Raw genomic sequence first — 43,575 nt, 5'->3', positions numbered from 1 at the left:
CAACCTCGGCATCCAAAAAGGCTGGATCAAATAACCGCAACACGCCCGGAAAAGACACACTTTTCTTTACTTAACCCAGCGATGGCCCCGAACCACTTCTGGTTCGGGGCCATCGCTTGTGCCAGACGCCTGGCGTGTCGCTAATGGGGTAGCTGCGCTACTCCTTGATGTTCAGCGCCAGCTTCTCCTCAGGGGTGAGGTCCGCGTACACGCCGGTGTTGTTGAGCTGGTCTGCAGTCCAGTTCGGCTCCACGTGGCCCTGGGCCTTGTTGCGTGCGGTCACCGTGGTGCGCTCCTTGGCCTTAGGCTCGAACGCGAACCATGCGGTACCGACGAGGATGAAAGCAGCCAGGGCGATCAGCCAGATGTTCTCGACGTTGCCCTCGTGGTTACCAACCAGCATGAACACCAGGAATCCGACGGAAATGAGGCCGGACAGAACGACGGCGCGCTTGCTCAGGGCGCTCCAGCCCCAGCCCGCGGATGGTACATCTTCGGTCGAAATGCCGTTGAAAACTTCAACCTTTGCTTCGTGGTGAGCCACGGAATCCTCCTGACGTCTGATCAGTTAATCACACTCATCTTGCCATAGATTTCACAGAATGTAGGTATCTCCACACGCCATACAGCCCCTACTCGGGTGTAGGAGGCTTCGCCCCCGGCGGGTTAGGATATGGCCATGACTTTCGACAAGACTCGCGTGGTGATTCTCGGGAGTACTGGATCCATCGGTGTCCAGGCCCTCGAGGTGGTTTTCGACAATCCCGAACAGTTCGAGGTGATTGGGATTTCGGCCCACGGCAGTAAGCCCGAGTTGCTGTTGGAGCAGGCCCAGAAGATCGGTCTGCCCGCCGAGCGAGTCGCGGTGGCCTCCGACCGAACCGCCGATTTCGTCGAAGCCCAGCTCGGCGGCCACTGCATTCGTGGCCAGGACTCCGCCCGCGACCTGGTGGAGGAGCTCGGCGATCAGTTGGAGAGCACGGACGTGATCCTGAATGCCCTGGTTGGCTCCCAGGGGCTCGAGGCGACGCTGTCCTCCCTGGGTACCCAGGCGCGTCTCGCGTTGGCGAATAAGGAGAGCCTCGTCGCCGGCGGCCAGCTGGTGCTGGACGCAGCTGATGAGGGGCAGCTCGTCCCCGTCGACTCCGAGCACTCTGCGATGGCACAGTGCCTGCGCTCCGGGCGTCGCGACGAGGTGGCCACCCTCGTGCTGACCGCCTCCGGCGGGCCGTTCCGCGGCTGGACCCGCGAGCAACTGGAGCCGGTTACCCCGCTCCAGGCGGCCAGCCACCCCACCTGGTCCATGGGCCAGATGAACACGCTGAACTCCGCAACGATGGTGAACAAGGGCCTGGAGCTGATCGAGGCCTGCCTGCTCTTCGACATGCCTTCCGACCGCGTGGAGGTCACCGTTCACCCGCAGTCGATCGTGCACTCGATGGTGACCTTCCGCGACGGCTCCACCATCGCGCAGGCATCCCCACCGTCCATGAAGCTGCCGATCAGCCTCGCGCTCGGCTGGCCGAACCGCGTCGCCGGGGTGGGGCAGCCGCTCGACTTCACGCAGGCCGCCACCTGGGAGTTCGAGCCACTCGACGACGAGGTATTCCCCGCGGTGGAGCTGGCCCGCGAGGCAGCGAAGGCGGGCGGGGTCATGCCCGCGATCTATAACGCGGCGAACGAGGAAGCTGCGATCGAGTTCCTCAACGCGAATATGGCCTTCCCCCGCATTGTCGACACGGTTGAAGCAGTGATGTCCGCCTCCGGTGCAGCGTCCACCCCGACGTGCCTGGAGGACGTTCTGGAGGCCGAGCGCGAGGCCCGCGCACTGGCACATGAGAGGATGAGCCCGTGGCTTTTGGGCTAGGAGTACTGCTCTTCGCCTTCGGCATCCTGATCAGTATTGCGCTGCATGAGGCGGGACACATGTTCGCCGCCCGCGCCTTCGGCATGCGGGTGCGCCGATACTTCATCGGTTTCGGGCCCACCCTGTGGTCCACCGCGCCGAAGGCTAAGGGACGGGGCGCTGCCACCGCGGGAACAGCGGACGTCGACGTCGACGCTGCCAACGTCCCGGCGAATCCGGCCCTGCTAACGGCGGAGACGGAGGTTGCTACCGACCCGACCGGTGGCGTGCCGCACACCGAGTACGGGATCAAGGCGATTCCGCTCGGCGGCTTCTGCGAGATCGCCGGCATGACCCCGCTGGACGAGCTCAGCGAGGAAGAAAAGCCCCACGCGATGTACCGCAAGCCCTGGTGGCAGCGGGTCATCGTGCTCTCCGGCGGCATCGCCGTCAACGTGCTCGTCGCGCTGATCGTGCTCTATTCGGTGGCGAATATCTGGGGCCTGCCCGACCACAAGGCGGACATCCGCACCACCGTGCAGTCCACCCAATGCGCCCCGCCGACCCAGGACGCCGACGGCACCCTCGCAGACTGCACGGGCGACGGCCCAGCAGCCGCTGCGGGCATCACACCGGGCGATACCATCACCGAGGTGGATGGCCAGGAGGTGCCCACCTTCCCGGACTTCACCAAGGCCATTGACCAACTCGTCTCGGAGAACGCGGCTGGCGCCGGGAGCGGTGAGGCACACGCCCAGAGCCGCGAACTCAGCGTGGGCGATACCCTCACCGTGCCGATGCGCGTGCAAAACCCGGATGGTGCCGACGAGGTTAAGCAGGTCGACGTCGACATCGTGGAACGGCGCAACCAGGACGGCTCCACGAGACTCGCCGGTGCGATTGGCATCACGATCAAGCTGCCGGGCAACGTCGAATACAACCCGGCGACCGCGGTGGGAGGGACCCTCTCCTTTACCGGCTATATGGTCTCCGAGACGGCCAAGGGCTTGGTCGCGCTGCCCGCGAAGGTGCCAGGAGTGGTCGCGGCGATCTTCGGGGCCGAGCGCGCGGATGATTCCCCCATGAGCGTGGTGGGTGCTTCCCGCATCGGCGGGGAGCTGGTGCAACACGAGCAGTGGCGTTACTTCCTGATGATGCTGGCCAGCCTGAACCTCTTCCTCGCCGCCTTCAACCTGGTGCCGCTGCCGCCACTCGATGGCGGGCACATCGCGGTGGCCATCTACGAGCGCATTCGTGATGGCCTGCGCCGCCGCCGGGGTAAAGAGCCGGGCCAGCCGGTGGACTACCGCAAGCTGCTGCCACTGACCTACGGTGTCGCGCTGTTGCTGATGGTCTTCGGCGCCATCGTCATCGTCGCGGATGTGATCAACCCCGTGCGGCTTTTCTAATTCGCAACTCTGTCCGCACCACACCGGCGGGGGCGTTGCCCGTTGTCGCCGGGGCGGTATTAGGCTGGGAGGGGCACGCTGCTTGATCCGCAGCACTCTATTTTCTTCGAAAGGGGCTAGAGACCTTCATGTCCGGCATTTCTCTGGGAATCCCAGATGGACCTCCACCCACGCTCGCGCCGCGCCGGAAGACCCGCCAGCTGATGGTCGGCGACGTGGGAGTCGGCAGCGAGCACCCGATCTCGGTGCAGTCGATGACGACCACGAAGACGCACGACGTCAACGCCACGCTGCAGCAGATCGCCCAGCTGACTGCGTCGGGCTGCGACATCGTCCGCGTGGCCTGCCCGAAGCCTCGCGACGCCGAGGCCCTGCCGATCATCGCCAAGAAGTCCCCGATCCCGGTGATCGCTGACATTCACTTCCAGCCGCGTTACATCTTCCAGGCCATCGAGGCCGGTTGCGCCGCGGTGCGTGTCAACCCGGGCAATATCAAGGAATTCGACGGCCGCGTCAAGGAGGTCGCCAAGGCCGCTGGGGACGCAGGCATTCCGATCCGTATCGGTGTCAACGGCGGATCCCTGGATAAGCGCCTGCTCGAAAAGTACGGCAAGGCCACCCCCGAGGCATTGGTGGAGTCCGCCATCTGGGAGGCCGGCCTGTTCGAGGAACACGGCTTCGGCGACATCGCGATCTCCGTGAAGCACTCCGACCCGGTCGCGATGGTTGAGGCCTACCGCCAGCTGGCGGCGAAGACGGACTACCCGCTGCACCTTGGCGTGACCGAGGCGGGCCCGGCTTTCCAGGGCACCATCAAGTCCTCCGTGGCCTTCGGCGCGCTGCTCTCCCAGGGCATCGGGGACACGATTCGCGTGTCCTTGTCAGCGGACCCGGTGGAGGAGATCAAGGTCGGCGACCAGATCTTGCAGTCGCTGAACCTGCGCCCCCGCAAGCTGGAGATTGTCTCCTGCCCGTCTTGTGGTCGCGCCCAGGTGGACGTCTACACCCTGGCTGAGGAGGTCACCGCAGGCCTGGAGGGCATGGAGTTCCCGCTGCGCGTGGCCGTTATGGGCTGCGTGGTTAATGGTCCGGGCGAAGCTCGGGACGCCGACCTTGGCGTGGCTTCCGGTAACGGCAAGGGCCAGATCTTCGTCAAGGGTGAGGTCATCAAGACCGTACCCGAGGACCAGATCGTCGAGACTCTCATCGAGGAGGCTCACCGCATCGCCGAGGAGCAGGGCATGGAGGCCGTGGAGGGCGCTTCCGCCGAGGTGAAGGTCACCCGCTAGGGTTCTTTCCCTTTTATGACGACGATCGGCCCGGCCTGCATACGCAGGCCGGGCCGAAGTCTTATCCGGGGTTAGCGGCTCTCGGTGATCTCGCCGTCCACGAGGGTCACTACCCGGTCCAGGGTGGCCAGCTGATCCTGGTCGTGGGAGACATACAGGGTCGCCGCGTTGGACTCCCGAGCCATCTGTCGAATCAGCTCGGTGACCTGGGTGGCTGTGGTGGTATCCAGTGCCGCGGTCGGCTCATCGACTAATAGGAGCTGTGGGGAGTTCATGAGCGCGCGGGCGAGGTTGACCCGCGCCTGCTGCCCACCGGAGAGCTCGCCGACCTTGCGTTGCTGCAGGCCACCCAGACCCACGGCCTCCAGCAGCTCGTCGGCGCGCTGGGAAGCCGCCTGCTTGGCCTTGCGCTGCAGAGGCCACGGGGAGCCCAGGTGCAGCATCGCCATGAGTTGATCCTTGACTCGCAGGGAGGGCAAGAGATTCGGCTGCTGGAAGACGATGCCGATGTGGCTGCGACGGATGCGCGCTGCCTCGCGGGCAGAGTGCCCGGTGAGTGTCAACTCCTCGCTGGAGTCGGCTGCGGTCAATACGGCCTCGCCGCTCGTCGGTTCTTGCAGGCAGCCAGCTACGGATAGCAACGTGGACTTGCCGGAACCAGACGGGCCGGTGATGCCCACCAGTTCGCCCGGGGCGATGTGCAGGGAGACCTCATGTAAGACGCGGCGGGTTGCCGCGCCATCGGTGACCTCCAGGGTGATGGCGTCCATCGTGAGCCCGGAAAGGGAGCGTGCATTGCGCTTCTGCTGTAGGGCCTGGGTGTTGTGCGAGGTTGCGGTGGTCATGGGTGTTCTCCTTGGAAGGCGTCGTTGGGGTCTATATCGGGGTGGTACGTCGGGGAAGTCAGCGGCGAGGATTGTGCGTCAGCGGGGTGGCGGCACTACCTCGGCCAGTGGGATGCCTAGGCTGCCGCCATGGCTTCGCGCGGGGAGACCTTCAACACGGGGCGCAGCGAGAGCGCGGATCCCGCCAGGCCCGCGAGCAGCAGAATCCCGGCCGGCTGGAGCATCGTGGACGCGGTGAGATCAATCGGCAGGGTGTCGGCCAGGGCCATCCCGACACCGCCAGTGACCGCGAGCCCGCCTAAGATTCCCCCGGCGAGGACGACCACGGCCTGGCCCAGCGAGTCGGTGATCAGCACCCGGCGGGAAGCGCCCAGAGCCGAGGAGATCGCCACGCCACGCAAGCGCTGGATCGTCCACACCATGAAGAAGGCACCGAGCACGAGGGCGGAAATCACGTACAGCAGGTTGATCATGAGGTTCAACGAGAGCTGCTCACCGGTATAGGAGGCCGAGGCATTCCACCGGTCATCGCCGCTCAGCGCCACCGTGCCCTCGGGTGCCCCGCCCTCGGCCTCGATCGCGTCGGCGTCTACGACGGCCGCCAGCGAGTTGGCGGGCAAGCTGCCGACGTCGGCGTCGGAGACGAAGATCACCGGCTGGTGGTCGAAGTAGAGGTCCCGGTCGGGGCGCTCGACCTGGAAATCGCTGCCACCCAGCGTGATCCTGCCTGGCGTGCCGAAGGCTTTGGCGAGGGCGTCGTCCTCAAACTCGGATGGCACCTGCGCCACACCGTGCGGGGCATCAGGGGAGCTGAATACCGAGACAGGGGTGGAGTCCACGCGCTGACGCGCGACGACGAGCAGGGAAGCGCCGTAGTCCTCGCGCAGCGTGTCGATCTGGGACTCGCTGAGGCGGGAGGAGGACAGCGACGCGGTGCCGGAATCCTCGAGGACCAGCACCTGGTTTTCCCCCAGGCGTTCCTGAAGCGCGGACACCGACTGATATTTCAGACCCGCGGCCAGGGAAGCCAGAAAGGTCACCATCACGGTGATCATGGCGACTGTCAGGGTGATCAGCGCAGTGCGGCTGGGGGCGGAACGCAGCTCTTTCAGACCTTGGAACATACTTCTATGCTCGCTGCCGACCGGGCCGAATACATCGGCTGTGAGGGTGGACTTTGACTCATACGAAAGGATGAGTGACACCAAAGCCGCAGGCTGTGGGGGGTTAGGGTGGAGGTGTGAACGAAGACCCGCGTACCCATTCACTCAGCGCGCAGCCGGTGACCGGCAAGCTCTCCCACGGGCTGTGGCTGGGCCTACAGGTGTTGATGATCGGCCTGCTCATCCTCGTGGCGTGGCGAGCAACCCACCCCATGACCTGGGTCGGACTGGGTGTGTTCTGGGTGCTGTACTGCAGCCAGCGACTTGTCACCCGGTGGTTGGGCGCGCCCACCTGGTTCGCCCTGCTGGTGGGGGCCTGGGCGGTGATGTCCGTTGGGCAACTGGAGGGCGCATTCGTCGTCTTCCCGATGTTCTTCCTCGCCGTGTACGTGTTTAGCCCGAGGATCTCCGCGGCGGTGGTCGCCGCACTCACGCTTGGGGTCGTGACGATGCTGGTGGGGCACATCGGCTGGAATATCGGCGCGGTGACCGGGCCGATCATCGGCGCAGCCGTCGCCTGGACCCTGGGGGTAGGGCTCCAGCTGCTGCACCGAGAAGCCACCGCCAAGGCACGCGCACTCGATGCGCTGGTCGCGGCCCGAGAAGAGGCTCTGGCCAGCTCCCGCAAGGCGGGTGAGGCCGATGAACGGATGCGGCTGGCCGGCGACATTCACGACACCGTGGCCCAGGGGCTATCCAGCATCCACATGCTGCTCACCGCCGTGGAGAACCAGCTCGCTGGACCCAACCCGTCCGGGACAAGCGAGGCCCGGGTAGGCGAGACCGGGCTAGCGCCAGATAGCGGGGGAAATCGGGCTGCTGCCCAGCATCCCGCAGGCCGGCCGAAGATCGAGGCGGTGCACCAGCGGATGCTCACTCAGGTGCGGCTGGCCAGAGCCACCGCCGCCGAGAACCTCGCCGAGACCCGCCGCATCATCGCCGCCCTGCAGCCCGCCCCACTAGAGGGAGCAGCGCTGCCCGTGGCCCTGGCACGGCTAGCCAGCTCCACCCCGCTCGGGGAGAAGTTGAGCTTCGAGACCGATGGCGCGCCTCGCCCGTTGCCCGACGAGGTGGAGGAAGGGCTGCTGCGCTGCGCCCAGTCACTCGTATCTAACGTGGTTCGTCACTCCGGTGCCGATCGCGCCAAGCTCTCGCTGACCTTCCACCCGGGGGACGTCATCCTCGACGTCGTCGACAACGGTGCGGGTTTCGACCCCAGCGATGCCATCGACCGCAGAGCTACCGGTGGCAGCCTCGGCCTCTCCGGGGTGTACCGTCGCGTCGAGGCCCTCGGCGGCGAGATCACCATCGAGTCCGCCCCTGGGGAGGGAACCGGCATCTCGATCACGGTGCCCACGACCGGATACGATCGGGTCGATGGCGCCGGGGTGCACCCGCGCCGGGAAGGTGAGACACCGTGAAACACGCAGCACAGGCCCCAGCTCGGGGAGCCCAGGGTGGGCTGAACATCATGATCGTGGATGACCACCCCGTCGTCCGCGTGGGGCTGCAGGCTCTCATCGAAACCGCCGAGGACGCTGCGGGCATCGACGTCGTCGCTTCGATCGCCGACCCGGACGAGGCCGTGGTCCAGGTCCGGGAACTCCAGGGGACCGAGCAGGAGATCGACGTGGTGCTCATGGATCTGCGTTTCGGGGAGGGGCCGGCTGGCACCGAGCTTGCGGGCGGGGTGCGCGCCACCCAGGCGATCCGCGCTATCCCCGACGGCCCCCAGGTGCTCGTGGTCACGAACTACTCCACCGACCAGGACGTCGTCGGTGCGGTTTCCGCTGGTGCGGTCGGTTACCTGCTCAAGGATGCCCCGCCGTCCAAGGTGCTGGACGGCATCCGACGCGCCGCCCGTGGCGAGTCCGTCATGGCCCCGGAGATCATGGGAAAACTCATGGGCCAAATGACAAACCCGACCGAAGCGCTGACCCCACGGGAACTCGAGGTGCTGGCCCTGGTCGGCGAGGGAAAATCCAACCGGGACATTGCCCGTCACCTCGTCCTCACCGAGGCCACCGTGAAAAGCCACCTCTCGCACGTCTTCCGCAAGCTGGGTGCCAATAACCGCACCTCGGCGGTCGCCGTGGCCCGCCAGCGGGGGATCATCGCCTAGCAAGGCCCAGCGAGGATCATCGCCTACCGGCTCCTGTGGGCACCCCTGCCGTGTTAAGCAGGGTGAAAATTCTGTTGTGTCATGCCGGTGAACAGCACAAATGCGGTGCTAACGTACACGGTTATGAGTCGGATTATCCTCGCCTTCCTGTGCGCCCTGGGGGTCACCGTGGCCGCCACCGGGTGCACCCCGCGCCCGGATGTGGCGGATGACGCCGCGGCGGAGTTCCTGGAACGGCTGGCCGAGCGCAATGAGCCGGAGACCATCACGGATAAGTCGGACACCGCGGCCAAGGAGATCGACAACACCTGGGCCAAGCTGCAGGCCGAGGGGCTCGACGCGAAGCTCAAGGACGTGCGCACCCAGGACAATGTCGCGACCGCTAGCTACCGCATGGATTGGCAGCTGCCGGGTGAGCGCCGTTTCACCTACGACTCCCAGATGACGCTCACCAAGTCGAAGGGGGACTGGGTGGTCCGCTGGCAGCCCACGGTTCTGCACCCGCGCTTGGGGGCCAATCAGCACATGGAGCTGCGCACCGTGGCGGCCGAGACCGCGAGCGTGGTGGGCTCCGACGGTGCCGTGTTGATGAAGCCGGGGAAGAAGTGGCGCATCTTCCTCAACGCAGACAAGGCCGGCGATGCCCGGGCAGCCGCCGAGCGCATCGCAGCTGAAGTCCGCGCGCTGGGTGGGGAGCATGCTCCGACCATCGATGCAGAGAAGGTCGCGGCGGAGGCCAAGAAGGTCGACGGCGACTATTCGGTCGTCATGGTGGAGGACAAGCTGGGACAGCGGCTGCGCGGCGCGCTGCGGGACGTGCCCGGGGTGCGTCTCAACGATGAATCCGCGCTGGTCCGCCCGGACCCAAACTTTGCGCCGGACATCTTGAGCCGCGTGAATGCGGTCGTCGAAGACGAGTTGCAGGGCACCGACGGCTGGAAGGTTATCGTTTCCACCGCCGAGGGCAACGAGGTCACGGAGCTGGAGAAGCACGAGGCGAAGGAAGCCCCGTCGGTGCAGGTCAGCCTCTCCAAGAAGGTGCAGGACGCCGCCCAGCGAGCCGTGGATACCCGGGCGGATAGCCAGACGATGATGGTCGTCATGCGGCCGTCGACGGGCGAGGTGCTCGCGGTCGCGCAGACCGCGAAGGCCGATGAGCACGGCGACCTCGCGCTGCAGGGACAGTACCCGCCGGGCTCGACGTTCAAGATCATCACCGCCTACGCAGGCCTGGAGAAGCAGAACCTCACGCCTGATTCGATTGTGGGCTGCCCGGGCACCCAGGACATCGGCGGACGCATCGTCACGAACTACAACGGTTCCGGTTTCGGCGACGGACCGCTTCGCCAGGCCTTCGCCCGCTCCTGCAACACGACGTTTGCGGACATCTCCACCAAGCTCAAGCCCGGCGAGTTGAAGGCCACGAGCGCGCAGTTCGGCCTGGGCGTGGACTTCAAGATTCCGGGCCTGGATACCTTCACCGGCTCGGTACCCACCGGCGAGGTCATGCTGGACCGCACCGAGGCGGGCTACGGCCAGGGCCACGACCTGGTCAGCCCCTTCGGCATGGCGCTGGTCTCGGCCACCGCGGCGGCGGGGAAGATGCCGACCCCGTACCTCATCACTTCTCACAAGCCGAAGCCGGGCACCCAGCCGAAGGGCGCCGAACAGAAGCCCACAGGGAACAAGAGCAGCACCGATAAGGACAAGAAGGCCCCGGCCGGGCCTCAGCCGCTCGATAAGAAGAGGATCGCTGAGCTGCAGGCGATGATGCAGGATGTGGTGACCAACGGCACCGCGGCCGGGCTCGACCGTTACGGCGACGTCCGCGGCAAGACCGGTGAGGCGGAGATCAACGACGGCTCGCACGCCTGGTTCTCCGGCTACCGCGGCGACCTCGCCTTCGCCACCCTCATCGTCCGCGGCGGCGGCAGTGAACACGCCACCGCGGTGACCGGGGAGTTCTTCAAGCACCTGGATGCCCCGGCCGCCCCGCGCGAGAACCAGCTGACCCCGGCCGCTGAGGGCTAAAGGAACTGTGCCGCTGCCCGAGGGGTACCATCGGGCACTATGACCAGAGCAGCACTTTCCCCAGGTAAGCCAACCCCGATCCGCACCGTGCCCGCCCACATCGAGCGGCCGGAATACGCGTGGAAGGCCGAGGTCCAGGAAAACATCGGCGAGGCCTGGATCCAGGATCCAGAGACCATCGAGAAGATGCGCGAAGCCTCCCGCATCGCCGCTGACGCGCTCCAGGAGGCCGGCAAGGCCGTCCGCCCGGGCGTGACCACCGACGAGGTCGACCGCGTGGCACACGAGTACATGTGCGACCACGGCGCCTACCCCTCCACCCTGGGATACCGGGACTTCCCGAAGTCCACCTGCGTGAGCCTCAACGAGATCATCTGCCACGGCATCCCCGATACGACGGTGATCGAGGACGGGGACATCGTCAACATCGACGTCACCGCCTACAAGAACGGCGTGCACGGGGACACGAACGCGACCTTCCTCGCCGGGGACGTCAGCGAAGAGCACCGCCTCCTCGTCGAGCGCACCGAGGCCGCCATGTGGCGCGGCATCAAGGCCGTCAAGCCCGGCCGTGAGATCAACGTCATTGGCCGCGTGATCGAGTCCTACGCTAAGCGCTTCGGCTACAACGTGGTCCGCGATTTCACCGGCCACGGCGTGGGCCCCACCTTCCACAATGGCCTGATCGTCCTGCACTACGACAACCCGAGCAACCAGACGCTGCTGGAGCCGGGCATGACCCTGACCATCGAGCCGATGATCAACCTGGGTGGGCTGGACTACGAGATCTGGGATGACGACTGGACCGTCCAGACCAGCGACCGACAGTGGACCGCCCAGTTCGAGCACACCCTCGTCGTCACCGAGGAGGGCTACGAGGTCCTCACCCTGCCGAGCGAGGGGTAACTCACACACCAGCCCCCGGGGCCTCCAGCCCCAGGTTCCCGGACTAGCTCGGCGTGACAGCAGCGCGAGGCGGGGCGAGAGCCGGGATTAGGGGCTAGTCAAACTCCAGGCCGAGCAGGGCATTTTCCACCAGCTCGGTCAGCGCAGGGTGCGGCCAGTACTGCTCGGTGGCGAAGCGGCGGGCATCGATGCCGAAGGCCATCGCGGTGACGACACTCTGAATCAGCGTGCTGGCCTCCGGCCCCATGATGTGCGCGCCCAGGATTTCGCCGGTCGTGCGGTCGGCGATCACCTTGCAGAAGCCGGTGGTGTCTTCCATCGCCCAGCCGTAGGCCACATCCGCGTAGCGCTGCACCTTCACCGTCAGCTCCCGGCCCGTGTCCTTGGCTTCCTCCTCGGTCATCCCAACCACCGCGATCTGCGGGTGGGTGAACACGCCACTGGGGACGGCGTGGTACTCGTTGGCGCGCAGGTCCTCGGGGTGGGCGAGGTTGTGTTGGATGACCTTCGCCTCCTGGTTCGCGACGTGCTTGAGATCGAAGTCGTTGGAGGCATCGCCCAGCGCCCATACCCCCTCGGCCGTGGTGCGGCCGAATTCGTCGACCTTGATCTTCCCGTTCTCCTTCTTTTCGACGCCAGCGGCTTCGAGTGCCAGCGTATCCGCGTTGCTGATGCGCCCCTGGGCGGCGAGGATCTCGTCGGCGAGAAGCACCGTGCCGTCGTCGAGGGTGAGCTCCACCTGCCCGTTGTCGGTCTCGCGCGCCGAGCGCGGTTCCACCCCGAGGTGGGTATCCCACTGCTCGCGGGCCTGCTTAGTGAAGGCCTCGGAGATCTCGGCGTCCAGCTTGCGCAGGAGACGGTCGCTGCGGTTGACGACCGTGACCTTGGTGCCCAGGGCGTCGAAAATCGCGGCGAACTCGACCGCGACGATGCCACCGCCCAGGATGATTAGCGACTCGGGCTGGGTGTCCAGGCGCATGATGTCCTCGTTGGTGCGGTAGCGCACGCCGGAGTCGGTGAGGACGGGGTGGATCCAGGGGCGGGTGCCGGTGGCCAGCACCACGTCCTTGCCCCGGATGACGGGGGCGTCGGCGCCGTCGCCGATCCGCAGCGTCTGGGGAGCGACGAAGGACGCCGCTTCCCCGTGGAAGAGGGTGATATTCGGGGTTTCGTCCCCGGCGCGGTAGGCCGCACCGCCCTCGGCGATGGGATCGATGCGGTCACCGAAGACGCGTTGCTGGATGCCCTTCCAGTCCACGTGCTCCAGCGAGCCAGTCAGACTGAGCTTGTCGGCGACGCGGAAGGAGCGAGCCACATCCGCGGTGTGGACGAACATCTTCGTCGGGATGCAGCCGACGTTGATGCAGGTGCCACCGAAGACACCCTTTTCGACGATGGCGATGGTCTTCTCATCGTTGATCGGAGCCGGGATCGTGTTCCCCGATCCGGTGCCAACGATGATGATGTCGAAGTCCTGGACCTCTCCCGGTGCGGTGTTCTGCTCGGCATTCATGTTCTTCATGCCTGCCAGCCTAGGCGCGAAAAACAGGCGGCGGCCACGAGGCCGGTTTGTGGCCAGCTAGTGGCCGGCGATGCCCTGGGCTGCCAGCCAGTCTGCAGTCGCATTCAGGGCGCGACGGCGCACCGCGGGGCGGGAAAGGAAGACATCGTGGGTGGCGTCTGCGATGACCTCGATGTGTGCATGAGGGGAGACCTTCGGTGCGGTCTGCCACATCTGCTCCGGCTTGAGGATCGGGTCATTGACGTAGGTCGCGTCCGTGAGCCCGCGCCCGAAGTAGTGGCCGTCGCTGGTGAGCACCAGGGTCGGCAGGCCGGTGTCACAATGGCCCGCCTGGAGGTCGGCGATCTGGCGGACCACACCGGCCATCCAGCTGACGTACTTCTTGCGGGGCTCAATGGGCTTGAGCTCAAGGTCGTAGTCCCATTCACCCGCGTAATCGGCGTGAAGTGAGTGCCCATAGGAAGGGTTGATGCCCTCCGGCAGGGGAATGTGCGGGGCGACCTTGGCGAGCTGCGGGAAGACCCGCTTGATCACGAAGCCCACGAGGCCGTCGAACTGGATGCCATACCAGGGGGAGTTGCCGACGACGGCGCCGAGCATGCCGTGCAGCCCGGCCTCCGCGCTGGAAGGATCGCGCTGAGTAGCAGCGTTGAGCCGGCCGGCCCAGGTGGTGACGTCCAGCCCGCCGGTGGAGTGACCCACCGCAACGACGGTCGGGTGGGCAGTACCGATGAGCCCCAGCGCGATGGAGAGGTCCTCGTCATAGATGGCCTGGCTGGTTACGTGGTGCCAGGTCTGGCCTTCCCGCCACGCCCTGCCGCACTTGCGCATGTCGATGGCGTAGACCGCGTAGCCGGCCTCGTGGAAGAAGCGGGCCACGTGGTCCTGGAAGAAGTAATCCGTCATTCCGTGGACGAAAAGTAGGGCGGGACGCCCGTAGAAATTACGGGTCGGGTCGGAGACCGCAGTGGCGGCTGTCGACCCGCTAGCCTCGGCGGGGAAGTAGCGGACGAGGGCGAAACGCACCGGGGGCTCGCCGTCAGGATCGTCGCCCATCTCGACGTAATGCACGCCGAAACCTGGGCCCAGAAGATCCGGCCCGAAGGTCAGTTCTGCGACGCTGGCGCCTCGCGGATCGGTGAGGACATCGGCCAGCTGCCGGGAAGACGTGTTGCCGCCGTGGGCCGGGCCGTTATTCATAGCTGTGGAATCATTCATCGGGATCGATCATATTCAACTTTTTCAGGGGTATAAGGGCAGGCCTGAATATGGATCGAAAAGGCGCAGGCGTATGGTTGAAGAAGCGTGACAAAGCTTTCTTCCGTGAAGGATTGAGGAAACCGTGGCAACGAATAGTTCTCAAAACGATACCGTCGACGTCCTGCTGGTTGGCGCCGGCGTCATCTCCACCACCCTGTCTGTGATGCTGAAGCAGCTGCAGCCGGAATGGAGCCAGCTGATTCTCGAGCGCCTGGACACCCCGGCCGCCGAGTCTTCTGACCCGTGGAACAACGCAGGCACCGGCCACTCCGCGCTGTGCGAGCTGAACTACACGCCGGAGGTCAACGGCAAGATCGACGTCTCCAAGGCCGTCGGTGTCAACGAGAAGTTCCAGGTCTCCCGCCAGTTCTGGTCCCACCTCGTGGAGAACGACATCCTGGGCGAGCCGTCTGAGTGGATCAACCGGGTTCCTCACGTCTCCTTCGCTCAGGGCATGGATCAGGTGGACTACCTGAAGGCCCGCTACGAGGCCCTGAAGGATAACCCGCTGTTCCCGAACATGAAGTTCTCGGACTCGGAGACGAAGTTCCGCGAGTTCCTGCCGCTGATGGCAGAGGGCCGCGACTTCAACACCCCGACCGCGATTTCCTGGTTCGAGGAGGGCACCGACATCAACTACGGTGCGCTGACCCGCCAGTACGTCGACGCCCTGACCGCCGAGGGCGTCGAGGTGCGTTACGGCAGCGAGGTCGTCAACCTCAAGCGCGACGGCGCGAAGTGGAAGGTCTCCGTCAAGAACCGCCACACCGGCGATACCTCCGTCGTCACCGCCAACTTCGTCTTCATCGGCGCCGGCGGCATGGCACTGCCGCTGCTGCAGAAGGCCGGCATCCCGGAGATCAAGGGCTACGGTGGCTTCCCGGTCTCCGGCCAGTGGCTGCGCTGCACCAACGAGGAGCTCATCGAGAAGCACGCCGCGAAGGTCTACGGTAAGGCCTCTGTCGGTGCCCCGCCGATGTCCGTGCCGCACCTCGACACCCGCGTAATCGATGGTAAGAAGGGCCTGCTCTTCGGCCCCTACGCCGGCTGGACCCCGAAGTTCCTGAAGTCCGGTTCCTTCCTGGATCTGTTCAAGTCCCTGCGTCCGGGCAACCTGCCGTCCATGATCGGTGTTGGTCTGCAGGAGTTCGGCCTGACCAAGTACCTGGTCGAGGAGCTGCTGAAGGACCAGACCGCGAAGATGGAGTCCCTGCGCGAGTACATGCCGGAGGCTAAGGACGAGGACTGGGAGCTGGTCATCGCTGGCCAGCGCGTCCAGGTCATCAAGCCGATCGGCGCTCCGAAGTTCGGCTCCCTGGAGTTCGGTACGACGCTGATCAACTCCAACGACGGCAGCATCGCCGGCCTGATGGGCGCTTCCCCGGGCGCGTCCATCGCCCCGGCTGCCATGCTCGAGGTGCTGGAGCGTTGCTTCGGCGGTCGCATGGCTGAGTGGGCTCCGAAGCTGCGCGAGATGATCCCGTCCTATGGCCAGCGTCTGGTGAAGAACGAGGCTCTGTTCCAGGAGCAGTGGGATCGCTCCCAGAAGGCGCTGAAGCTGGCTAAGTAGCTTCCGCTGCCCGCAGGCCGCCCGCCCGAGAGGATTGCCCTCGGGGCGGGCGGTTTTTCGCTGTGGGTGTTTGAGATTCTAGACCGCTCGGTCTACTATGCTGTGCTTATGAGCATTTCCCTGCGCAACGTCCACGTCCTTGTCCCAGCCGGCAGCCCCGACGCCGAGCTCGTCGCCCAGCGCTGCCGTGACGCAGGCGCCATCGTCACCACCAGCCCTGCCGGGGCGGCGTCGGAGATTGACTGGGCTGCCACCGCCCTCGTCGTGCTCCCGGGCCAGACCCCGGGTGCCACGGAACTGATCACAGCAGCTGAGCAGCACGGCGTGCCGGTCAATAACCTTGGGGGCGGAACCGAGGAAGCGCAGAATGCGGGGGACAGGGGCGGGGAATGCCCTGGCGCGGGAACGGTGACGTTGGTGGGCGGCGGCCCCGGTGGCGAGGGGTTGATCACCGTCGCGGGGAAGCGAGCCATCGAGGGCGCCGACATCATCTTCGCTGACCACCTGGGCCCCTTCAGCCTGGCCGAGGAGGCAGCCGAGCGCGGGGTGGAACTCGTGGACGTGTCCAAGATCCCCTATGGCAAGCAGGTAGCTCAGGAGAAGATCAACGAGATGCTCATCGAGGCTGCTCAACAGGGCAAGAAGGTGGTGCGCTTGAAGGGAGGGGATCCCTTCATCTTCGGCCGGGGACTAGAAGAAGCCGAAGCCTGCGCGGCCGCCGGGGTGCCGGTATCAGTGATCCCAGGGGTAACGAGCGCGACCTCCGCGCCAGCGCTGGCCGGCGTATCGCTGACCCATCGCGGGTGGGTGCACGACATCACGATCGTCTCCGGGCACGTGCCTCCGGGCCACGAGAAGTCGCTCGTGAACTGGGAGGCGCTGGCTGGGCTGACCGGCACGCTAGTGCTGATCATGGCCGTGAAAAACGCCGGGGCGATCGCGGCTGAGCTCATCGCCAAGGGACGCGCTCGCGAGCAGGCGGTGACGATCATCGAATCGGCCTCCATCGACGGCGAGCGGGTCACGGAAACCACTCTCGGGTCCCTTGGGGAAACGATCGACGCGGCAGGAATCAAGCCACCGGCGATCATCGTGGTCGGCCGGGTCAGCGAGCGCCGGATTAAGGGCTTGGCGGCTGCTTTCTAGCTGCGCTAAGTGAGTGTGGGTGGGGGGGGGCGGCTTGCCGCCTATTCGGCCGGAACGATGAGCGTGACCTCGCCGGGGTCACGCACCTCCGTTCGAAAATTCGCCTCGACGAACGCCTCCACGTCACCGATGCGGTGGGCGAAAGCCTCCGCCAGCTCGCCGGTTCCCTGCGGGTCAGCGGGCAGGTGTCCACCGGCCAACGCCAGCTCCCGGGCAACTAGCCCCTTGTAGTGCTTGTTGAAGTGGCTGACGACCTTGCGGCTGCCGTCCGGGTACTCGGATTCCACGCGCAAGCTCACCGCGCCCGGAACTTTTCCGAGGTCCCGGTAACCACCGGAGCGCAGGTCGATGATCCCGCCGCCAGCGCCATCCGTGTCGGCGGCGCGATCCTCCCGCCACCGGGCGAGCTCCTCGCCGATGCGGTTGCCCTCGGCCGGCTTCGTCCACTGGGAACGCAGGGTGCGGGGCTGACCGTCCACGAGCACCTTGGAGCCGGCGGAGAGTCGATAGCGGGGGATCAGGTCGTCGGCGGCGATCACCCCGAAGAGTGCCGAGCCGATCGCCAGCCTTGCACGCGCGTCCGCGGGGAGGGGCAGGCCGGTGCGTTGCCCCGTTGGGTCGAGGGCATCGTAGGCCACCCCGGTGTATCGCTCCACCGCAGGAAGCAGCTCGGAGGAAGCGACGGCGGCGTTGGACTCGTGCTCAGCGTGCTGGGTAGCACGGATCCCGATCATCTTGTCTAAGGAGCGAATCCGCTCTTCTGCGGTTTCTGCAGAACCCGAGTTCTTCGACAGTGCTTCTTGGGCTGCAAGGAAACTGCAGCCCATCTCCTCAAGGGTGCTGAGCAGGTGTTTTCTGGTTGGCGCTAACCCGGGAAAGGCCAGCTGATCCACGGCGACCGGGCCGGGGCGGCCACCCGCAGTTTTGCTTTCCGACGGAGGCAAGATGATGAGCATGAAAACATGCTAGCCGGTGGCGTGCTGCGCGGGTGCGGGGCTGTAGGCTAAGCATCATGATTACCCGCATGTCCTCCCTCTTCCTGCACACGCTGCGTGACGATCCAGCCGATGCAGAACTCGCCAGCCACAAGCTGCTTGTCCGCGCTGGCTATATCCGCCGCGTCGCACCGGGCGTGTACTCCTGGCTGCCCATGGGGCTCCGCGTGCTGCGCAAGGTCGAAAACGTTGTCCGCCGCGAAATGGACGCCATCGGTGGCCAGGAGCTGATGTTCCCCGCGCTGCTGCCGAAGGAGCCCTACGAGGTCACCGGGCGCTGGGACGAATACGGTCCCGAGCTCTTCCGCCTCAAGGACCGCAAGGAGGCGGACTACCTACTCGGCCCCACCCACGAGGAGCTGTTCACCTGGCTCGTCAAGGGGGAGCTGAACTCCTATAAGGATTTCCCGAAGGTTCTCTACCAAATCCAGACCAAGTACCGCGATGAGGCCCGTCCGCGCGCCGGCATCCTGCGTGGCCGCGAGTTCGTCATGAAGGACTCCTACTCCTTCAATATGACCGACGAGGGGCTGGACGAGTCCTACCAGCTGCACCGTAAGGCCTACCAGCGGATCTTCGACACCCTCGGCATCGAGTACGTCATCTGCTACGCGACCTCTGGCGCGATGGGTGGCTCAGCCTCGGAGGAGTTCCTGGCGGTGGCCGCGGACGGCGAGGACACCTTCGTGCGCTCCACGGAGTCCGACTACGCCGCCAATGTGGAGGCGGTCGTCTCCATTCCGCCGGCTGAGGAGTCGGTCGAGGACAAGCCGGAGGCGGTAAGCCACGAGAGCCCTGGAGCCGACACCATCGAGACCCTCGTGGAATGGGCCAATGAGGCGGGCCTGACCGTCGACGGGGCTCCGGTGACGGCGAAGGACACCCTCAAGTGCATCGTGTGCAAGGTCACCCGCCCAGGCGAGGATGAGGACGGTAACCCGTACGCCCCTGAGCTCACCGGAGTGCTCGTGCCGGGCGACCGCGAGGTCGACATGAAGCGTCTCGAAGCCTCCCTGGAGCCGGCCGTCGTCGAACTGGCCGATGATGAGGATTTCAAGAAGTACCCCTTCCTCGTCAAGGGCTTCGTTGGCCCCCGCACGTTCGCGGATAACGACCTGCGCGTGCTCGCCGATCCCCGTGTGGTCAAGGGCACCGCCTGGATCACCGGCGCGGATGAGAAGGATCGTCACTACTCCAACCTCGTCGCAGGCCGCGACTTCACCCCGGATGGCTACGTTGAGGCCGCCGAGGTTCGGGAGGGCGACCCATCCCCGGATGGCAAGGGTGTGCTCACCCTGTCGCGCGGCATCGAGATCGGCCACATCTTCCAGCTGGGCCGGAAGTACACCGAGGCCTTCGACGTTCAGATCCTGGACGAGAACGGCCGACGCACCGTCCCGACGATGGGCTCCTACGGCATCGGTGTCTCCCGCCTGCTGGCCGTGGTCGCCGAGCAGATGCACGACGAGAAGGGCCTGCGCTGGCCGCACAGCATCGCCCCCTACGACGTCCACGTGGTCATCGCTAACAAGGACGAAGCCGCGGGTGAGGCTGCACGCGAGCTTGTCGAGGCACTGTCGGATGCGGGCTTGGAGGTGCTCTTCGACGATCGCCCGAAGGTCTCCCCGGGCGTGAAGTTCAAGGACTCCGAGCTGCTGGGCATGCCACAGGTCGTGGTCGTTGGGCGCGGCTTCGCCGAGGGCATGGTCGAGCTGCGAGATCGTCTGAACGACGAGCGTTCCGAGATCGACTACGCGGACGCCGTCGACGTCATCACGAAGGCAGCCCGGGCCTAAGAACCTGCCCCACGCCAGCGGGGTAGGCGTGGGGCAACCGGTGGGGGTGAGTTCAGCGGGTTACGCAGAGCACTAGGCGGGGGCGTTGCTAGTCCCCACCTCGCAGGACCACTGCTTCGGGCCCAAGCCCCTGGGCCAACTCCAGCTGGCCCTGGGCACGGCTCAGTGCTGCGCACGCCTGCGCCAGAGCCACCCGCAGCGGCCCGGTCTCGGCGCGGCCAGCGAGCAAGCGTAGCTGGGAAAGCGGGGCGGCGAGTGCGGCGTGCAGGAAAGCGGGGGGCTCCTTGGCGCTCGCGGGGGCCTTGGTGGCCTTCGATACGCCGAAGCCAGCAGGGGGCTCGTAGGCGCCTTCTGCGTCCTCAGACTTCTCGGCGTGCTCGTCCGCTGCGGGCGTAATCATCGCGGTGACGACGTCGCGGGCCAGGCGGGCGCCATCTCCGGCGGCCGCCAGCGGCTTGCGTGCAGAGCCATCATCGGCCGCCAGCGCGACCCCGGCGGCCTGGATCGCCCCGTAGACGGAGTCCAGGGCTTCCTTTAGGTTTTCACCAAGGGCCTTGGTGTTCCCGCGTCCCACGATCTCGGGGTCCTCGAGCAGCTCGGCGATATCCTGGCGTTCTGGTGCTCCCGCGACGGGCGCAGTCGCGCCGTAGAGGCCGGCCAGCAGCTGAGTCTGGAACTCTTGTCGGGTCACGGTGCGGCCTTCGGAGTCCTTCTCGTGGGCATCCGCGTTGGGCAACTCCGGGCTTTCGATGGCGCCCAGCAGCTCGCGCTGGATTCCGGCGAAGAGCTGTTTGCGCTCAGCGGCAGAATCGCTGCCCTTGTTGTCGCCGCCGCTCCGGGGGTTTTCGGTGGTGGGTGACGTGTTGCTGGAGGTGGGGGAGTCGTCGCTGCCACCACCGTCTGCGGCCTCGAAACTGCACTGTGGGTCCCGCTGGCCTTCATCGTCGGTGCCGCACTGGCGCAGGAATTCCTTTTCGAGAACCCCGATCTGGCGGCGGATGAATTCCTCTTCCTCAGCGTCGGCCCGATTCAGAGTCGAACGCATCACTGCTGCGATGGAACGCAGCTGGTCATTGGGCTCGAAGCCGCCGCGCACGCGGTTGAGCGCCTCCGAGGCCTCGTCGATGCCACAGGCCGAGAGCAGGCCTGTTGCGAGAGCCACCCCCAGCCCCGCGACCCCCGCTTTGAGCACGCCACGCCGAGTGAGGGCTGGGGTGGCGCGAGAGCGCTCGGGGAGGTGGAGGCGTTGATTCTGAGGAGAGTCCGGATTCACAGCCACTATGGTGCCACACATTCCGCTGGGCACCGTACTGGCGGGTAGGGTGCAAGGCATGGCAACCCCTCTTGATGAAAAGCTCCGCGCACTGGCCGCCGACGAGGCGATGAAGTGTGGCCTTGATGTGGAAAAATTAACCTTTACCCGGGCCGGGGCGAAGTCCAGCGTGAAGATCGCTGTGGACGCTGACGACCGGCCGGATCTTGACCTGCTCGAGGAAGCTTCCCAGCTGATTGGCGCTGCGTTCGATGCAGCTGAGGCGGCACAGGAGATTGACCTCGGTCCAAGCTATACCCTCGAAGTGACGACCCCAGGTCTGGACTTCCCGCTGCGCGACGCCCGCCACTTCCAGCGCAACCTTGGCCGACTCGCCAACCTTGCGGGAGGGGGCAAGGGGCGTATCGCGGGAGTCGAGAATGACGAGGTCGCGATCCTGCCCGTGGCGAAGAAGAAGGCAGGGAAGAAGTCCCAGGGTAAGAAGGCGGGGAAGCAGACCCCACAGGCTCCGGTGCGGATTTACCCGCTCGCCGAGCTTGCCGGGTCGACCATCGAGGTTGAATTCTCGCCCGCTCCAGCAGCCGAGCAGGAATTACTCGGATTGACCATGGCCGAGTACCATGAGCTCGCAAAGAGTGACGAAGCCTAAGCGACAAGAAGTCGATGAGGAGTACAAGTGAATATTGATCTTGCTACGCTGCGCGCCATCGAGCGGCAGGAGGGCGTGCCGGTCGACGAGCTGATCCACGCCATCGCCAACGGCCTCAAGGAGGCCTACCGCAACCAGAGCGCCTTCGCCGGCGAGGTGGACGTCCAGATTGACCCCACCTCTGGTGCAGTGGCGATCTACCAGGTGGAGCGCGACGAGGAGGGCAACGTCACCGGCCGGTTGGACGAGACCCCGGAGAACTTCGACCGCACCACGGCGCTGGCGATGCGCGAGGCGATCCGCCGCCGGATCGGGGGAGCTCGAGTCCAGCAGCGCTACGACGAATATTCGTCGATCCGCCACACCATCGTCTCTGGCGTGGTCACCCGCGACGCACGCGCAAACGAGCGCGGCATCACCGTGGTCCACATCGGTACCGAGGCGGACGGCATCGACGGCCAGATCCTGCCCGCCGAGCACATCCCCGGCGAGGTGCTCAAGCACGGCACCCGCGTGAAGGCCTTCGTCACGGACGTCATCAAGCACGCCGACCGCAACGTGCAGATCAGCCTGTCGCGCACCCACCCCGAGCTGGTTCGCGGGCTGTTCGAGCTCGAGGTTCCGGAGGTCGCCGACGGCTCCGTGGAGATCATGTCCATCGCCCGCGAGGCAGGCCACCGTACGAAGATCGCAGTCCGCGCCACGATCAAGGGGCTCAATGCCAAGGGTGCGTGCATCGGCCCGCGCGGCCAGCGCGTGTCGGCCATCATGGGTGAGCTCGGCGGCGAGAAGATCGACATTATCGACTACTCCGACGACCCGGCGCAGTACGTGGGCAATGCGCTCTCGCCCTCGAAGTTCGTCTCCTCGACTGTGATCGACGCAGAGCAGCAGATCGCTCGCGTGGTCGTTCCGGATTACCAGCTCTCGCTGGCGATCGGTAGGGAGGGGCAGAATGTTCGCCTCGCCGCGCGTCTCACCGGGTGGAAGATCGACATTAAGTCCGACGCCGCGCCAGAGGAGCACTCGGCTGGCGAGGGCGAGCAGGCGAACTAGCGCCGCTGAAGTTCAACGTGGGGGAGGTTCGCTAGGGTGGCCCCGCCGGATCCGGCGGGGCCACGAGTCATTGAGGGGTGGGATAACGGGGATCGGCGCAGGGAACTGTCACAACGCTGAAATGGGGGTGGGTTAACCCCTAACAGGCTTTTCACGTAGACTGGGGGCTGGTCAACGTGCTGGACCACGCATTTGTTGTGCTCGAGAGAAAGTGAGCTTGTGGAGGACCGAGCGAAACGCGAAGGCTCGCACGCCGAATCGGCTGCGGACCCGGCGCTCGCGCGGAAGACCACGGCGCACGTCGCACTGCGCACGTGCATCGCCACGCGAAAGGTGAAGCCCACCGCCGAGCTCCTACGGTGTGTAGCCCAGCACAGCGACGACGGGACAACCCGCATCGTGCCAGATTTTCACGGCCGGCTCCCGGGCCGTGGCGCGTGGCTTAGCCCCACCGCAGAGGCCCTCGAGAAGGCCATCGAACAACGGCGATTCCACCGCGCCCTGCGATTGGGCTCAGTGACGCCGGACTTCGAGGAGTTATGGGCGGTGCTGGGACGCGAGGGGTCTCAAGAACATTGACCCGCCGCGTTGAGCGTTCCATGGACAGTTAACGATTTATCAGTTGACGGAGCCCGACATGTTTGAAAGCACTCTGAACTGATGAGCGCACGATGAAGCGGCATCAGCGATGAACCAGAAACGTTAAAGGGAGCCGGACGTAGCCTTTCCGCATAAGGCCACCGGCTCCGAGATATCGAAGGAGAGTAGTGGCCGGAAAGCTACGTGTACACGAGCTTGCGAAGAAGCTCGGTGTGACCAGCAAGGAACTCCTTGCAACCCTGAAGGAACAGGGAGAATTCGTTAAGACAGCCTCCTCCACCGTGGAGCCCCCTGTCGTCAAGAAGATGAAGCAGTTCTACGGCGTCGCGCAGGAGTCCAAGCCGACGACGCCGCCGTCCCCGCTGGCTCAGGCTGGTAGTGTTCCGGACAGCACCCAGCGTGGTCCGAAGCCGGGTGCCAAGCCTGCGGCGAAGCCGAAGGCTGCACCGAAGCCGGGTACCGCGGCAGCCAAGCCAAGCGCGAAGCCAAGCCCTGCTGCTGCAGCGAAGGCTGCACCGGCAGCGAAGGCGACCCCGACCCCGGCTGAGGCTGCGCCAAAGCCGGGCCAGGCTGCACCGAAGCCTGCCGCGAAGCCGGGTCAGAAGCCAGCTCGCGCCGCGGGCAAGCCGGGCCCGAAGCCAGGTCCGAAGCCGGGCGCACGCCCGCAGCGGGTTGCTAATAACCCGTTCTCCTCCACCACCGAGCGCCCACCGCGACCGCGTGGCGGAGCCACCCCTGGTGACATGCCTCGCCCAGGTGGCACCCGTGGCGGCGCCGGCCGTGGCCAGGCACCACGCCCGGGCGCTCGCCCGGGCCAGGGTCAGGGCCGTGGCCAGGGCACCGCGAAGCCGGGGGCAGCACGCCAGGGCGGCGGCCGTCGCCCATCCCCGGCGATGATGCCAGCCACCCCGAGCCCGGGTCAGATGCCCGCCAAGTCCGGAGCCGGTTTCGGCGGCGGTCGTGGCCGTGGCGGCCGCCCAGGCGGTCCAGGCCGCCCAGGTGGTCCGGGACCACGTGGCGGTCGCGGCGGACGTCGTGGCGGCACCGCAGGTGCATTCGGCCGTCCGGGCGGCCCACCGCGCCGTGGCCGCAAGTCGAAGCGTCAAAAGCGCAATGAGTACGAGGCAATGCAGGCACCGAAGGTCGTGGGCGGCGTTAAGCTGCCGAGCGGCAACGGTGAGAAGATTCGCCTCGCTCGCGGCGCCTCCCTGGCCGACTTCGCGGACAAGATCAACGCTGACGCAGCAGCACTGGTGCAGGCGCTGTTCAACCTCGGTGAGATGGTGACCGCCACCCAGTCCGTCTCCGACGAGACCCTGCAGCTGCTGGGCGACGAGATGGACTACAAGGTCGAGGTCGTTTCCCCAGAGGACGAGGACCGCGAGCTGCTCGAGTCCTTCGACCTGCAGTTCGGTGAGGACGAGGGCGATGACGAAGACCTCGCCCAGCGCCCGCCGGTCGTCACCGTCATGGGTCACGTCGACCACGGTAAGACCCGCCTGCTGGACACCATCCGTAAGGAGAACGTTGGCTCCGGCGAGGCCGGTGGCATTACCCAGCACATCGGTGCTTACCAGGTCAGCGTGAACATGGAGGGCGTCGAGCGTCCGGTCACCTTCCTGGATACCCCGGGTCACGAGGCCTTCACGGCAATGCGTGCTCGTGGTGCGAAGTCCACGGATATCGCGATCCTCGTCGTTGCTGCTGACGACGGCGTGATGCCGCAGACCGTCGAGGCGATCAACCACGCCAAGGCCGCGGACGTCCCGGTTGTGGTCGCGGTGAACAAGATCGATAAGCCGACCGCACAGCCGGACAAGATCCGTGGCCAGCTCACCGAGTACGGCCTCGTGCCGGAGGAGTACGGCGGTGACACGATGTTCGTTGACATCTCTGCGAAGCAGGGTCAGAACATCGACCAGCTGCTGGAGGCCGTCCTGCTGACCGCCGACGCGTCCCTGGATCTGCGCGCTAACCCGGACATGGACGCCCAGGGTGTCGCCATCGAGGCGCACCTCGACCGTGGCCGCGGCCCGGTCGCGACGATCATCGTCCAGCGCGGTACCCTGCGCGTCGGCGACTCCATCGTCGTCGGCGATGCCTACGGCCGCGTCCGCCGCATGATCGACGAGCACGGCAACGACGTCCAGGAAGCTGGCCCGTCCCGCCCAGTCCAGGTTCTCGGCCTGACGAGCGTGTCCGGTGCCGGCGATAACCTCCTCGTTGTTGACGAGGACCGCACGGCCCGCCAGATCGCGGACCGCCGCGACGCCCGCCGTCGTAACGCGCTGGCAGCCCGTTCCCGCAAGCGCGTGTCCCTGGAGGACTTGGACGAGGTGCTCAAGGAGACGAGCACGCTCAACCTCATCCTCAAGGGCGACAACGCCGGTACCGTCGAGGCACTGGAGGACGCCCTGCTGAAGATCGAGGTCGACGACGAGGTCGCGCTGAACATCATCGACCGTGGTGTCGGTGCTGTCACCGAGACCAACGTCCACCTGGCTGCGGCCTCCGACGCCGTGATCATCGGCTTCAACGTCCGCTCCGAGGGCAAGGCCACCGAGGCGGCCAACGCCGAAGGCGTGGACATCCGCTACTACTCGATCATCTACAAGGCGATCGAGGAGATCGAGGCTGCCCTCAAGGGCATGCTCAAGCCGATCTACGAGGAGAAGGAGATCGGTACCGCGGAGATCCGCCAGATCTTCAAGGCTTCCGCCGTCGGCCTCATTGCAGGCTGCATGGTGGAGACCGGCAAGGTTCGCCGCAACGCCAAGGTTCGCCTTGTCCGCGATGGCAAGGTCATCTCCGAGGACGCGACGATCGACTCGCTGCGCCGGGAGAAGGACGACGTCACCGAGGTCTCGCACGGTTACGAGTGCGGTATGGTGCTGTCCTACCCGAACATCGAGGTCGGCGACCGGATCGAGGCCTACGAGATGGTCGAGGTCCCTCGCGACTAACTGGTCAACATCGGTTAGCTAAGCTGGGCGATTGCTAGCCCGCCGCAATCCCGGAAACGGGGGCGGCGGGGCAGCGCCCGGCTTTTGCCGTTTTTACATCACTACCCGGCGGGACCGTGAAGGCCCCGCCCGAAAAGGAGTGCCACATCATGGCTGATAATGCTCGCGCGGCGCGCATGGCCAAGCGCATCCAACAGATCGTCGCCGTCGCCATCGAGCGGGAGATCAAGGACCCACGCCTGGAGTACGTGACCATCACGGACACCCGGATGACCGGCGACCTGCACGACGCCAGCGTGTTCTACACCGTCCGTGGCGCATCCATCGACGAGGAGCCGGATGTTCCGCTGGCTGCCGCCGCGCTGGAGAGCGCCAAGGGGCAGCTCCGAAAGATCGTGGGCGACCAGCTCAGCGTCCGCTTCACGCCGACCCTGAGCTTCGTGCACGACACCGTCCCGGAGGCGTCCGCTCACATGGAGAAGCTGCTCGCCGAGGCTCGCGCGAAGGACGAGGCCGTGCGTGCCCAGGCTGCCCAGGCCAAGCCGGCGGGCGAGGCTAACCCTTATAAGGAGCGCGACTAGCGCTGCCTGCGCAGCCCCAGCGCCCTGACCGGGTGCCGGGTGCGCGCGGAAGAAAATTCGCCGAGAAGAGGATCTGAAGGAAAGCCACGGTGCAGGAGCCCACAACGCTGCGGGAGTTCGAGGACGTCGGAACCCGAAAGATCCTCGCGCTGGCCTGGCCGGCGCTCATCGTGCTGGCAGCCACCCCGCTGTACCTGCTGCTGGACACCGCTGTCGTCGGGCGCCTGGGGGCGACCTCCCTGGCTGGACTCGCGACGGGTGCGGTGGTGCTGAGCACCGTCACCACGCAGCTGACCTTTCTTTCCTACGGCACCACGGCCCGCGCCGCGCGGCACTTCGGGGCAGGGCGCACCACCGATGCTGTCTACGAGGGCATTCAGGCCTCCTGGATCGCACTCGGCGTTGGGGCGGTGCTCGCGGTGGGCCTGTTCTTTTTCTCCCCGACCATTTCCCTTGCCTTATCCGGAGACGCCGAGGTGGCGGCCGAGGCCACCAACTGGCTTAAAGTCACCAGCCTGTCGGTGATTCCCGCGCTGTTCATCATGGCGGGTAACGGCTGGCTGCGGGGACTGTCCAACACGCGGCTCCCGCTCTATTTCACGCTGGCCGGGGTCATCCCCATGGCTGTGACTGTCCCACTGGCCGTACGCCGCTGGGGGCTTGTGGGATCCGCGATCGCGAACGTCGCCGGTGAGCTGATCATCGCCGCGTGTTTCCTGGGGGCGTTGGTGTTTCACTGGCGCAAGTTCGGGGATCACCGCTCGATGCGCCCCAACGGGAGGGTGATCCGCACGCAGCTGGCGATGGGGCGTGACCTCATCGCCCGGTCTCTGTCCTTCCAAGCGGCATTCCTTTCCGCAGCGGCGGTGGCCGGGCGGATCGGAGCCCCGGCGCTGGCCGCTCACCAGATTCTGCTGCAACTGTGGAACCTCGTGTCTCTGCTGCTGGATAGCGTCGCGATTGCTGCCCAAGCCTTGGTGGGGGCCGCCTTGGGCGCTGGTTCGGCGCGAGCGGCCCGCTCCGTGGCACGCCAGGTGTTGAAGTTTTCGCTGGGGGCTTCGGTGGTGCTGGCGGTCTTCTTCGGGCTGGGGTCGCGGGCGGTTCCCCATCTCTTTACGGCCGACGCTCCCGTGCTCGATCAGATTGGTGGACCGTGGTGGGTCTTCGTTTCCATCATCGTGATCGGCGGAGCCGTCTTCGCATTGGACGGGGTGCTGCTGGGAGCCGCGGACGTGGCATTCCTGCGCAATGCCAGTATCGCGGCGGCTGTCATCGGCTTCATTCCACTGGTCTGGCTGAGCCTCGCTTTCGACGTCGGCCTGATCGGGGTATGGGCAGGGTTGGCTGCTTTCATGCTGATCCGTTTCGGCGCGGTTCTGTGGCGCTACCGCGGTGACGCCTGGACGGTGAGCGCTGATCAGCGGGAGGAGCGAGGCACCCAGGGCGCCACGGCAGCCTAGGGGAGGGGAGAGGCCCAAGCGGCTGACCTTGCTCTTTCTTGAAGCCACGGTGAGGCAACGTAGGGTTGAGTTTTCTAGGAACTTTCCTCGGCAATATGATTTAAGCGTGGCTGGACGACGATAAAGTCGCGGGCCGGATAACGACGGACGATGAAGGTGGTGGGCATGCAGGGCGCAGATGATTCGCTGGCAGCGCAGCTCGCCTACACCGCCGCCGTCGCCGGCGGTGCGGGGGAGGAAGAGACCCGGGATGCGGTGACTCTGTGGGCCGTCAGCGACCTGCACGTGGGTGCGCGCGGCAACCGCGATCTCGTCGTCGACCTGGTGCGGCCCCGCAACCCCGAGGACTGGCTGATCGTGGCAGGCGACGTCGCCGAAGACCTGGACGTGGTGATCGACGTGCTGGCCGAGCTTCGGCAGCGCTTCGCCAAGGTGATCTACGCGCCCGGGAACCATGAGCTCTACGCCCGTGCAGGGCACGGGCCGGTGGGAAAAGCGAAATACGAGGAGCTCATCCGTCGTTGCCGGCGCATTGGGATCTACACTCCGGAGGATCCGTACCAACAGTTCGCTGGGCACACCATCGTCCCCCTGTTCACTCTCTACGATCACTCCTGGCGCGATCTGACCGACACCCCGGAGGAAGCGATTGCCAAGGCGCACGCGCAAGGTCTGGTCTTGAGTGATTACTACATGATCCGGCCTTTCGTGGATGTCCCGCTGTGGTGCCGGGAGCGCCTGGCCTATTCGGTGCGCCGCCTGGGGCAGGTCACTGGCCCCACCGTGCTCGTGAACCACTGGCCCTTGGCGCAGGAATCCTTGCGGCGCGTGCGATACCCCGAGATCGGGCTGTTTTCCGGCACCCGGCACACCCAGCAGTGGGGTAGGCGTTATCGCGCGGCAGCTGTCATTCACGGGCATCTTCACATACCTTTAGGTGTTGAAGTTGATGGTGTGCCTCATGTGGAAGTTTCCCTGGGCTATCCGAGGGAACGGAAGCGCAGCTTGCCCCCGCGGCAAAAGCTTGAGCTGTGGCCCTATCCAGTCATCTGCGTCCCGCACACATCTGGTCCACAAGCTGGTTTCGAGGAAAGGCGAGGAGGGAAGTAGGCAATGTGGAATGACGTTGTGATCTCATTGCATCAGACGGAGCCGATTCAGGCCTACGACCACCAGTTCCAGCGGGTGCCCTCCCTGCTCCAACCCGGGCGCCTGCTAAGTGGGGTGCGGTGCGTCGAGTACCACTCCTCGGCCGAAAACCTGCGCAACTACCACGGTCTTCCCGTCGTGGAGCAGGAGCTCGTCGCCACCGCGGTGGACCGTCGCAAGGCCGAATTCGGGGACTCCCGGTGGTGTGCCCACCGCGCGATGGAGCAGTTCATCCCGGACCAACCGATTCTTCGTGGCCACCGGGGGATGCCGGAGTTTCCAGCCCCGGTTGTCGGCTCGATGACGCACACCACCGGCTACCGGGCGGCCGTGGTGGGGCGCGCCAGCCGCTGGAGTTCCTTAGGCATCGACGCCGAGCCGCTCACTCCGCTCCCGGAGGGAGTGTTCGCAACGATCGCGAGCCCGGAGGAGCGTGCAGGCCTGCGGCGACTGTCCCGCCGCCTGGGCCGTGGACACGATGGCCAGGGCTCCCTGGGGGTGGTGCTCTTCTCCGCGAAGGAGGCGGTGTACAAGGCCTGGTATCCGCTAACCCAGCAGTTCCTGGACTTCGACCAGGCACGCATCGAACTCCGCGAGGACGGGAGCTTTAAGGCTCGGTTGCTCGTCGGGAACGCTCCGGTTCCCGCCATTGAGGGCCTGTGGTCAGCAGCTGAAGGCTACGCGCTGACGATGGCGGGCGTGCGCGCCTAAACCAACCCGTGGGGTCGGGCGACGAACTCGCTGGCCGCACGCCGACCCTTCTCCTTAATCAGCGCGATCGCGTGGCCCTGCGGATCCACAGCAGCGTGAACCCCCTTCAACCCGATTGGCTCCAGCCACTTACCCAGGGCGAGGTCCGCTGCCTGCTCTTCGGTGATCGGCCGGGTGGGGAAACAGACCTGCATTGCAGCATCGAGGCTCAAGCTCAGCTCCGGGGTGTCGGCAAGCTCCTCGAGGGTGACGGCCTCAGCGATATCGAACGGGCCCACGCTGGTGCGACGCAGCGCGGTGAGGTAGCCGCCCAACCCTAGTGCCTCGCCGACGTCGCGCGCGATGGCTCGGATATACGTCCCGGAGCTGCAGTGGACGCTGACATCGACCAGCCAGCGAGGTCCCTCGGCGGTCTCTTCGCGACGGACATCGGAGAAGCTCAACGAGTGGATGGTGATCGGGCGCGGTGGAATGTCGACTTCCTTGCCCTCCCGGACCAGCTCGTGGGCGCGGCGTCCGTTGATCTTGATGGAGGACACGGAGGTCGGCCGCTGCATGATCTCCCCTTGGAATTCCGCGAAGATCTCGCCGAGCCGCGCGGTCATTCCCTCAGCGGTGAAAGAATCGATCTCGGCCGTCTCCGCGGTGTGCAGCACCTCACCCTCGACGTCGTCGGTGACGGTCCTGGCTCCGAAGGCCATCGTCGCCTCGTAACGCTTATCGTGCGTGACGACGTGGGCGAGGAACTTCGTACCCCGCTCGATGCCCAGCACCAGCACACCGGTGGCCATGGGGTCCAGGGTTCCGGAGTGGCCGACCTTCTTGGTGCCCATGATCCGGCGAACTTTCGCGACCATATCGTGGCTGCTCGCCCCGGCAGGCTTGTCGAGGATGATCAGCCCGGAACGGTAGAGCAGGCTAGGGGTTCCCGACGGCCGATCGGTGGCGGGGACCGCCTGGTCGCCAGAATGCTGGGTGCTTTCGGAAGGGGAGTGCTTTTGAGCCATGGCGCCAGTCTATGGGTTAAGATCCCCAACGTGAGTATCTGGTACGGGCTTGATCGTGTTCCCCACAACCTCGAAGGCGCAGCCGTGACAATCGGTGTGTTCGACGGCGTGCACCGCGGGCACCAAGAGCTGATTAACCGAGCCGTGGCCAAGGCCAAGGAGCTCGGCGTCCCCGCGGTGATGTTTACTTTCGACCCGCACCCGACCGTGGTCTTCCAGCCGGAATCCGTTCCGAAGCTGTTGGGCACGGTGGAGGAGCGCGCCCAGCTGGCAATGGATCTCGGAATCGACCACGTCGTCGTCCAGGCCTTCACCCCGGAAATCGCTTCCTGGTCCCCAGAGGAATACATCGACCGGGCGCTGCTCGACACGCTGCGGGCCAAGCACGTCGTGGTGGGGGAGAACTTCACCTTCGGCCACAAGGCCTCTGGCACCCCCGACACGCTGCGTGAGGTCTCCCAGCACCGCGACTTCACGGTGGACGTGGTGCCACTGCTTTCGGAGGACGACCACACGGTCTGCTCCACCTGGATCCGCCAGCGCATCGCCGAGGGGGACATGGAGTCCGCGACGGAGGCGTTGGGCCGCCCGTTCAGCGTGGAGGGCGTGGTCACCCACGGCGCGGGCCGGGGTGGCCGGGCGTTGGGCTTTCCTACCGCCAACCTGTACTTCCCGGATATCTACGCGCTGCCCTCCGATGGGGTGTACGCCGGTTACCTGGAGATCCTGCCGAACCAAGCAGAGCTGTCCCACCAGGGGCTGAGCGACAAGGTGGGCACCATGCCGGTGGGGACCAAGCTTCCCGCGGCGATCTCCGTGGGCACGAACCCGACCTTCGGCCACGAGCCGCGCAGCGTCGAATCCTTCGTTCTCGACCACGAAGCCGATCTCTACGACTTCGAGGTCCGCGTCAGCTTCGTCTCCCGAATCCGCGGCCAAGAGAAGTACGACTCCCTCGACGAGCTCATCGCCGCCATTGACCGCGATGTGGCAGCTACCCGCAAGGCTGTGCTAGGGTAACTCGGTCAGCGACTGCGGTTCGCGGTAGTCGCGCGGACTGCCTTCGGGCAGTCTTTAAGAATCTTTAGCGCGGACTGAAATAACAAGGAGTTATCCATGGCACTGTCCAAGGACGAGAAGGCAGCAACTCTTAAGGAGTTCGGCCTGCACGAGACCGACACCGGTTCCCCGGAGGCGCAGGTTGCTCTGCTGAGCGCCCGCATCTCCCAGCTCACCGAGCACCTGAAGGACCACAAGCACGATCACCACTCCCGTCGTGGTCTGCTGCTGCTGGTCGGTCGCCGCAAGGGTCTGCTGAAGTACCTGGCTTCCACCGACATCGAGCGCTACCGCTCCCTGATCGAGCGCCTGGGCCTGCGTCGCTAAGAGCGATCGCATCCGGAGGTGGTTTCCGCCCCCGAGGCTCTCAGTAGCTTTCCGACCCCGTCTGCGTGTCACACGCGGGCGGGGTTTTTGCTGCGCGCGTGCTAGGCTCGTCGGTGAAATATTGACCGACTTCTAAGCGCCCCTTCGGCACCGATGATCTGAAGACTGCAACGGGCGCTACTTGTGATGAAAGGCCGTGGCACACACGCTATGAGCTCCAAGAAAAATAATCTTCCTAAGAACGTCTCCGTTGAGATGGTCGACCCGGACGCAGGGATCTGGGAAGCAACCGCAACCATCGACAACGGCGACTTTGGTTCCCGCACCCTCCGCCTCGAGACCGGCCTGCTGGCTCGACAGGCGGACGGCGCCGTCACCGCGTACCTGGACGAGGACACGATGCTGCTGTCGACGACGACGGCCTCCCGTTCCCCGCGCGAGGGCATCGACTTCTTCCCGCTGACCGTGGACGTCGAGGAGCGCATGTACTCCGCTGGCCGCATCCCGGGCAGCTTCTTCCGTCGCGAGGGTCGCCCGGGTACGGACGCCATCCTCGCTGCCCGCCTCATCGACCGCCCGCTGCGTCCGACCTTCGTCAAGGGGCTGCGCAACGAGGTGCAGGTCGTCATCACCGTGATGTCCATCGACCCGAACGAGATGTACGACGTCCTCGCCATCAACGGCGCGTCCGCATCCACCCAGCTCTCCGGCCTGCCGGTGTCCAGCTCTGTCGGTGGCGTGCGCATGGCGCTGGTCGTCGATGAGGAGCACCCGGAGGGGCAGTGGGTGGCCTTCCCGACGCGCGAGCAGGTGTCCCAGTCCGTCTTCGAGCTGGTCGTCGCCGGTCGCGTGACCGAACCGGCGAAGGGCGGCCGGGGCAAGAAGTCCCAGCCGAATGTCGCCGTCATGATGGTCGAGGCAGGGGCTACCGACAATGTCGTCGAGCGCATCGCCGAAGGTGCTCCGGCACCGACCGAGGCAGTGGTGGCCGAGGGCATTGAGGCCGCTAAGCCGTTCATCGCGACCCTCTGCGCCGCTCAGGACGCGCTGCGTGACGCGGTGGACACCGAGTCCCGCGAGTTCGAGCTCTTCCCACCGTTCGACGAGGATGTCTACTCTGCCGTCGAGGCCGAGTGCGATGCTGACGTCGCGCAGATCATGACGATCGCCGATAAGCAGGAGCGCGACGAGTCCCTCGCAGAGAACATGCAGGAGACCGTCGATGCGCTGATCGAGCAGTTCCCGGAGCGTGAATCTGAGATCCGTGCGGCTCACAATGACCTGACCCGCACCATCGTGCGCCAGCGCATCCTGGAGGACGGCTTCCGCATCGACGGCCGCGACCACACCTCGATTCGCGACTTGGGCATCGTGGTGCAGCTGCTGCCGCGTGCCCACGGCTCCGCCCTCTTCGAGCGTGGCGAGACCCAGATCCTCGGCGTGACCACCCTGGACACCCTGAAGATGGAGCAGACCATCGACTCCCTGGGGCCGGAGACTTCCAAGCGCTACATCCACCACTACAACTTCCCGCCGTACTCCACCGGCGAGACCGGCCGCGTGGGCAGCCCGAAGCGCCGCGAGATCGGCCACGGTGCCCTGGCGGAGCGCGCCCTGACCCCGGTGCTGCCGTCCCGCGAGGAGTTCCCGTACACCATCCGCCAGGTCTCCGAGGCTCTGGGCTCCAACGGCTCGACCTCCATGGGCTCCGTGTGTGCGTCCACGCTCTCGCTGTACAACGCCGGCGTGCCGCTGAAGGCGCCGGTGGCCGGTATCGCGATGGGCCTGGTCTCCGGCCTCGTCGATGGCAAGGAGAAGTTCGTCAGCCTCACCGACATCCTCGGTGCGGAGGACGCCTTCGGCGACATGGACTTCAAGGTCGCCGGTACCTCCGAGTATGTCACCGCCCTGCAGTTGGACACCAAGCTCGACGGCCTACCTTCCGAGGTGCTAGCTTCCGCGCTCGGCCAGGCGCGCAGCGCCCGCCTCGAGATCCTGCAGCTGATGGAAGATGCCATCGACACGCCGGACCAGATGAGCGAGCTGGCGCCACGCATCACGAAGATCTCCATCCCGCAGAACAAGATCGGTGAGGTCATTGGGCCGAAGGGCAAGACCATCAACCAGATCACGGAGGAGACCGGCGCCAACATCTCCATCGAGGACGACGGCACCGTGTTCGTCTCCGCCGTGGGTGGCGAGGCCGCCGAGGCTGCGATCGAAAAGATCAACGCGATCGCCAACCCGCAGCAGCCGAAGGTCGGGGACCGTTTCCTCGGCACGGTTGTGAAGACCACCGCCTTCGGTGCCTTCATCTCCCTGCTGCCGGGACGCGACGGCCTGCTGCACATCTCGAACATCGGCGGCGACCGTCGCATCGAGAAGGTTGAGGACGAGCTCAACGTCGGCGACAAGATCCAGGTCGAGATCGCCGATATCGACAACCGGGGCAAGATCTCCCTGGTTCCGGTCGACGAGGATTAAGCGCTTAGACGCTTGAAGCGGGCACCACATCACGCGGTGCCCGCTTCGTCTTATTAGTCTTGATATCAGCAACGCCCGGCCACCGGTCGGGGCTTCACAGACACTATTGCCAAGCACGCTTCGGCAGGAAGGAAAGGTTATGATCCGCGTAGGAGTACTTGGCGCCAAGGGGCGCGTCGGCACCACCATCGTCGCCGAGGTGGAGCAGAACCCGAACCTGGAACTCTCCGCCGCCCTGGACCACGGCGATGACCTCCAGGAGCTCGTGGACACCAAGACCGACGTGGTCGTGGACTTCACCCAGCCGGACTCCGTGATGGGCAACGTGGAGTTCTGCATCCGCAACGGCATCCACGCGGTCGTCGGTACCACCGGCTGGACCGAGGAACGCTATGAGACGGTCCGCAGCCTGCTGCAGGATGCCCCGAAGGTCGGTGTGCTGGTGGCCCCGAACTTCGCCATCTCCGCGGTGCTGACGATGAAGTTCGCCGAAATCGCCGCACCATTCTTCGAATCCGCCGAGGTCATCGAGTTCCACCACCCGAATAAGCTTGACGCTCCTTCCGGCACCGCGGTGCACACCGCCGAGGGGATCGCCCGAGCTCGCGGCGAGGCCGGGCTGGAGGAGCAGCCGGACGCCACCGCCCAGTCCCTCGACGGCGCACGAGGCAGCGACGTCCAGGGGGTGCCCGTCCACGCGGTCCGCATGACCGGCATGGTGGCGCACGAAGAGGTCATTTTCGGTACCCGCGGGCAGTCTCTGACCATCCGCCAGGACTCCTACGACCGCGAGTCCTTCGTACCGGGTGTGGTCATCGGCGTGGAGAAGATCGCCGAGAACCCTGGGCTGACGATCGGCCTCGAGAAGTTCCTGGGTCTGGACTAGGGCTCGGGCGACGAACGCTATGGCAACACCGGTGGAACTCGACGTCCAGCTCATCGGGCACACCCAATTCCACGCGCCGCCGGATATCGACTGGGAAACGGATACCGATGGCCCGTCCGCTCTCCTCGAATTCGCTGGGCGCGCGTGCTACGAGACCTGGGATAAGCCCAATCCGCACACCGCGACGAATGCCGCCTACCTCCGCCACATCATGGACGTGGGCCACCTGGCGGTGCTGGAGCACTCCAGCGCCACGATGTACCTGCGTGGCGTGTCTCGCTCCTGTGCCCACGAGGTCATGCGGCACCGAATGTTCTCCTTCAGCCAGCTTTCCCAGCGCTACGTCCCGGATGACGAGGCGCGGGTGGTTGTGCCACGCAGCGTGCAGGAAAACCCCGACCTGGAGAGACTCTTTCTCCAGGCGGCGGACGTCGCGCACGGCGCCTATACCGAAATCCTGGATAGCCTCAACGAGAATCTCGATGACGGAGCGAGCGCGAGGGTGAATGCCGCGCTGCGCGCCAAACAGGCCCGACAGGCGGCACGTGCTGTCCTGCCCAACGCGGCGGAAACCCGCTTCGTCATGTCCGGTAACTTCCGCAGCTGGCGACACTTCATCGCCATGCGGGCAACCGAGCACGCCGATCCGGAGATTCGCCGGGTGGCGATTGCGTGCCTCGTTGAGCTCCAGTCGATCGCCCCGGAGGTTTTCGAAGACTTCTCGATCACCGAGCTGCGGGATAAGACCCAGATCGCCACAAGTCCCTACGTCAGCGATATCTAGTTCGCGGTGCTGGAGTCGTCGGAAACAGGAAAACGTTTTCCCCGAAACAAGACACGGGGAGCGGCAAATAACCACAAACCTGGTGAAGAAAGGTAATCTTTACACCTATGAGTACAGGTAATGCAGCAATTCGTGGTGCTGAACACTTCGGAACGGTCTCTGTGGCAATGGTGACGCCATTCCACAAGGACGGGACTATCGACCTGAAGGCGGGCGTCGAGCTCGCCGGGCACCTGGTTGATAAAGGCTGCGATTCTCTCGTTCTCGCTGGTACGACCGGAGAATCTCCAACCACGACCAACGAGGAGAAGATCAACCTACTCAAGGCAGTTCGCGCTGAACTCGGCGATAGCGTCACGCTGATCGCTGGCACTGGCACGAACAACACCGCGAGCACTATCGAACTCTCCCGGCTGTCGCAGGACGCCGGCGCAGATTCGCTGCTCGTCGTCACCCCGTACTACTCCCGACCGAGCCAGGAGGGGCTGTTTCAGCACTTCACTGCGGTCGCGGACAGCGTCGATCTCCCGATTTGCCTCTACGACATTCCGTCCCGGTCGGTCGTCCCCATCGAGATGGACACCATCCAGCGGCTGTCGGAGCACGAGAATATTCAGGCCGTCAAGGATGCCAAGGGCAAGCTTCCGGAGGCGCTGCAGCTGCTGCAGAACACGGACCTGGCCTGGTACTCCGGCGATGACCCGCTGAACCTGCCGTTCCTTTCGGTCGGTGCGACGGGCTTCATCTCCGTGATCGGGCACCTGGCCGCGGACAAGCTGCGGGCTCTGCGTGAGGCCTACGACCAGGGCGACCTGGCGGGCGCTCAGCAGATCGCGGCGAGCCTGGCCCCGCTGGAGCGGGCCCAGGGGCGCCTCGGGGGAGTGACGATGGTGAAGGCGGCTCTGAAGCTGCGCGGCAAGGACGTTGGTGCACCGCGCCTACCAATTTTGGAAGTAGACCCAGCCGAACTGGATCAGCTGGAACAAGACCTGCAGGACGCAGGGGTTTAAAAGGATAATATGACTGAAAATCGTTCTCGGGGACGCAAGGTAACCCGAAAGGCGGCTCCGCCGAGCGCGGAAACTGCTGCACAATCCGATGCGGGGAACGCGAGCGCTGAGCAGCAGCGCGAACGCGCCGACAAGAACCGCGTGAGTAACGCTGAGGCCGCGACCGTCTTCAACGACGGCGGCCAGCAGGCAGCCCAGAACTCCGGCGCCAGCGAGGGCTCCGGCAAGGGCGGCAAGCGCTCCGGCGGCGACAACGGTGGCGATAACAACGGCGGGAACGGCGGGAGCCGTTCCCGCAACCGCCGCTCCCGTGGCCATGGCCGTTCCAAGGGCTCCAACAACGGCGATAAGCAGGGCGGCGATAACCGCGGTGGCCAGAACAACTCCGGTCGCGGCGGAAACAAGTCCAAGTCCGGCGGCCGCAATGGCAACAACCGCCGTGGCCGCGGTGGCGACCGTCGTCGCGGTGCGCTGCAGGCCATGCAGGGTGCAGACCTGACCAAGCGCCTCCCAGAGCCACCGGCCCTGCCCAAGGGTGGGCTGCGCATCGTTGCCCTCGGCGGTATCTCCGAGATCGGCCGCAACATGACCGTCTTCGAGTACGACGGTCGCCTGCTGCTGATCGACTGTGGCGTGCTCTTCCCATCCAGCGGCGAGCCGGGCGTGGACCTGATCCTCCCGGACTTCTCCTACCTGGACGATAAGTGGGACCGCGTCGAGGCTCTCGTGATCACCCACGGTCACGAGGACCACATCGGTGCGATCCCGTGGCTGCTCAAGCAGCGCGCGGACATCCCGATTGTTGCCTCTCGCTTTACCGCAGCGCTCATCCAGGCCAAGACCCAGGAGCACCGCCAGCGCCCGAAGATCGTCGAGGTCAACGACCAGTCGCACGTGAACTACGGCCCGTTTGACCTGCGCTTCTGGAACGTCAACCACTCCATCCCGGACTGCCTGGGCATCGCGCTGAAGACCCCGGCCGGCCTGGTGATCCACACCGGCGACATCAAGCTCGATCAGACCCCGATCGACGGCCGTCCGACGGACCTGCCGGCGCTGTCCCGGTTCGGCGACGAGGGCGTGGACCTCATGCTCTGCGACTCGACCAACGCCGCAACCCCGGGATTCTCCGGTTCCGAGGCGGACGTCGCCCCGACGCTGACCCGACTGATCTGCGCCGCGAAGCAGCGCGTGATTCTGGCGTCCTTTGCCTCCAACGTGGCCCGCATTCAGTCGGCCGTGAACGCGGCGGTCGCGGCGAACCGCAAGGTGGCCTTCACCGGGCGCTCGATGATCCGCAACATGGAGATCGCAGAGCGCATGGGCTACCTGAACGCCCCGCGCGGCACCATCGTCTCCATGGACGAGGCCTCCCGCATGGCTCCGCACAAGGTGGTTCTCATCACCACCGGTACCCAGGGCGAGCCGATGGCCGCGCTGTCGCGCATGGCACGCCGGGAGCACCGCCAGATCACCGTCCGCAGCGGCGACCTGATCATTCTCTCCTCCTCCCTCGTCCCGGGTAACGAGGAGGCAGTGTTCGGCGTGATCAACATGCTGTCGCAGATCGGCGCGACGGTGGTCACCAGCCGCGACGCCAACGTCCACACCTCTGGTCACGGCCTGGCAGGGGAGCTGCTGTTCCTGTACAACGCAGCGCGCCCGCGCAATGCGATGCCGGTGCACGGCGAGTGGCGCCACCTGCGCGCCAACCGCGATCTGGCTATCTCCACCGGCGTGGACCCGAAGAACGTCCCGCTCGCCCAGAACGGCGTGGTCGTGGACCTGCACAACGGGCATGCGAAGGTCGTGGGTCAGATCACCGTGGGCAACCTGTACGTCGACGGCACCCGCATGGGCGACGTGGACGCGGATACCCTCGAGGACCGCACCGCGATGGCCGAGGGTGGCCTCATCGCCGTATCCGTGGTGATCGACAACCGCACCGGCCGTCCGCTGGAGGCCCCGCACATCCAGGCCAAAGGCTTCTCTGGGGATGCCAAGGACCTGCTCAAGGAGCTCGGCGAGATCGCCGACGACGTGATGATGGATCTGGCCGGTGAGGGGGAAAATAACCCTTACCGCATGGCTCAGACCCTGCGTCGTCGTCTCGCCCGCCACGTCTCCGATAAGTGGAACCGCAAGCCGCTCATCGTTCCGACCGTGGTTCCGATGACCAGCGAGATCGTTGAGGAGCTGGAGGACGCACCGTCCGTGCCTGCTCAATAACGACTGAACTGGCTGACCGGGCCGGGGGCTCGCCGTGACACACGCGGTGACCCACGGCCCGGTCTGCCTTTTCGTCCCCGTCCTTATGTCGCCCCGCGGGGCGGTGGGGGAGGGGAGCTCTGTGCCCGGATAACCGGGATTCTCGCCAGGAAACCCACTGCGAGGCGTGTTGAAAGTGTTAAACATGTGACTACTGGGACTAATATGGCGGACATGTCTGTCAGAAACCGTCCCGGCACGTCGCCCTCCCGCAACCGCTCCCGGCGCTCTCCCTCCCGCCCCGGTCAGCGGGATTCTCGCCCAGCTGCGAGGCGCCGTGCCCCACGCATGGGGATCGACGAGGACCTCTCCGTCGACCCCGGTGCGTCGACGGCCAAGACCGCGCGATCGGGTAGTTCGGCCTCCGACATGGAGTTTGGTAGGACGGGCAGTGCCTACCGTGCCGTGGGCGGAAGCATCAAAACGATCGCGGACTCGGTAGCCAGCGGAATCGGTGGCGCGCTCCGGCGCCCCCGGCATGAGAGCGAGGACTCAGACGCAGCCGAATTCGCCGCGCACCGACCACAAGCCCGCACGTCAAAGAAGAAAGTAGAAGGTTTGGCCTCTCAGCAGCACGAAGACGGCACCCAGCCGCGGCGTCCCCGACGCAAGAAGCAGGCGGCGAAGGAGATGGCGCCGGTCGAGGACACGCAGTTCGACGGCGATGAGTTCGACGAGGAGGGGCCACGCCAGATCGGCGGCGGTTTCGACGGCCCGGCGCTCGTCAGCGGCGGTGTTGCGATCATTCTCGCCGCCACCCTGTGGTTCAACGTTGCTGGCGCGGTCGGCAAAGGCATCGCCTACGCGCTGACCTGGGCTATCGGTGTGGGGGCGTACATCGTCCCGGTCGTCCTGCTGGGGCTTGCCTGGATCCTGATGTTCGGAGTTCGCACGACGCAGAGCTCTGACCTGCGCCGCGGCCTCGGCGTGGGTCTTGTCGCCGGATCCCTGCTGGGGATCATTCACATCTTCGCTGGTCTTCCGACCAGCACCGCGGATAAGGCTGGAGCGGGCGGCATCGTCGGACAGTTCATCGGCACGCCGATGTCCGTGGGCTTCAGTAATTACGTTGCCGTTCCGCTGCTGTTCCTCATCATGATTTACGGTGCCCTGCAGCTCACCGGCCGCACGGTCGCCGAGTTCTTCGCCGGATCCGTTTCCTGGCTGGGGCTCGAGGGCACGTTCGACGCGCTGCGTGAACGCTTCTCCCGGGATTCGGAGGAGTACGACGACGATCCGTACGGCGAAATCGACCAGCGCCTCGATGAGGCCGTGGATCAAGACGACTACTTCCTGCCAACCCGCAGCCGGAAGAAGTCCCCGGCGGCTAACTACCCGGTGGAGGAGGAGCCCGCGCAGCCTGCCCGCCGAGCCCGCCGCCGCAGCGCCCCGGCGCCGCGAGCCGCCGCGCCACGGCAGTCCGAGCCAGCCGTCCTGGATGATATCGATGAGCCACTCCCACTGGTCTCCGATACGGATGAGACCGCGGTGCTCGATGTCGCCGCTAGCCCGGAGGAGGGCACGCCACGCCGCAAGCCCGCTCGTGCCCAACAGCGTTCCGCGATCCCCGCGGCGCGCGAGGAATCTCCGCAGGCCGAGCCCGCTGCCGGGCGGAGCCACGCCGAAGAGCGCGCGGCAGGAGACAAGGCTGTCAACCAGTCCCGCGAGGCCATGCGCCAGGCTATCGTCGCTCGCTCCGGCATCGACGCTGCCGCACTGGCTGCGGGTAAGACCGAGGAGCAGAACGAAAACGGGGACGCCACCGCGTCGGCGGCGTCCTCGTCCCCAGCCGCACCGCAGGGGGCAGAGGGCAGCTACGTCCTGCCGTCCACCGAACTGCTGATCCCGGGCGAGCCGGCGAAGGAACGCAGCGACGCCAACGACCGGATGATCGACGCGATCACGGAGGTCTTCGAGGAATTCAACGTCGACGCCCACGTCACCGGTTTCCAGCGAGGCCCGACGGTCACCCGCTACGAGATCGAGCTCGGCCCCGGCGTGAAGGTCTCCAAGATCACGAATCTGCAGTCCAACCTCGCCTACGCGGTGGCCACGGATAACGTCCGGCTGCTGACCCCGATCCCGGGTAAATCCGCCGTCGGCATCGAGGTGCCGAACTCCGACCGCGAGATGGTTCGCCTCGGCGACGTGCTGGGCTCCTCGGACGTCGTGGCCAACCAGGACCCGATGCTCATCGGCCTGGGCAAGAACATCGAGGGCGACTTCGTGGGGCACTCCTTGCAGAAGATGCCACACCTGCTGGTTGCCGGTTCCACCGGCTCGGGTAAGTCCGCGTTCGTGAACTCGATGCTGGTCTCCCTGCTCACCCGCGCCACGCCAGAGGACGTCCGCCTCATCCTCATCGACCCGAAGATGGTGGAGCTGACTCCATACGAGGGCATCCCGCACCTCATCACTCCGATTATCACCCAGCCGAAGAAGGCAGCCGCCGCGCTGACCTGGCTGGTGGAGGAGATGGAGCAGCGGTACATGGACATGAAGGCCACCCGCGTGCGTCACATCAAGGACTTCAACCGCAAGGTCAAGTCCGGGGAGATCACCACCCCGTTGGGCTCGGAGCGCGAATACCGTCCGTACCCGTACATCGTCTGTGTGGTGGACGAGCTCGCTGACCTCATGATGACCGCCCCGCGCGAGATTGAGGACGCCATCGTCCGCATCACCCAGAAGGCGCGAGCCGCCGGCATCCACCTGGTTTTGGCGACCCAACGCCCGTCCGTGGACGTCGTCACGGGCCTGATCAAGACGAACGTGCCGTCGCGGCTGGCCTTCGCGACGAGCTCGTTGACGGACTCCCGCGTGATCCTCGACCAGGCAGGCGCCGAGAAGCTCATCGGCATGGGCGACGGGCTGTTCATCCCGCAGGGTGCTCCGCGGCCCATTCGCATGCAGGGAGCCTTCGTCACCGACGAGGAGATCTTCGCTGTCGTCGAGGCAGCTAAGGCGCAGGCTGAGCCGGACTACACGGAGGGAGTCACCGAGGATAAGTCCGCCGAGGCGAAAAAGAACATCGACGCCGACATCGGCGACGACCTCGAGGACCTCATCCAGGCAGTCGAGCTGGTCGTGACGTCGCAGTTCGGTTCGACGTCCATGCTGCAGCGCAAGCTGCGCATCGGTTTCGCCAAGGCCGGCCGCCTCATGGATCTGATGGAGACCCGCGGTGTCGTTGGGCCATCCGAGGGCTCGAAGGCACGTGAGGTGCTGGTCAAGCCGGAGGAGCTCGAGACCATCATCTGGATGATCAAGGGCGCCGACCCAGAGGATGCCCCGAAGGACGTGCTCGACGAGGACGAAGGTGCGGAGGCCCCCGAGAACGCGGCACCGCCGACGACGTCCGGCGAGGATTCGGCTGGTAACGACGGCGACGACGACACTCAGACGCGC

The 43,575-nt window shown here is 65.8% G+C and carries 34 protein-coding genes (1 of these 34 only partly in view); 26 read left to right on the top strand and 8 right to left on the bottom strand.

The window, feature by feature from the left end; translation table 11 throughout:
• Nucleotides 1-157 precede the first annotated feature (157 nt).
• On the bottom strand, nt 158-544 hold the full coding sequence (locus QP413_RS02075) for a DUF2631 domain-containing protein (protein ID WP_148811632.1): 387 nt from the start codon (nt 542-544) through the stop codon (nt 158-160).
• Between the two features lie 129 nt (nt 545-673).
• On the opposite strand from QP413_RS02075, the gene dxr reads away from it, so the two are divergent.
• The 3 genes from dxr (at nt 674) to ispG (ending at nt 4,544) form a co-directional block, all read left to right on the top strand.
• Nucleotides 674-1,867, top strand: a complete 1,194-nt coding sequence (dxr, locus tag QP413_RS02070) for a 1-deoxy-D-xylulose-5-phosphate reductoisomerase (RefSeq protein ID WP_284780322.1) — start codon at nt 674-676, stop codon at nt 1,865-1,867.
• A complete protein-coding gene (locus QP413_RS02065; RefSeq protein WP_284780321.1) occupies nt 1,852-3,255 on the top strand; it encodes an RIP metalloprotease in 1,404 nt (467 codons plus the stop codon). Before dxr ends, QP413_RS02065 begins: the two co-directional genes overlap by 16 nt.
• Before the next feature lie 128 nt (nt 3,256-3,383).
• Nucleotides 3,384-4,544 carry a flavodoxin-dependent (E)-4-hydroxy-3-methylbut-2-enyl-diphosphate synthase gene (gene ispG / locus QP413_RS02060; RefSeq protein WP_284780320.1) on the top strand — a complete coding sequence of 387 codons (1,161 nt, stop codon included), beginning with the start codon at nt 3,384-3,386 and terminating at the stop codon, nt 4,542-4,544.
• Between the two features lie 71 nt (nt 4,545-4,615).
• Here ispG and QP413_RS02055 read toward each other — a convergent pair whose 3' ends face one another.
• Together QP413_RS02055 and QP413_RS02050 are read right to left on the bottom strand one after the other, a co-directional pair.
• Complete coding sequence (locus QP413_RS02055; protein WP_284780319.1) at nt 4,616-5,389, bottom strand: ABC transporter ATP-binding protein; 774 nt, start codon at nt 5,387-5,389, stop codon at nt 4,616-4,618.
• 116 nt (nt 5,390-5,505) lie between these two features.
• Nucleotides 5,506-6,513, bottom strand: coding sequence for an ABC transporter permease (locus QP413_RS02050; protein ID WP_015381552.1), 1,008 nt, complete (start codon nt 6,511-6,513; stop codon nt 5,506-5,508).
• Nucleotides 6,514-6,629: 116 nt separating this feature from the next.
• Here QP413_RS02050 and QP413_RS02045 point away from each other — a divergent pair, with 116 nt between their 5' ends.
• The 4 genes from QP413_RS02045 to map all read left to right on the top strand — a co-directional run bounded on the left by QP413_RS02045 (nt 6,630) and on the right by map (nt 11,611).
• Entirely contained in the window at nt 6,630-7,973 is a 1,344-nt protein-coding gene (locus QP413_RS02045) for a sensor histidine kinase (protein WP_284780318.1), read from the top strand.
• Nucleotides 7,974-8,023: 50 nt separating this feature from the next.
• Nucleotides 8,024-8,674 (top strand): response regulator transcription factor, encoded by a 651-nt coding sequence (locus tag QP413_RS02040; protein WP_187289748.1) that lies wholly within the window; start codon nt 8,024-8,026, stop codon nt 8,672-8,674.
• Nucleotides 8,675-8,797: 123 nt separating this feature from the next.
• A complete protein-coding gene (locus QP413_RS02035) occupies nt 8,798-10,705 on the top strand; it encodes a penicillin-binding transpeptidase domain-containing protein (protein ID WP_284780317.1) in 1,908 nt (635 codons plus the stop codon).
• Nucleotides 10,706-10,744: 39 nt separating this feature from the next.
• Complete coding sequence (gene map / locus QP413_RS02030; protein WP_284780316.1) at nt 10,745-11,611, top strand: type I methionyl aminopeptidase; 867 nt, start codon at nt 10,745-10,747, stop codon at nt 11,609-11,611.
• 94 nt (nt 11,612-11,705) lie between these two features.
• On the opposite strand, the gene mtr is transcribed toward map, so the two are convergent.
• Complete coding sequence (mtr, locus tag QP413_RS02025; protein WP_284780315.1) at nt 11,706-13,133, bottom strand: mycothione reductase; 1,428 nt, start codon at nt 13,131-13,133, stop codon at nt 11,706-11,708.
• 57 nt (nt 13,134-13,190) lie between these two features.
• Nucleotides 13,191-14,351, bottom strand: a complete 1,161-nt coding sequence (locus tag QP413_RS02020; RefSeq protein WP_284780314.1) for an alpha/beta hydrolase — start codon at nt 14,349-14,351, stop codon at nt 13,191-13,193.
• Between the two features lie 124 nt (nt 14,352-14,475).
• Between QP413_RS02020 and mqo the strand changes: the two genes are divergently transcribed.
• Together mqo and cobA are read left to right on the top strand one after the other, a co-directional pair.
• Nucleotides 14,476-15,963: a malate dehydrogenase (quinone) gene (gene mqo / locus QP413_RS02015; protein ID WP_284780312.1), complete on the top strand. Its 1,488-nt coding sequence runs from the start codon at nt 14,476-14,478 to the stop codon at nt 15,961-15,963.
• Nucleotides 15,964-16,071: 108 nt separating this feature from the next.
• A complete protein-coding gene (gene cobA / locus QP413_RS02010) occupies nt 16,072-17,109 on the top strand; it encodes a uroporphyrinogen-III C-methyltransferase (protein ID WP_284780310.1) in 1,038 nt (345 codons plus the stop codon).
• Between the two features lie 41 nt (nt 17,110-17,150).
• Here the strand turns inward: cobA and QP413_RS02005 are convergent, their stop codons facing one another.
• On the bottom strand, nt 17,151-18,065 hold the full coding sequence (locus QP413_RS02005) for a YaaA family protein (RefSeq protein WP_015381558.1): 915 nt from the start codon (nt 18,063-18,065) through the stop codon (nt 17,151-17,153).
• Between the two features lie 56 nt (nt 18,066-18,121).
• On the opposite strand from QP413_RS02005, the gene QP413_RS02000 reads away from it, so the two are divergent.
• Nucleotides 18,122-19,900 (top strand): proline--tRNA ligase, encoded by a 1,779-nt coding sequence (locus QP413_RS02000; protein WP_284780308.1) that lies wholly within the window; start codon nt 18,122-18,124, stop codon nt 19,898-19,900.
• Between the two features lie 88 nt (nt 19,901-19,988).
• On the opposite strand, the gene QP413_RS01995 is transcribed toward QP413_RS02000, so the two are convergent.
• On the bottom strand, nt 19,989-21,062 hold the full coding sequence (locus tag QP413_RS01995) for a hypothetical protein (RefSeq protein ID WP_284780306.1): 1,074 nt from the start codon (nt 21,060-21,062) through the stop codon (nt 19,989-19,991).
• Nucleotides 21,063-21,231: 169 nt separating this feature from the next.
• Between QP413_RS01995 and rimP the strand changes: the two genes are divergently transcribed.
• The 8 genes from rimP (at nt 21,232) to QP413_RS01955 (ending at nt 30,342) form a co-directional block, all read left to right on the top strand.
• A complete protein-coding gene (rimP, locus tag QP413_RS01990) occupies nt 21,232-21,822 on the top strand; it encodes a ribosome maturation factor RimP (protein ID WP_284780304.1) in 591 nt (196 codons plus the stop codon).
• A 27-nt stretch (nt 21,823-21,849) separates the two neighbouring features.
• A complete protein-coding gene (gene nusA, locus QP413_RS01985) occupies nt 21,850-22,878 on the top strand; it encodes a transcription termination factor NusA (RefSeq protein WP_284780303.1) in 1,029 nt (342 codons plus the stop codon).
• Nucleotides 22,879-23,097: 219 nt separating this feature from the next.
• A complete protein-coding gene (locus QP413_RS01980) occupies nt 23,098-23,457 on the top strand; it encodes a YlxR family protein (RefSeq protein ID WP_284757628.1) in 360 nt (119 codons plus the stop codon).
• A 188-nt stretch (nt 23,458-23,645) separates the two neighbouring features.
• On the top strand, nt 23,646-26,441 hold the full coding sequence (infB, locus tag QP413_RS01975) for a translation initiation factor IF-2 (RefSeq protein WP_148811649.1): 2,796 nt from the start codon (nt 23,646-23,648) through the stop codon (nt 26,439-26,441).
• A gap of 149 nt (nt 26,442-26,590) precedes the next feature.
• Nucleotides 26,591-27,022, top strand: a complete 432-nt coding sequence (gene rbfA / locus QP413_RS01970) for a 30S ribosome-binding factor RbfA (RefSeq protein ID WP_070759044.1) — start codon at nt 26,591-26,593, stop codon at nt 27,020-27,022.
• Between the two features lie 89 nt (nt 27,023-27,111).
• Nucleotides 27,112-28,482, top strand: a complete 1,371-nt coding sequence (locus QP413_RS01965; protein WP_284780301.1) for an MATE family efflux transporter — start codon at nt 27,112-27,114, stop codon at nt 28,480-28,482.
• Nucleotides 28,483-28,647: 165 nt separating this feature from the next.
• Nucleotides 28,648-29,592, top strand: coding sequence for a metallophosphoesterase (locus QP413_RS01960; protein ID WP_070760783.1), 945 nt, complete (start codon nt 28,648-28,650; stop codon nt 29,590-29,592).
• Nucleotides 29,593-29,595: 3 nt separating this feature from the next.
• Nucleotides 29,596-30,342 (top strand): 4'-phosphopantetheinyl transferase, encoded by a 747-nt coding sequence (locus tag QP413_RS01955; RefSeq protein WP_070760781.1) that lies wholly within the window; start codon nt 29,596-29,598, stop codon nt 30,340-30,342.
• Here QP413_RS01955 and truB read toward each other — a convergent pair.
• Nucleotides 30,339-31,349 carry a tRNA pseudouridine(55) synthase TruB gene (truB, locus tag QP413_RS01950; protein WP_284780299.1) on the bottom strand — a complete coding sequence of 337 codons (1,011 nt, stop codon included), beginning with the start codon at nt 31,347-31,349 and terminating at the stop codon, nt 30,339-30,341. The two genes, QP413_RS01955 and truB, sit on opposite strands and share 4 nt — an antisense overlap.
• Here truB and QP413_RS01945 point away from each other — a divergent pair.
• From QP413_RS01945 to QP413_RS01910, 8 genes are all read left to right on the top strand, one after another.
• Nucleotides 31,341-32,369: a bifunctional riboflavin kinase/FAD synthetase gene (locus tag QP413_RS01945; protein ID WP_284780298.1), complete on the top strand. Its 1,029-nt coding sequence runs from the start codon at nt 31,341-31,343 to the stop codon at nt 32,367-32,369. The genes truB and QP413_RS01945 overlap by 9 nt on opposite strands.
• Nucleotides 32,370-32,465: 96 nt before the next feature.
• Nucleotides 32,466-32,735 (top strand): 30S ribosomal protein S15, encoded by a 270-nt coding sequence (gene rpsO / locus QP413_RS01940; protein ID WP_070759039.1) that lies wholly within the window; start codon nt 32,466-32,468, stop codon nt 32,733-32,735.
• Nucleotides 32,736-32,945: 210 nt separating this feature from the next.
• A complete protein-coding gene (locus QP413_RS01935; RefSeq protein WP_187441024.1) occupies nt 32,946-35,219 on the top strand; it encodes a polyribonucleotide nucleotidyltransferase in 2,274 nt (757 codons plus the stop codon).
• Between the two features lie 139 nt (nt 35,220-35,358).
• A complete protein-coding gene (gene dapB, locus QP413_RS01930) occupies nt 35,359-36,105 on the top strand; it encodes a 4-hydroxy-tetrahydrodipicolinate reductase (protein WP_070759037.1) in 747 nt (248 codons plus the stop codon).
• Nucleotides 36,106-36,124: 19 nt separating this feature from the next.
• Nucleotides 36,125-36,889 carry an FAD-dependent thymidylate synthase gene (gene thyX / locus QP413_RS01925; RefSeq protein ID WP_070759036.1) on the top strand — a complete coding sequence of 255 codons (765 nt, stop codon included), beginning with the start codon at nt 36,125-36,127 and terminating at the stop codon, nt 36,887-36,889.
• Nucleotides 36,890-36,996: 107 nt separating this feature from the next.
• Complete coding sequence (dapA, locus tag QP413_RS01920) at nt 36,997-37,899, top strand: 4-hydroxy-tetrahydrodipicolinate synthase (RefSeq protein WP_070759035.1); 903 nt, start codon at nt 36,997-36,999, stop codon at nt 37,897-37,899.
• 9 nt (nt 37,900-37,908) lie between these two features.
• Nucleotides 37,909-40,128: a ribonuclease J gene (locus QP413_RS01915; protein WP_284780297.1), complete on the top strand. Its 2,220-nt coding sequence runs from the start codon at nt 37,909-37,911 to the stop codon at nt 40,126-40,128.
• Nucleotides 40,129-40,332: 204 nt separating this feature from the next.
• Nucleotides 40,333-43,575 carry the 5' portion of a DNA translocase FtsK gene (locus QP413_RS01910; RefSeq protein WP_284780338.1) on the top strand. It continues 36 nt past the right edge of the window, so 3,243 of the gene's 3,279 nt are visible here — the first part of the coding sequence; its start codon is at nt 40,333-40,335; its stop codon lies beyond the right edge, outside the window.

It is taken from the genome of Corynebacterium sp. UMB4614, assembly GCF_030217065.1.
In the GTDB taxonomy this organism is placed as follows: Bacteria; Actinomycetota; Actinomycetes; order Mycobacteriales; family Mycobacteriaceae; genus Corynebacterium.
Note: the sequence above shows the minus strand (reverse complement) of the source record. Positions and strands in the feature narration are given on the sequence as shown.

What these genes read in the sequence shown, in the direction of transcription:
- dxr (WP_284780322.1), top strand. Translation starts at nt 674, where the DNA reads ATGGCCATGACTTTCGACAAGACTCGCGTGGTGATTCTCGGGAGTACT.
- ispG (WP_284780320.1), top strand. Translation starts at nt 3,384, where the DNA reads ATGTCCGGCATTTCTCTGGGAATCCCAGATGGACCTCCACCCACGCTC.
- QP413_RS02055 (WP_284780319.1), bottom strand. Translation starts at nt 5,389, where the DNA reads ATGACCACCGCAACCTCGCACAACACCCAGGCCCTACAGCAGAAGCGC.
- QP413_RS02050 (WP_015381552.1), bottom strand. Translation starts at nt 6,513, where the DNA reads ATGTTCCAAGGTCTGAAAGAGCTGCGTTCCGCCCCCAGCCGCACTGCG.
- QP413_RS02040 (WP_187289748.1), top strand. Translation starts at nt 8,024, where the DNA reads ATGATCGTGGATGACCACCCCGTCGTCCGCGTGGGGCTGCAGGCTCTC.
- QP413_RS02035 (WP_284780317.1), top strand. Translation starts at nt 8,798, where the DNA reads ATGAGTCGGATTATCCTCGCCTTCCTGTGCGCCCTGGGGGTCACCGTG.
- map (WP_284780316.1), top strand. Translation starts at nt 10,745, where the DNA reads ATGACCAGAGCAGCACTTTCCCCAGGTAAGCCAACCCCGATCCGCACC.
- mtr (WP_284780315.1), bottom strand. Translation starts at nt 13,133, where the DNA reads ATGAAGAACATGAATGCCGAGCAGAACACCGCACCGGGAGAGGTCCAG.
- QP413_RS02020 (WP_284780314.1), bottom strand. Translation starts at nt 14,351, where the DNA reads ATGAATGATTCCACAGCTATGAATAACGGCCCGGCCCACGGCGGCAAC.
- cobA (WP_284780310.1), top strand. Translation starts at nt 16,072, where the DNA reads ATGAGCATTTCCCTGCGCAACGTCCACGTCCTTGTCCCAGCCGGCAGC.
- QP413_RS02005 (WP_015381558.1), bottom strand. Translation starts at nt 18,065, where the DNA reads ATGCTCATCATCTTGCCTCCGTCGGAAAGCAAAACTGCGGGTGGCCGC.
- QP413_RS02000 (WP_284780308.1), top strand. Translation starts at nt 18,122, where the DNA reads ATGATTACCCGCATGTCCTCCCTCTTCCTGCACACGCTGCGTGACGAT.
- rimP (WP_284780304.1), top strand. Translation starts at nt 21,232, where the DNA reads ATGGCAACCCCTCTTGATGAAAAGCTCCGCGCACTGGCCGCCGACGAG.
- rbfA (WP_070759044.1), top strand. Translation starts at nt 26,591, where the DNA reads ATGGCTGATAATGCTCGCGCGGCGCGCATGGCCAAGCGCATCCAACAG.
- QP413_RS01960 (WP_070760783.1), top strand. Translation starts at nt 28,648, where the DNA reads ATGCAGGGCGCAGATGATTCGCTGGCAGCGCAGCTCGCCTACACCGCC.
- QP413_RS01955 (WP_070760781.1), top strand. Translation starts at nt 29,596, where the DNA reads ATGTGGAATGACGTTGTGATCTCATTGCATCAGACGGAGCCGATTCAG.
- truB (WP_284780299.1), bottom strand. Translation starts at nt 31,349, where the DNA reads ATGGCTCAAAAGCACTCCCCTTCCGAAAGCACCCAGCATTCTGGCGAC.
- rpsO (WP_070759039.1), top strand. Translation starts at nt 32,466, where the DNA reads ATGGCACTGTCCAAGGACGAGAAGGCAGCAACTCTTAAGGAGTTCGGC.
- QP413_RS01935 (WP_187441024.1), top strand. Translation starts at nt 32,946, where the DNA reads ATGAGCTCCAAGAAAAATAATCTTCCTAAGAACGTCTCCGTTGAGATG.
- dapB (WP_070759037.1), top strand. Translation starts at nt 35,359, where the DNA reads ATGATCCGCGTAGGAGTACTTGGCGCCAAGGGGCGCGTCGGCACCACC.
- thyX (WP_070759036.1), top strand. Translation starts at nt 36,125, where the DNA reads ATGGCAACACCGGTGGAACTCGACGTCCAGCTCATCGGGCACACCCAA.
- dapA (WP_070759035.1), top strand. Translation starts at nt 36,997, where the DNA reads ATGAGTACAGGTAATGCAGCAATTCGTGGTGCTGAACACTTCGGAACG.
- QP413_RS01915 (WP_284780297.1), top strand. Translation starts at nt 37,909, where the DNA reads ATGACTGAAAATCGTTCTCGGGGACGCAAGGTAACCCGAAAGGCGGCT.